This window comes from Rhizobium sp. 05N430 (assembly GCF_056396985.1).
In genome coordinates this window covers 1-55,094 of sequence record NZ_JBFTMO010000003.1, presented here as the reverse complement: position 1 = coordinate 55,094, position 55,094 = coordinate 1, and the positions used below count along the sequence as shown (strand labels likewise).

Here is a 55,094-nt window from a genome sequence, read left to right as displayed (position 1 = left end):
TGATCGTCACGAAAACCGCCGCCGGTATACGCCGCTATCCCGGCGCCCGCTTCTGGTGCACGGGCGAGGGCGCTGCGGTGCGTCTCATCGACAGCTCGATGTTCGAAGTCGTTGACAGCGGCGAGCTGCTGGTCGTCATGGAATAGCGCGCCGCGCTCATTCCCTCGAAACGCCGGATGACAAAAGGCTATTTTACAGTCAATTTCCGCCTGCGGTGATCCGGCATAGCATATCCCGCGTAGAAGCATTTCAGCGCGAATTCCGCCTGCCCCGGTTTTGCTACACCTTTCGTCGCAAAACGGAGAAGGGTTAGTGGACTCTAATTTAATTTCTCTTCACAAAGGTATGGCGAGTCGAAGGGGAGGCAGGTTCGCAGCGTGTAATGCCGGAATGGGGAATGCAGTGCCTGGTAGGGACAGTAAGCGCTTTGCGCATGTGAGATTGAGTGACGTTGCCAAGAAGGTGGGGGTCAGCCCTATCACCATTTCCCGGGCGCTCCGCAATCCCGAAATCGTTTCCGAAGATTTGCGCCAGCTTATCCTGCGCACTGTCGATGAAATGGGCTACGTGCCCAACCTGGCCGCCCGGGCGCTTGCCAGCCGCCACAGCGGCGTCGTCGGCGTCATTACGCCTGCGCTTCATCAGCACGCCTTTACCGACATCATGACCGGCATCGAGGATCGCCTGCGGGCGACGGATCTGCGCGTGCAATATGCCAATACGCTCTATGATCCCGATCAGGAAGTGAGCCAGCTGAAATCTTTCCTGGCGCAGAAGCCGGCGGGCATCATCGTTGCCGGTGCAGAATATTACGATGCCCTGGCGCCGCTGCTCAGCGCCGCCGCCTGTCCGGTTGCTCATATCGTCGATGTCAGCCAGAAGGCAGAGGGACTGGTGGCGGCTGTCGATCACTACGAGGCCGGCGTCGCCGCCACCCGCATGCTTCTGTCGAAGAATTACCGCCGCATCGCCTTTGTCGGATGCCGCCGCGATACCCGTCCGCGCCGCCGTTTTGAAGGCTATGCGGATGTGATGCGCCAGGCCGGTTATTTTGACGAGGCGCTCGTTGCAAGCTGCCTCGGGATGAACGGCATTGGCGCCGGACGCGAACTCTTCAGCAATCTGGTGGAAGCTGCACCCGATGTGGATGCGGTGTTCTGCCAGAACGACGATCTTGCCGTCGGTGCGCTTCTTGAATGCTGGACCCGCGGCCTGCGCGTTCCCGACGATATCGGCATCTGTGGTTTCAACGATCTCGACTACGCCATTCACTGCGAGCCTGCGCTGACGACGGTCAGCATTCCGCGCTATCAGATGGGCCATCGCGTTGCCGATATGCTGCTGAACGCGGTCCGTGAGGAGGAGCCCGGCACAGCCCATATCGACTTCGGCTTCCAGATCATCGAGCGCGGCTCGACCCGGTAAAGCAAAGGGGCCTTTCGGCCCCTTTTTTGTCTCAGATGTCGCTTGCGGCGTTCTTCCAGAGATCGGCAGCTTCCGCTGCCGTCATCCGCTGCACATGCGCCTCGTCACGGCGGCTGGCGAAGAGCTCGCTTGCCATGATCTGCTCGGCGAGATCGGCCGGCAGCGAGAGGATGACGCGGGCCTCGTTGCCATGCAGGCCGCTGACATCGCTGCGCTTGCCGCTGACCATGCCGCCGGCGATCGTGTTGTTGGTCTCCGGATCGATCAGGATGAACGAGCCCGATGCGCGGTTCAGCTCATAGGGATCGAAGATCGCGGTTTCGTCGAAGATCAGCCGCACCTTGCCGATGGCGTTCATGTAAAGACGCTCGGCCGGAGCCCAGGCGCCACTCTTCAGCTCCAGCTGGGCAATCGGCTGCACCTGGACACGCTGGCGGCGGCTGCCGCTCTTCAGCCAGTAGCGCTTGCCTGATTCGATGCCCTCGGGCTGCAGCGCCACGATCTGGGCGTCGAAGTTCACACCCGTCTGCGGCTGTGCGTCGATCGAGACGATCATGTCGCCGCGGGCGACATCCACCTGGCGGTCGAGCACCAGCGTGATCGCATCGCCTGCGACGGCTGCATTGCGCACCAGATCGAAGGTAACGATCTTGGAGACATTGGCGACCATGCCCGACGGCAGGATCATGACGCTGTCACCCGGCTTCACCGAGCCGCCGGCAACCGTGCCCTGATAGCCGCGGAAGCTTTCGCCGGGGCGCGAGACGCGCTGCACCGAGAAGCGGAAGCCGGTCGACTGGCCGGAGCGGACGCTCGCCAGTTCCAGCGTCTCCACCAGCGTCGGGCCGTTATACCAGGGCATTGCGGCCTGGCCGGAATAGACGACGTTCTCGCCCTTCAGCGCCGACATTGGGATCGCGGTGATCTGCTTGACGCCGAGCGACAGCGCGAATTCCTTGAATTCGTGGACGATCTTGTCGAAACCGGCGCGGTCGTAATTCGTCAGGTCGATCTTGTTGATGGCCAGCACGAACTGCCGGATGCCCATCAGCGAGGCGATCGTCGCGTGGCGGCGGGTCTGTTCGAGGATGCCGGCGCGGGCATCGACCAGCAGAACGGCGAGATCGGCGGTCGAGGCGCCGGTCGCCATGTTGCGGGTATACTGCTCGTGGCCGGGTGTATCGGCAACAATGAACGAGCGCTTGTCGGTCGAGAAGTAGCGATAGGCGACATCGATGGTGATGCCCTGTTCGCGCTCGGCCTGCAGGCCATCCAGCAGCAATGCGAAATCGGGCAGGCCAAGATCGTTCTGCTTGCCGGTGGAATCGCGCTGCAGCGTTGCCGCCTGGTCTTCCTTGACGGCCTTGGTGTCCCAAAGCAGACGGCCGATCAGCGTCGACTTTCCGTCATCGACAGAGCCGCAGGTGATGAGGCGCAACGGCCGCGTGTCGCGCACGGCTGCCACCGGCTCGGCTGCAGGAGCGACGGCGTTGGCGAGGTTTGCTGCGGTCATCTCAGAAATATCCTTCACGCTTCTTCTTTTCCATGGAGCCGGATTGATCCCGGTCGATGGCGCGGCCCTGGCGCTCGGAAACCGTGGCGATCTCCAGCTCCGCGATGATGTCTTCAAGGGTGGTGGCCGTGGAGCGGATCGCGCCCGTCAGCGGGAAGCAGCCGAGCGTGCGGAAACGGATCGAATCCTCCTGCTTGACTTCGCCGGGCAAAAGCTCGAGCCGCGGATCGGTCGCATCGATCATCATGCCGTCGCGCTCGACGAACGGGCGCCTGGCGGCGAAATAGAGCGGCACGATCGGGATCTGCTCGGCCTGGATGTAGCGCCAGATATCGACTTCGGTCCAGTTCGACAGCGGGAAGGCGCGAACGCTTTCGCCCTGGCGGATCTGGCCGTTATAGATGTTCCAGAGCTCGGGACGCTGGTTGCGCGGATCCCAGCGATGGTCGGGGGTGCGGAACGAGTAGATGCGTTCCTTGGCGCGGCTGGCTTCCTCGTCGCGGCGCGCGCCGCCGAAGGCAGCGTCGAACTTGCCGGCGTCGAGCGCATTGCGCAGCGCTTCCGTCTTCATGATGTCGGTATAGCGGGCCGATCCATAAGTGAACGGCGTGATGTTTTCGGCCGCACCGCGCGGATTGATGTGCTCGATCAGGTCGAGATCATATTCCTTCACGATCTTGTCGCGGAAGGTGATCATCTCCGCGAACTTCCAGCCGGTGTTGACATGCAGCAGCGGGAAGGGGACGCGGCCCGGATAGAAGGCCTTGCGCGCCAGATGCAGCAGGACGGATGAGTCCTTGCCGATCGAATAGAGCATGACGGGGCGTTCGAATTCGGCGGCGACCTCACGGAAAATATGGATCGCTTCGTTTTCCAGTGCCTTCAGATGCGGATCGAGCGGCGGCTTGCTGCTCTGCGGATTGCTGAGTTCCGTATCCTGACGGGTATCGGGCATGTTTTACTCCAGACTTCTCACTCATTGCCGGACGGGAGGTTGCCGCAATGAAATCTCGTGACAACTGGTTTCCGGTTGGCGGCGGTGGCCGCATCTGATCCGGAAACCGGCAGGTTATTGTTGGGCCGGGATCGCCGATGCTTCCTCGGCAACATGCAATCCGCATTCGCGCTTCTCATCCTGCTCCCACCACCAGCGGCCGGCGCGCTCGGGCTCGCCGGGCTTGATGGCGCGGGTGCAGGGCTCGCAGCCGATCGAGGGATAGCCGCGGGCATGCAGCGGGTTCACCGGCACGCTGTTATCGGCGACATAGGCCTTGATCACGTCGATATCCCAGTCGGCCAGCGGATTGACCTTCAGGAGATGACGCTCGGCGTCATATTCGGCAAAGGGCGTATCGGCGCGATTGTTGGATTGGCCGCGGCGCAGGCCGGTGATCCAGATGGTTGCCCCATTCAGTGCGCGCGCAAGCGGCTTCAGCTTGCGCACGCCACAACAGGCATGCCTGGCTTCGACGCTCTCGTAAAAGCCGTTCAGGCCGTATTTCGCAGCATAGGCGTCGATATCGGCCTGTTCAGGCTCGTAGCGGGAAATCTTGATGTCGTACTGGCTCTCGGTCTCGTCGATCAGCGAAAGCGTTTCCGGAAAGAGGCGACCGGTCTGCAGCGTCACGACGTCGATCGGCAGGCGGTGATTGCCGATTTCGGCGGTGATCACCTGGTCCTCGATGCCGAGCGAGGTCGTGAAGACCACGCGGCCGCCGAGACCGGCGACAAAGGCCAGCCGTCCGGCAAGGTCGAGAGACGCGAGCTTCGCATTCAGCGCCTCGGCCTCTTCGATTGTATGGATAACAGTCATGGCAATCCTGTCCTCAAGTTGGCCGGAGTATCGCAGCAACAGGATGGGTCGGACAGAAAAAGGGATTTCGAAAGCAGCATAAGCAGGAGCAAATATCTCTCCTAAGCTGCCGCAATGCAGAAAAGCAGCCGCCCCGGCGTCATAACTCCGTCAGGCAACTCAATCTCTAGTGATTTAGTAGAGTTACACGGCGCCTGTCAATTCGAAATCTGAAGTGATGCGCGAAAACGTGCGAAAGGCGCAATTTTGACGTAGAATTACGCCCATTGGCCGAGGTTTAAAAACAGGGCCAAAATGCTTGTATCTCAAGGCTTTTGCCGGCACGTTCAAATTCCGTTCATGCTGGCTGTGCGATAGGGGATAAGCAAAGCTTGAAAAGCGGCAGGGCTCAAGGGCCGCTGGTGTGTGTGACGGTCTAAAATGATTACGCAGAAAGCAAAATATGCGCTCCGGGCGCTGACGGTGCTGGCCGAGGCCGACGCCCGCGAACCGGTGATGATCTCGGACATTGCTGCACAGCAGAAAATCCCGAAAAAGTTCCTCGAGCAGATCCTTCTCGACCTGAAACACCAGGGCATCGTCGCCAGCCGCCGCGGCAAGGCGGGCGGCTATCTGCTCTTGAAGCCCGCCGACATGATCACGTTCGGCGAAATCCTGCGCATCATCGACGGCCCGATCGCGCCGCTCCCCTGCCTGTCGATCACCGCCTACCGCAAATGCGACGACTGCGACGGCGAACAGAACTGCGAAATCCGCCACGTCTTCGCCAAGGTCGCCGACGCCACCCGCAAGGTGCTGTTCTCGACAACAATCGCCGACGCCGTCGCACCCGCCAAGGGCGCCGTGGTGACGCGGATGCTGGCCTAGCTAGTCGCTTCTTCCCTCTCGACTGCCCGCCGCGCCCGAATGGCGGCGGCGATGAATACCCGCGACAGGCCGTGATAGAGCGGTTCGCGGGAGAGGATGCGTGATGTCACGTAGCCGATCATCGATACCGCCATGATCGGGATGACGGCCTGGTGGTCGCCGGTCATTTCGAGGATGATGACGAAGGCCGTCATCGGCGCCTGAACGACGCCGGCGAAATAGCCGGCCATGCCAAGGATCGCCGCCAGGGCGATGCTGGTGCCGAGAGCCGATCCGACCGTGCTGCCGAAACCGGCGCCGACGGCAAGCGATGGCGCGAAGATACCGCCCGGAATCCCTGAAAGCATCGACAAGAAGCTGGCGGCCAGCTTCTCGACGAAGAACAGCAGCGGCAGCGCATGTCCCTCGACGGCGCCGCGGGCCTGCTCGTAGCCGGTGCCGAAGGTGGTGCCGCCGGAGAGGATGCCGATGACGGCGATCGCCAGTCCGCAGGTGCCGGCCAGCACAAGCATGCGCTTCAAGGGTTGCGGTTGCGCCCAGCGGCGGATCTTCTGGCCGAAATGCAGGGCAAAGCCGCTGAAGGCAGCGCCCAACGCCCCGCCGCCGATGCCGCAGACGAGCACGAGGCCCCAGTCGCGCAATTGCGTTGGCGCGACAGAGGCTTCACCGAAATAGTTGTAGCTGCCTGCCAGCCCGAGGGCCGCGAGGCCGGAAAGGATGACGGCCGTAAGCACCAGCCCGTTGGCCCGCGCTTCATAGGTGCGGCTCATCTCCTCTATGGCAAAGACGATACCCGCAAGCGGCGTGTTAAAGGCCGCCGCAATGCCTGCCGCCGAACCGGCGAGGATCAGCCCGCGCGCCTGCGCCATGCCGCCGAAGCGGGCAACCGCAAGCATGATCGAGGCACCCACCTGCACCGTCGGCCCTTCGCGGCCGATCGAGGCGCCGGAAAACAGCCCGAGCACCGTCAGCACGATCTTGCCGAAGGCGATCCGGAGCGACAGCAGCCGCGTCCGGTCTTCCTCTTCGCGCAGGTGCCGCGCGGCAATCGCCTGCGGAATACCGCTGCCCTGCGAATTCGGAAACAGCGTCGCCGCCAGATAGGCCGAGAGCATGAAGACCGCGGGCGTCAGGACAAGCGGCAGCAGGAAGGCCCATTCGCCCGAGGATGTCAGGCTGCCGAACGCCTTCTGCGCCAGATCGGCAAGCTTGGCGAAGCCGACGCTGATCACCCCGATCGCCAAGGCGCCGCACCAGAACACCAGCCGCGGCCGCCAGAGGGAGAAGGATCCCCAGAAGATACGGGAACGGCGGAGCAGCTTGGAATTGCGATAGGAGGCAGGCATGGGGGACTCTGGCACGTGATGGGGGCTCAACCTTCTAGTCCCAATCGGCCCGAAAGATCACCCCTTGTTTCAACATTTGGTGAAATAGCTTCCGAAGCCCGGGTGCTGTGCCACTTGCCCCTTGCCGCAACAGGGTAGGGGCAGCGATAGCCCATTTTTGCCTCGGTCTCCTCGTCACCGGAATTGCGAGTCCTTTCACAGCGCGATCGATCGGTTTCCTCCAGTTGATTCTGAACGTTAAGTTTGACATCATGCATCGCAATTGCAACGCATGGAGAAACCCGTGAAAACCGCGACATTGCCGTCCCTGCGAGTCGATCCCGAATTGCGCGCAGCAGCCGAAAGCGTGCTGAAAGAGGGAGAGACCCTGTCGGCGCTGATGGAGGATTCCCTTCGGCGTCAGGTTCACTACCGCAAGACGCAGGCGGAATTTATCGCGCGCGGCCTGTTTTCGCGTGAGGAATCAAAGCGCACCGGCATTTATCACGATGCCGATGACGTGCACGCCAGGCTCAAGGCAAAGCTTGACGCGGCGGTGGCCAAAGACAAGCAATGACGTACCGTCTGCGCTACTCCGATCACGCACTTCACGACATAGACCGGCTTTACGATTACCTGCTCGTCCACGACCGCGAGATCGCAAGACGAGCGTACGAGGCAATCATAAAGGCAGCGGAAGTTCTGCGCGAATTTCCGTTCACGGGCCGCAAGCTCTCAAGCGAGGACAGTCTTCTTCGGGAAATGCTCGTGCCATTCGGTTCGTCGGGTTACGTCATGCTCTTCGAAATCGAAGACGCCGAGACGTTGACTATTCTGGCCATCCGCCACCAGCGCGAAGACGACTACCACTAACCCCGATTACCGGTCGCTCATCTCCCAGCGCGGGTTCACCCACGGCTCCTGGTTCGACCGCGGCAGCGGCTGCTTGCCGAGGATGTGGTCGGCCGCCTTTTCGCCGGTCATGATCGACGGGCCGTTGAGGTTGCCGTAGGTCACATGCGGGAAGATCGAACTGTCGGCGACGCGCAGGCCGTCGACGCCGATGACGCGGGTTTCGGCGTCGACGACGGCCATCGGGTCGTCCTTGGCGCCCATCTTGCAGGTACCGCAGGGGTGATAGGCGCTTTCAAGGTGCTCGCGCAGGAAGGCGTCGATCTCGTCGTCGGTCTGCACAGTCTCGCCCGGCTGTATCTCCGGGCCGCGATACTGGTCGAAGGCCTGCTGGCCGAAAATCTCGCGGGTGAGGCGCACGCAGTGGCGGAATTTTTCCCAGTCCTCGGCGTGGCTCATATAGTTGAACTGGATGACGGGGTCGGCCTTCGGATCGGACGAGCGCAGCGTCACGTTACCGCGCGACTTGGACAGGTTGAAGCCGACATGCACCTGGAAGCCATGGCTCTTGGCCGCCGCCTTGCCGTCATAGCTGATGGCCACAGGCAGGAAGTGATACTGGATATCGGGCTGCTTGATGCCGGGCGCCGAGCGCAGGAAGGCGCAGGCCTCGAACTGGTTGGAGGTGCCCAGACCCGACTTGGTGAACATCCATTGCGCGCCCGCAACTCCCTGCCAGAACCAAGGCAGCCAGGAATAGAGCGACACCGGTTTGGTCGAGACCTGCTGGAAATAGAATTCCATATGGTCCTGCAGATTGGCGCCGACGCCCGGCCGGTCGGCCTTCACCTCGATGCCCATCGCCTGCAGATGCGCGCCGGGGCCGATGCCCGAAAGCATCAGCAGCTTCGGCGAATTGAAGGACGAGGCCGAGACGATGACCTCGCGGTTCGCCTTGATCACCTCGACCGTATTGCCGCGCTCGATCTCGACGCCGGTGGCCCGGCCGTTCTCGATCACCACCTTGCGGGCGAGACCATAGACCAGCTTGACGTTCGGCCGCTTCAGCGCCGGCTTCAGATAGGCCGATGCAGCCGACCAGCGGCGGCCCTGGAAGATCGTCTGTTCCATCAGTCCGAAGCCTTCCTGCTTCGAGCCGTTGTAATCCTCCGTCGTCTCGAAGCCTGCCTGCTTGCCGGCCTCGACGAAGGCCTGGAACAGCGGGTTGCGGAACACGCCGCGCTGCACATGCAGCGGCCCATCGGTCCCACGCCAGCCTTCCTCGCCGCCATGGCTGTGTTCCATGCGCTTGAAATAGGGGAGAACGTCGGCATAGGCCCAGCCCCGGGCGCCGAGTTCTTCCCAGCGGTTGTAGTCTTCGGCATGACCGCGGACATAGACCATGCCGTTGATCGAGGAGGAGCCGCCAATCACCTTGCCGCGCGGCGCCGTGATGCGCCGGTTGTTGAGGTTCGGCTCGGGCTCGGAGAGATAGCCCCAGTTGTAGCGCTTCATGCTCATCGGCCAGGCAAGCGCTGCCGGCATCTGGATGAACGGCCCGAAATCCGATCCGCCTGCCTCGATGACGATGACGGAATTCTTGCCGTCTTCGGAGAGACGATAGGCAAGCGCCGAGCCTGCCGAGCCGGAGCCGATAATGACGAAATCTGCTTGCTGCATCTCAATATGCTCCAGCTGCAATATTCAGGTTGTGCCGTGGCCGCCCCCCTCTGGCCTGCCGCCCATCTCCCCCACGGATGGGGAGATCGGCTGGGCGCGGCCGCTCGCTCACGTCTCCGGCTTGGCGGGAAGCCAGCCACTTGCCGATCTCCCCCCTTGAGGGGGAGATGGCCGGCAGGCCAGAGGGGGCGAGCTTGCTCGAAGGCTAGCGTGTGGTTTTCAGTAAGGCGCCTGCACCGGCCCCATGCCGACATAGACGGTCTTCAGTTCGGAATAGTGCTCCAGCGCTGCTGCCGAGTTTTCGCGGCCGAAGCCGGATTGCTTGGAGCCGCCGAAGGGGATTTCGACCGGGCAGAGGTTGTAGGTGTTGATCCACAATGTGCCGGCTTCCAGTTGGTCGACGACGCGGTGGGCGCGGGTCATGTCAGCGGTGAACACGCCGCCGGAGAGGCCGAATTCGGTGGCATTGGCGCGGGCGAGTACCTCGGCCTCGTCGTCGAAATCGAGCACGCACATGACAGGCCCGAAGATTTCCTCGCGGGCGATCGTCATGCCGTCGGTGACATCGGCAAACACCGTCGGCTGCACGTAGTAGCCTTCGCCCGCGACATTGTTCGGAATGCCGCCGCCGGTGAGCAGCGTCGCACCCTCGGCCTTGCCCTTCTCGATATAGTCGAGCACTTTCTCGCGCTGCGCCCAAGAGACCATCGGCCCGAACTGCGTGGCCTCATCCATCGGGTCGCCGATCACGATCGCCTCGGTGCGGCTCTTCAGCCGCGCCAGGAATTCGCCCTTGATCTTTTTCTGCACGAAGACGCGGGTGCCGTTGGAGCAAACCTGGCCGGTCGAATAGAAATTGCCGAGCATGGCGCCGCCGATGGCGCTGTCGATATCGGCGTCGTCGAAGACGATGATCGGCGATTTGCCGCCGAGTTCCATCGTCACATGCTTCAGATGGCTGGCCGCCGATGCCGCGACCTTGCGGCCTGTCGGCACCGAGCCCGTCAGCGAAACCTTGGCGACGTCAGGATGGTTGACCAGCAGCGGGCCGGTGTCGCGGTCACCCTGGATGACGTTGTAGAGCCCTTTTGGAAGGCCGGCTTCCAGCAGGATTTCGGCGATCTTCAGCGCGCCGAGCGGGGTGTTCTCCGATGGCTTGAAGACCATCGCGTTACCGGCGATCAGCGCCGGCGCGCCCTTCCAGCAGGCGATCTGCTGCGGATAGTTCCAGGCGCCGATGCCGACGCAGACGCCGAGCGGCACGCGCTTGGTATAGGCGAAGTCGCCGCCGAGCGGGATATAGGAGCCGTTGAGCGCCGTCGCCGCAATTCCGCCGAAGAACTCGAAGCTGTCGGCGCCCGAAGTCGGGTCGGCGACGATGGTTTCCTGGATCGGCTTGCCGGTGTCGAGCGTCTCGAGTTCGGAGAGTTCGCGGTTACGTTCGCGCATGATCTCGGCCGCCCGCTTCAGGATGCGGCCGCGCGCCGTCGGGCTCATCGCCGCCCATTCCGGCTGGGCGCGCTTGGCAGCGGCGATTGCCTTTTCGACGATCGCGGGCGTCGCCGCATGCAGCCGGGCGATGACTTCGCCGGTCGCCGGATAGATGCTCTCGATCACGCTGCCCGCGTCATCCTCGACATATTCGCCGTCGATGAAATGCGATGCTTTCGGCTGGGCTTTCATGGTCACTTGTCCTTGGGCTCGTGGTGTTCGTCCCTTCTCCTCTCGGGGAGAAGGTGGCCCGCAGGGCCGGATGAGGGGGCGGCGGTCGCCAGCAGCGCGTTCACATAATCCTCCGTCAGCCCGATCGAAGCCTCGATGCTGATCGGCGCTGATTTCAGACTTTGGCGGATGTAGAGCCCGTCGATCATCGCCGCAGCGCCCTCGGCGATGCGTTCTGCGGCATCGGCGGGGCAGAGGGGCTTCAGGTTGGCGAGCAGGTTGGAGCGCAGCCGCCGCGCATAGATCACGAGGAACCGGCGCGTCTCCTCGGAGCTCTGCGCTTCGGCATAGAAGGCGAGCCAGGCGGCAATCGTCTCCGGCGCGAACTGATCGGCCTGGAAGCTGACGCGGATCACTGCGGAGAGTTTTTCGCGTGGCGTAGCGGCCGCCTTCAGCGCTGTCACCGCGTCGTTGCGCAACTGGCGTAGAAGCGAGCGGACCGTCTCGATCAGCAGCTGTTCCTTGCTGCCGAAATAGTGGTGGGCGAGGGCGGGGGACACGCCTGCCTGCCGGGCGATTTCGGACATGGTGACGGTCAGCGAGCCGTGATCCCCGATCACGCGCAGCGCGGCATCGACAAGCGCCTTGCGGCGCACGGGTTCCATTCCGACCTTCGGCATGATGTCCAGCTTTCCAGATTGGGAGCATCTTATTTTTGATTGACTGACCAATCAATAAAAATCTTTCGTGCTCCCGCCTCGAAACTCAGCCCTTTCCGGATTGCAATGCTGCAGCATATCAACCGGAACAGGAGGTGTGCCATGGCAAGTGTCGCAAACGGAATGCCGTCTTCGTCCCTGCAGCCGAAATGGATGTGGTTCGCCGGGCTTGGCGTCCTCTTGATGATCTGCGGCGTCATCGCCTTCGCAAACCTGTTCGTCGCCACCGTCGCCTCGGTCTATTATGTCGGCATGCTGATGCTGGCAGGCGGCATCGTCTATCTCGCCCATGCCTTTCAGGTGCGGGGCTGGGATCACATTCTCTTCTGGGTTTTGAGCGGCCTACTCTATGTGCTGGCCGGCGTCTTCGCCTTCATCAACCCGATCCTGGCCTCGGCGGCGCTGACGCTGTTTCTTGCCGTCGCCCTGATCATTGCCGGGGTCTTCCGCGTCTTCATCGGCCGCCGCATGAAGCCGGTGAAGGGCTGGGGCTGGATCGTCGCCAGCGGCGTCGTCACCGCGCTTGCCGGCTTTGTCATCGCGCTTGGCTGGCCGGTCAACAGCCTCTGGATCCTGGGGCTCTTCCTTGCCACCGACCTTTTGCTGCAGGGCTCCACCATGCTCGCTTTCGGCCTGACGCTCAGGCAGAGTTTATGACCGTAATCCACAGGCCCGATCACGGATTATTTCTTTTTTTGACAAGCATATGACGCAGGTCTAAAATTAGCGGATACCAAGGCAGCGGCGATTGGACAGCCGGTAAGAATGCCAAGAATGGTCATGCGTCCCCCGTTGGGCAGGTTCTGCCCGGCAAAACGAAGGGAGGAATTTCATGCCGATGGTCACAGTTTCCATATCACCGGTACAGGCAGCAGGCATCCGCGATGCCGTCGATAGCGGCGGTTATGCATCGAGCAGCGAAGTGGTCCGCGAGGCCTTGCGTCTATGGGATGCCGCCCGCAAGCTCGGCGAATACAAGGACGAAATTCTCGATGGCGAAGGCCATGCGGGGAGCGGCCGCTGCGTGGCCGACATGTTCGCGGATCACGAAGCGGTCCGCCGCCGGTCTGCATAGCTAAGCGGCTGATAAAATAAGAGAAAGCTGAAATGTTTTGTGGGCGCCACGGGCGCCTGCAGCTTTCACAAAAGTTTCACATTGGCGAAAGGGTTCGTTGACCCTTCTCCTCCATCTTCGCTGCGAAAAACAAGAATTCACAGTGGAGAATGGCATGTCTTTGACTGCCGCCGTCGAGCCCGGCGTCGTTCGCCGCTATGCCAGCGATCAGATCGTGACGCTTGCAAAGCTCGTCGTAGAAAACGCCTTCCAGCCGATCGTCGAGGCTGGCACCGGCACCGTATTCGGTTACGAATCCCTCATGCGCGGGCAGGAGCGCATCGGCTTCGATTCCCCGATAGAAATCCTCGACGAGGCCTTTCGCGCCAATCAGCTGCTGCCGCTGGAGCAGATGGTCGCCAGCCGTGCGCTCGCCAAGTTCGCCACCCTCGGCAATTACGCCACCTCGACACTTTTCCTCAATCTGGATGTCCGCCTGATCCCGCATGGCGACCGGCTGATCGAAAACCTGCTGCAGCAGCTGAAGGCCGCAAACCTGCCGCCGTCCTCCGTCTGCTTCGAGTTTTCCGAGCGTTTCGACAACACCAGCGTGCCGGAATTCGAGGCGCTGGTCTCCAAGCTGCGCCGCACCGGCTTCAAGCTGGCGATCGACGATTTCGGCGTCGGCCACGGCGAGATGAAGCTGCTCTGCGACTATGCCGTCGACTACCTGAAGATCGACCGGCATTTCGTCGCCGATATCGACAGCAAGCCGCGCAAGCGCCATCTCCTGAAAAACATTGTCAACATCGCCCATGTTCTCGGCACCCGCGTCATCGCCGAGGGCATCGAGACCGAAGCCGAGTTTCTGGCCTGCCGCGAATATGGCGTCGATCTCGTCCAGGGCTGGTTCATCGCCCGCCCGACCACGCACATTTCCGAACTCGTTCCAGCCTTTCCGCATCTGCAGGACCTCGGCAAGAGCAAGCGCAACACCCAGTCGCTCGACGAAATCCTGATCCGCAAGCAGATCGAAATGCTGCCGACGGTGTTCGAAAACGACAGCATCGATACGGTGTTCGAACTCTTCCGCCGCAATCCGCGCCAGGCCTTTTTCCCGGTACTGAACGCCAATGGCGAGCCGCGCGGCATCATCCACGAGCATCATCTCAAGCAGTATATCTACCATCCGTTCGGCCGCGATCTGCTGAAGAACAAGATGTACGAGCGCACCATCTCGCAATTCGTCGAGATCGCCCCGATCGTCAGCCTCGACAGCGATGCCGAACGGCTGATGTCGATCTTCGCCAATATGGAAGGCAGCAACTGCCTGATCCTGACGGACAACATGCGCTATGCCGGTGTCGTCTCCGCCGCATCGCTGATCAAGGTGATCAACGAGAAGCAACTGAAGATCGCCCAGGACCAGAACCCGCTGACCGGCCTGCCGGGCAACCACGCGATCCGCGATTTCATGCGCCAGTCCGGCCGCGACGGCGATGACGTCAGGCATTTCTGCTATTGCGACTTCGACAATTTCAAGCCGTTCAACGATGCCTACGGCTTCCATCTCGGCGACCACGCGATCTCGCTGTTTGCCGCCTTGATGCGCCGCTACTTCTTCGCGGAGCGCCACTTCCTCGGCCATGTCGGCGGCGACGATTTCTTCATCGGCGTCGTCGGCTGGACCCAGGCCGAGCTTCGCGAAATCCTTGATCGGCTGATCAGCGATTTCCATGAGGACGTGCTGGCCCTCTATTCGGATCAGGACCGCGCCAAGGGCAGCATCCGCGGCCACGACCGCTCCGGCGCCGAGGCGCTGTTCCCGCTGATGCGCTGCTCGATCGGCGTGCTGGAATTGCCCGATGGCCTCGTCATCGACGACATCAACCGCGTCGGCACCGAGATCGCCCAGGTCAAGGCGCATGCCAAGGAAAGCATCGACGGTCTGGTCTTCAATCATCTGGGCGAGGCGAATTGACGCCTTTGCCACTTCCCGCCTTTCCAAGGCGGCAGGGCTGAATTATCTCCTGTGCTTTCGGAATGAGGAGACCGGATATGCCCCTGCCGTCGACCATGCGTTACGTCGATCTTCCAACCTTCGGCGCCCCCGAGGCGATGAAGATCGCCAGCGGTCCGCTGCCGGTTCCGGGCGAGGGGCAGATCCTGGTGAAGACGCTGGCCATCGGCGTAAACCGCCCTGACGTGGCGCAGCGCCAGGGCACCTATCCGGCGCCGAAGGGCGCCAGCCCGATCCTCGGCCTCGAGCTTGCAGGCGAAGTCGCCGCCATCGGCCCCGGCGTCTCGGGCTACACTGTCGGCGACAAGGTCTGCGGCCTCGCCAATGGCGGCGCCTATGCCGAATACTGCCTGCTGCCCGCGGGCCAGACGCTACCATTCCCGAAGGGTTACGATGCCGTCAAGGCCGCCGCCCTGCCGGAGACCTTCTTCACCGTCTGGGCCAATCTCTTCCAGATGGCAGGCCTGACCGAAGGCGAGAGCGTGCTCATCCACGGCGGCTCCAGCGGCATCGGCACGACGGCGATCCAGCTCGCCAAGGCCTTCGGGGCCACGGTCTATGCGACCGCCGGTTCGGCCGATAAATGCGACGCCTGCGTCAAGCTCGGCGCCACGAGAGCGATCAACTACAAGACCGAGGACTTTGCCGAAGTCATCAAGGCGGAAACCGCGGGCGAGGGCGTCGATATCGTTCTCGACATGATCGGTGCCGCCTATTTCGAGAAGAATATCGCCTCGCTGGCGAAAGACGGCTGCCTGTCGATCATCGCCTTCCTCGGCGGTGCGGTGGCTGAAAAGGTCAACCTGGCCCCCATCATGGTCAAGCGCCTGACGGTCACCGGCTCGACCATGCGCCCGCGCACCGCCGAAGAGAAGCGCGCCATCCGCGATGATCTGCTCTCCCAGGTCTGGCCGCTGCTTGAAGCCGGCACCGTCTCCCCGGTGATCGACAAGGTTTTCGCGTTCGACGATGTCGTCGAGGCGCATCGGCTGATGGAGACGGGTTCTCACATCGGCAAGATCATGCTGAAGGTCTGAGTGTCACCCGACTGGTGTCATGCTCGGGCCTGCATTTGCACCGGCTGACCTAGTGGTTCGCTAGATCCTCGGGACAAGCCCGAGGATGACGAAGTTGGGTTGGGCGCTCTCGTTGCAGGCGAAGACGGTATCATCTGGCCGTCATCCTCGGGCTTGTCCCGAGGATCCAACGAACTCCAACGACAATGGCCTATACCCAGCCGACCGCCAAATGGTCTAGGCCGCCTTGTCCCGCAACGAGAGCGCGGTGATCACCGTCACAATCCCGGGTAAAGCCATCGCCGCATACAGCCAATGCGCCGCCGCAATATCGCCTGCGATCCCACCGGGATGAACCAGCCCCGTGCTGTTGGCGATCACCCCGGCGATGGCCGCGCCGAAGGCGCTGCCGAGTGACTGCACGGTGGAGATCGCCGCGGACGCCTTGTCCTGCTCGGAATTCTGCACCAGCTGCAGCACCTTGGTCACCAGATGCGCCCAGCCAAGGCCGACGCCGAAGCCCATCATCAGCATCGCGAAGGCCGCCGGCGCGAGGATCACGATCTCGGCCGTCTGGTTTTCGCGGGCGAGAAGCAGCGCCAGGGCTGCCGTCGAGAGTGCCTCGATCACGCATCCGGCGATGATCGCCTTGATGGCGGCAGGCCCCCTGAGATTGCCGCTGAAGAAGGCGGCAAAGGTCCAGCCGAGCGCCACCAGCGCTGTCAGATAGCCGGAGATCAGCGGCGTCACGCCATGCAGCGCCTGCAGGAAATAGGGAATGTAGATATCGCTGGTCAGCACGATCAGCAGCGTGAACATGGTGAGATAGACGCGCGCCACCGGCTTGCTGAGCGTCACCGCGCCGGTGGGCAGCAAGCGCGTCCGCCCCTGCCGCTCGATGACCAGCATCAGCGCAATGGCGATGACGGCGAGAGCGACGAGCGCCGCCTTGCCGCCTGTCTGTTCCAGCGTTCCGGCAATGCTGACAAGAAGCACCGCGCCGATCAGAAGGCCGATCTGCACGAAGGGTATGCGTCCTTCGGCACGATCATCCGTTGCCTTCGGCAGCAGCCACGGCGCCAGCACGGCCATCAGCACGCCGAGCGGCACCAGGACGATAAAGGCATGCCGCCAGTTGCTGCCATCGGCAAACAATCCCCCGGCGCTCGGCCCCAGCAGCGTCGCGACACCCCAGATCGCCGCATACAGCGTCGAAGCCTTGGGCCAGAGCGGCTCGGGAAAGGCGAAGCGCACGAAGGCATAGGCAAGCGCTGCCAGAATCCCGGCGCCATAGCCCTGGATCGTCCGTCCCACGAGCACCACTTCCATCACCGGTGCCGCGGCGCAGACGAGGCTGCCCGCGCCGAACAGCACTGCACCGAAGACATAAGCGATCCTGAGCCCCATGCCGCGCGGCCGCATCGCTACCGAGATCGAGCCGAGCACTGCCGCCGCGACATAGAGCGTCGTTACCCAAGAGAGCAGCGGCAGCCCGCCGATATCGCGCACGATCGACGGCGCGATCGTCGCCATGATGTAACTCTCGACCGCATAGAGCGTCACACCGCCGCAGAGCATCAGCGTGGCCGGAAGCAGGCGAGGGGTGAAAAGCTGGAGGACGGAGGATTTGGGCGCGGCGCCCTGTTCGATGCTGGTCATGCCTGTATGCCTTGATGTGTTTTCCCTGGCGGAAGATTATTTTCCAATTTATAAGTTGGAAAATTGCATGCTTGTGTTATTAAAACAAGCGTTGACTTGGAAAAATAAATGCGCCAATCGCCTGCCAACCGTATCCTGCTTCTGCTCAAGACCGAAGGCCCGCAGCTCGGCCCTGAAGTCGGCGACCATCTCGGCATCTCCGCCGAGGCCGCCCGCCAGCAGCTGACCAAGCTCGCCGAAGATGGGCTCACCGAGCCGGTGAGCGAACCGTCATCCGGCCGCGGTCGCCCGAAACAGCTCTGGCAGCTCACCGCCGCCGGCCATCAGACCTTCCCGGATGGCCATGCCGAACTCACCGCCGGCCTGCTCGGCATCATCACCGCTGAGCTCGGCCCCGGCGCGCTCGATGCCGTCATTTCGGCCCGCGAAACAGAGACGCTCGCCCGCTACCGGCAGGATGTCTCTGCTCCGGCGCTTGCCGATCGCGTCAGCCAGCTCGCCGCTGTCAGAAGCCGCGAGGGATACATGGCCGACAGCTGGCAGGAGGAGGACGGCTCCTTCATGCTGGTCGAAAACCACTGCCCGATCTGCGCTGCCGCCGCTGTTTGCGCCGGCTTCTGCCGCTCGGAGATCGAAACCTTCCGCAGCGTCCTCGGTGCCCAAGTCGAGCGCTCCGAACATATCCTGCTTGGCGCCCGCCGCTGCGCCTACCGGATCAGTGCTTAAGCCGTTCTGAGTTCCCGCTTGCTGCTTTCCAGCACCAGCAGGAAGGCGATCGCCCCGAGACCGGCAAGGGCGGCGATCTGCGCCGTTCCCGAATAATCCGTCAGCGTCGTGCCGATCGCGAAGATCGTTGCGGCAACACCATTGCTGATGAATACGCTGACCGAGATCAGCGAGCTGCCGAGCCCCGGCCGGTCGGCGATCAGGTCCTGCAGATAGGTGATCGGCACGCTGAGGATCGCGGCCGCCCCGCAGGCATTGATCAGCACCAGCGAATAGATATGCCACGGCGCCGAGGCAAAGCCTGCCAGCGTCAGGTAGATACAGTAGATCAGGCTGCCTGCGGCCAGGATATGGACGTTGCGGAAGCGCTTCTGCAGTGTCCCCCACATCATCATGAACGGCATTTCGAGGAAGGCGACCAGCCCCGCCATGAAGCCGACATCGACCACAGTGCCGCCGGCCGGATGGGTGATGATCAGCGGCGACAGCATGGTGTTGAGCCGCTGCAAGCCGAGCAGCAGCGACATGGCGATGATGCGCTTGAGGATATAGGGCTGGGCGATCCGCTTCAGCGACGGCAGGAAACCCGGCGCATCGGCAAGCGGCCCCGATGATTTCGGCGTCTTCCCGGCAAAGAAGAAATACAGGCAGAAGCAGGTGAGGCTCGCCGCCCCGGCAATCCCATAGGCCGGCGTCATCGACTGCGCGGTCGCCAGATAAAGCCCGATCACCCCCGGCGCCAGCGCCCAGGATCCCGAATAGAGCGCCCGCACCGTCGAGGAGATAGACCCCGCGAGCCCGCGATCCATCCTGTTGGTCGTCGCGCGGATGCTGGCAAACAGGATCGAATAGGTCGAGTTGCTCGCCGGGATGAGCAGCAGCACGCAGAGAATGAACACCGGCGCGGTATGAAAGACAAAGACCGAGCCGAAGCCGATCATGCCGCAGACAGATAACGCCAGCACCAGCGGCCGCCGGTCTGCCATCCGGTCCGACCATATCCCCAGCGTCAGGCTGGTCGCCACATTGGCCAGCGCCGAGAAGAACACCAGCGCCGAGTAGGCGCCGTCGCTCATCCCAAGCTCGTTGATGCCGATGATCGACTGATAAGGCAGCGTCGAAGCATAGGTGAAGGCGAGCGCCACCAGTGTGACGGCCGGAATGCGGATTTTCGGTTCGCGGAGGATGACGGAGAAGGCAGAGGGCATGACTGTGATTCCTGATGCGCTACCTCTAATCCTGCCTGCTGCCATCGAAAAACGATTGTTTGTGATACCGGCGTCAATTCGTGTGATGGGCCGCGAACTGGCGTGATCCGCCTAATGCGTCTCGGCCCGGAATGCCTTGCGCAGCGTCACCGAGAGATAGTCGATGCAGAGCCTGACCTTGGCGGCGGCGAGACGGCTATGGGGGAAGACCGCGTGGATCGGCGCGGCGGCAAGCCGTGCTTCGGGCAGCACGACCTCGAGCCTGCCGCTATCGATGTCGTCGCGGACATCCCATATCGATTTCAGCACCAGTCCCGCGCCGGAAAGTGCCCAGCGGTGGGCAAGCTCGCCGTTGTTGGTCGTGAGACTGCTGGTGACATTGGCGCTGCGGCCATCGGCGAAAGCCCAATGGGTGTTCGGCGGCTCTCCGAAGGCGACGATGTCGTGCCCGGGAAGATCGTCGACAGTCTTCGGCCGTCCCCGGCGATCGAGATAGGCCGGCGCCGCGCAGATGACGCGCCGGTTGGGCGCGATCTGGCGGGCGATCAGGCTGGAGTCGGAGAGCGATCCGAAACGGATGGCGAGATCGTATCCGGCATCGACGATGTTCTCGACGCCGTCATTGGTGTCCAGGTGCACATGCAGGTCGGGATGGGCCTGCTGGAAGTCCCAAAGGATCGGCGCCAGCCACCGGCAACCGAAAGCAAAGGTCGAGGTGACCTTCAAGACCCCACTAGCCCTGTCGCTGCCGCTCGAAGCCTCGGTTTCGGCATCGTCGATCTCGGCCAGGATCTGGACGCAACGCTCGTAGAAGCGCGCGCCTTCTTCGGTCAAAGCCAGCGAGCGGGTCGTCCTGTTGACCAGCCGCACACCGAGCCGTTCCTCGAGCCGCGAGAGTTTCCGGCTGACAACCGTCAGCGAAAAATTAAGCTCGCGGGCCGCGCCGGAGAGGCTCTTCGCCTGCACGACCCGCACAAAGACCAGCATGTCGAGAAAATTGTCGCTCATATTATTGCTGATATCGCAAGAGACTGTCGACAACAATATCCATTCTGACAACAACGAGACCGGGCTACAGTCCCTCCATCGAAACCGCGGCACGGTGTTGCCGTATAGAGGAGAGCAACAGATGACATCCTTGGAAAAACAGCGCGTTCTCGTCGTAGGTGGTAGCTCCGGCATCGGTCTTGCCGTCGCAGAGCAGGCCGCCGCCGCAGGCGCCGCAGTCACCATCGCTTCACGTTCCGCAGACAAGCTTGCCGAAGCAGCGCGTTTGATCGGCGGCGGCGTGGCGACGGCGGTTCTCGATACCGGCGACGCCGGCAGCGTCGAGGCCTTCCTCGAGGCGAGCGGCGCATGGGATCACATCGTCATTTCCGCAGCGCAGACCCCATCAGGGCCCGTGCGCAAGCTCTCGCTCGACGATGCGAAGCGCGCCATGGAAAGCAAGTTCTGGGGCGCCTATCGCATCGCCAGGGCCGCGCAGTTCGCCGAACGCGGATCGCTGACCTTCATCTCCGGCTTCCTGAGCGAACGCCCTTCGGCATCCTCGGTCCTGCAGGGCGCCATCAACGCCGCGCTGGAATCGCTGGCCCGCGGTCTTGCGCTTGAATTGTCGCCCGTCCGGGTCAATGCCGTCTCGCCGGGTGTCATCGATACGCCGCTCTGGTCGAAGATGGACGAGGCAAACCGAAATGCCATGTTCGAGCGCATTGCCGGCAATCTGCCTGCAAAGACGATCGGGCAGCCATCCGATATCGCCAATGCGGTGCTGTTCCTGATGACGACGCCTTTTGCCACCGGTTCGACCGTGCGTGTCGATGGCGGCGGCGCGATCGGGTGATGCCATGCTGATCGATCATGTCACGCTGCGCACCGCGGATTTGGAAGGCACGAAGGTCTTTCTTGAGGATCTTCTTGGATTGACGGTTGGCGCCCGTCCGGACTTCGGTTTCCCGGGCTACTGGCTTTATAACGAAGGCGAACCTGTCGTTCATCTCATTCCCGGCGCTGGCGCCGCCGTCGGGAGGGATGCCGAGACCATCGATCATGTCGGCTTCCGCCTCCAGGGCTATCAGGTGTTCCGCAAGAAGCTTGACGATGCCGCGACACCCTATTCCACCATGGACCTACCCGAGCTTGGCGAGCGGCGCCTTTTCGTCCGTACGCCCGGCGGCATCCTCCTCGAACTCGTCTTCCGCGAAGACGCCAAGACCAACTGAGCGATAGAAAAGGGAACAAGACGATGATCACTGCAACCCTCAAGGTCGGCCTTGCCGCCATTGCCATCGCAACATCGGTGGCTTTCCCGGCCAGCGCATCCGCGCCGCTGAAGATCGACGAGATCGTGCATTCGCCGAAACCGGGGCATGCCGAAAAGAGCACGGAAGCTGCCGCCCGGCATTTCTATGCTTTCTGGAACACCGGCGACGAGGCCGATCTCAAGCAGGCGATCGCACCCGCCTTCACCGATCACACCTTGCCGGAAGGCAGGCCGCAAGGTCCTGAAGGGCCAGCCTTCGCGTCGAAAAACTTCCGTGCCGCCGTTCCCGACCTTTCGGTCGAGGTTCGCAAGATGATCATCGCTGGCGACTACGTCACCGTACACATGATTTTCCGCGGCCATTTCACCGGCTCATTCGGCACCACAAAGGGCTCCGGGCAGGCCATCGAGTTCATCGCCACCGATCTCCTGAAGGTCACCAAGGGCAAGGTCACCGACAACTGGCATATCGAGGACAATCTGGCGCTTCTGAAACAGATGGGCATCGTATCGATGAAGTGAGGTGGGACGCCCTCAGATCCCAACCCGCCCGAACGCCGGAATTTTCACCCCCGGATTGGCGATATCGACGCCCGCCACCAGTCCCATGAAATGCACCTCGAAGCCGCTGCGCACGCCAGCCGCAAAGCCGATCAGGCCATAGAGCGTCGCATGCATGTCGCGTCCGTCAGGGTCGATCTCGAAAAAGCGCCCGTCGGTCAGGAAATCCCGGCCGACGGCATCGGGTGGCAGCACGGTGCCGAGTTGCGGCACGGCTCGAAGCACGTGGGCGACGAAGCTGTTGGAGTTCGGGCCCGGATAGATCCGGTAATTGCCGGTCGCGGCAAATGGGTAGGACTGGATCGCCACCTCGACTGCCGGGATCAGCGCTGCCGCTTCCGGTCCCTTCAGCGCCCGTACGATATGAGGCGTGTTTGAGTACCAGTAGGCATCCGGCTGATAGTTGTTGCGGCGGATCGGCGAGCCCCAGCCGACCTTGTCATAGCGGTTATAGGCCGTGTCGCCTGTCCCTTTCGTGACGATCCACGAATGGCTGGCCACAGCACCCTTCATCCCGCCGGTCGCTGCCGAAAGGATGTAGATCGCTGCCTCGCCATCGGCATCCGGTTTGGGCAGCACGCCCGATGACGTCCACTTCGCCTCCCGCCAGCTCTTTGGCCGCTCCTTCAGCGCCCACCATCCGGCCGAAGCCAGCGCCGGAAGCAGGTAGATGACGAGTATCGCCAGAAACAGCCGCTTCAAAAACCGCATAGTCGCCAAAGCCCCCGAACCAACGCCGATAGGACGATATTCCCGATCATGATGGCGCAATTGCGCCTGACGGCGGACTGAAAGGCGTTGCTTTATCGGCGGACGGCGCTATGCCTTCAGCATCCCTGTCAACCACCCGGAATATCCCCCCATGTCCAATCCCGTCACCGTCGAAGTCACCCGTGGTTCGCTCGTCGAAAGCCGTCATCGCGGCATGGTGGTTGCGGTCGATGGCGATGGCAAGGTGGTGTTTTCGCTGGGTGATGCGGATGCCGCCGTTTTCCCGCGTTCTGCCTGCAAGGCGATGCAGGCGCTGCCGCTGGTCGAAAGCGGTGCTGCCGATGCCTTTGGGTTCGGTAACAAGGAGCTGTCGCTGTCCTGCGCCTCGCATTACGGCGAGGATGCACATGTGGCGCTGGCGGCCTCTATGCTGGCGCGCGCCGGGCGCGATGAAAGCGTGCTCGAATGCGGCACACACTGGTCGTCCAATCAGGATACGCTGATCCATCAGGCCCGCACGCTCGACAGGCCGAATGCGCTGCACAACAATTGCTCCGGCAAGCATTCCGGCTTCGTCTGCACCTGTGTTCATCAGGGTATCGAGCTGAAGGGCTATGTCGGCTACGATCATCCGCTGCAGCAACAAATCCGCGGCACGATGGAAAGCCTGACGGGCGCCGTGCTCGCCCATGACAATTGCGGCATCGACGGCTGCGCCATCCCGACCTATGCCGTGCCGCTGAAGCGGCTTGCTCATGGTTTCGCGAAGATGACGACGGGCAATGGTCTCGAGCCGATCCGCGCCAAGGCTTCGAAGCGGTTGATGGAGGCCTGCATGGCCGAGCCCTTCTATGTCTCCGGGACCGGCGGCACCTGCACGGCGCTGATGCAGATCGCCCCCGGCCGCATCTTCGCCAAGACCGGCGCCGAGGGCGTCTTCTGCGCCGCCGTTCCGGAGCAGGGGATCGCCATTGCGCTGAAATGCGAGGACGGCACGACGCGCGCCGCCGAAGCCATGGTCGCCACCACGCTCGCCCGCTTTTTCGAGAAGGGCGGCGAAACGCACGCGGCCTTGATGGCGATTGCCACCCGGCCGATCCACAATCGCAATGGCGCAGTGGTGGGCGAGGTGCGCGCCACGGCTGCGTTCGCCTGACGATCCGTGCCGTTGCGGCACATCAGCCCTACAAAAATCAGCAAATACTAATATGGATTAAACCAATTCCGGCGACGGCGCGTGCGGCCGCCGGGATTTGTCCTACAATGGCGCGGCTTTCGAAACGTGGGGTTTCGATCTCGATGCCATGAGGGCAGGATATGTTTGCAGGCCGCTATATCTGGTGGATGCTGATCGCCGTGGCGATCTTCCTGTTCTTCTCCATGTGCTTCGATTACGTCACCTGGATCGTCGTCGCCGTCTCCGGTTGCGCTGAAGTCGCCGGCTCCTGCGGGCCGATCGTCGTCAGCATGTCGGGCGCCATGAAACCTGCCGGCATGGGCCTGGCGAGCCTGATCATGGTGATCTGCACCGTGGGGCGGCTGCGCTATCTGCGCTGCGGATGGGGTTGGGCCGCAGCGGCACTCGTCTGGTTCTATGCCTCGGCGGCCTTTCCTGGAATCCTTGCTGTCGGCTGGACTGGCCAGCTGCGGCCGGAAATGGTGGCAGAAAGCCTGCCTGCCGCCTTCCTGTTCATCAATGTGCTCTGCGCCTATCTGGCGATCCCTTTCGAGGAGGGGCGCACCGTTCCGTTCGGCGAATGGCGGTGGCTGCGCGGGCTTCTCTGGTTCTGCGCCGCCTATGGCACACTGACTGCTTTCGCGGGAACATCGGGCTTCGGCGCCGCGCCCGCCCGCTTCATCGGCATGCCCTGGCTCGCTGAGACGCTCGCCGGGCTGCAGGCGCCGCTGGAAGCGGTGCTCGATCTCGGAACCGGCAGCATGGTCCCTGCCTATGTGGTGCTGGTGATGTTTGCCGCCGGGCTTGGCGCAACGCTGCTGCCGCAGGATGCGGCGATCCTGCGCGAACGTCTCATCGAACCCTTCACGCTTCGAGGATCGCGCCGTTGAGCGCGCGGTAAGGCACCAGCCGCTCCTCGCCGATCCCTTCGGGGACGATCATTCCGGAGACGTCGTCGATGCCGAGCACAGGACAGGGCGAGGCGCGGTCGAGCTTGTCTTCCGTCAGCATCACATAGGTCTCCACCGAACAGCGGGCGATATGCCGCTTGATCGCCGCCTCCTCGAAATCGCCGGTCGAAAGACCGTGAACCGGATGGGCGGCGGTGACGCCGAGAAAGAAGATATCGGGCCTGAGCTGCGAGATCGCGCTCATAGCCGCAGCCCCTGTCGCCACCATCGAATGCTTGTAGAGCCGCCCGCCGGTCAGGATCACATCGGCCGTCGGATGATGCTCCAGCTCGGCGGCGATCGTCGGGCTGTGGGTCGCGACCGTGAAGGCGATGTCGCGCGGCAGCCGCCTGGCGATCTCCGCCGTCGTCGTGCCGCCATCGAGAAAGATCATCTGCCCGGCCTTCACCATCGCAGCCGCAAAAGCGCCGAGCCGCTGCTTCGTCTCCGAAGCAACCGCGCGCCGGGCTGAAAGATCAGGCAGATCGGGCGAAACCGGCAGCGCTCCGCCATGCACCCGCCTCAGTAATCCTTCGCCCGCCATCTCCCTGAGGTCACGGCGGATCGTGTCCTCGGACAGCGAGAACTCCTCGGCAACGCGCTTGGCAATCACCTGGCCGTCCCGGCGCAGGATATCGAGGATCAGGGATTTGCGTTGTGTGGTCAGCATTGTCCTGCACGAAAATTTACGAAACTCCGCGATAATGCCCGCTATGACTCGACATGCAAGCAATTTCGCGCATCGTGAAATCCCGTGCATGACGCCGGGAGTTTTGGAGTTTGGTCATGTTGATTTTGATTGCCGGTCCCTACCGGTCGGGAACGGGTGACGACCCGGTGAAAATGGCGGCGAACCTGAAGGCATTGGAAGCGCCGTCCTATGCCCTGTTCAAGGCGGGCCATGTCCCGATGATCGGCGAATGGGTGGCGCTGCCGGTCTGGCATGCTGCGGGCGGCAAGACGATCGGCGATGCGCTGCACGAGGAAATCTTCTATCCCGTCGCCCATCGCCTGCTTGAGCTTTGCGAGGGCGTGCTGCGCCTTCCCGGTGCATCCAAGGGCGCCGATAACGACGTACGGATTGCCCGGGAGCGGGGCATTCCCGTCTGGTACCGGCTTGAGGACGTGCCGGGGTGTGCCGCGGCGGCGTGAGCCTGTTGTCTCTCATCCCCGTGCCTGTTGCAAAGCACGGGGATGAGGGGCGGGATGAGCATCTCAAATGCGTCCAATTTGCCCATAGGCTTCCCAGTGGCGGCAGGCTATACCTCTCCCGATAAAGGGAGATCACCATGCTGACATTCTATTTCGGCCAGGACAGCTGCGCGCTGGCAACGTTGATTGCGCTGGAAGAAGCCGGCCTTGCCTACGAGCCGAAGAAGCTCAGCCTCAAGGATAACGAGCAGCGTTCGCCGGAGTATCTGAAGATCAATCCGAAGGGCAGGGTTCCGGCACTGGTCACCGATCGCGGCGTGCTGACCGAAGGCGTTGCCATCCTTGCGTATATCGCCCAGATCGCGCCGCAGGCAAAGTTGGCGCCTGTTGACGATCCCTTCGAATTCGCCCGCATGCAGGCTTTCAACAGCTATATCGCCTCGACCGTGCACGTGAACCATGCGCATAGCCGCCGCGGCAGCCGCTGGGCCGATGATCCCGCCGCCATTGCGGCCATGGCCGCCAAGGTGCCACAGACCATGGCCGAGAGCTTCCAGATGATCGAAGACAAGATGCTCGAAGGCCCCTGGGTGATGGGCGGACAATATAGCGTGGCCGATCCCTATCTCTTCACCATGGCCAGGTGGCTGCCCGGCGACGGTGTGGACATGGCGCGGTTCCCCAAGGTCTCCGCTCATCATGCGCGGATGCTGGAGCGTCCGGCGGTCAGGGCGGCGCTGGCTGCCGATCAGGCCTGACGGCTGAAGGTGGCCGCGAGCCTCTTTGGCGCCCGGAACAGCCAGGCATTGATCAGCCGCTGCCGCAATTCGCCGTCGCCGATATTGGCGGCGCGTACCGGCAGCGACGGCCATCCCTTGTAATGGTCCGTCTGGAAATAGATCTCCGGCGCCATCTCGATCAGGTGCTCCTTGTCGGGAATGGCTATCGACAGCACCAGCGTCTCGTTGTTCTTCACCGAAACGAAGGCCTTGCCCGCGACCTTCAGGGCAGGGTTGCCAAAGGACGTGCTTTCTTCCACGCCCGGCAATCCCGCTTCGGCCGCAAGCCGGATCAGGCGGTTAAAGAGGCTGTCCATTGTGTCGGCCGTCATGGCTGCTCCCTATCCGCGGGGTCACCGTGCCCGGAGCCTGTCAGATTGCCTGAAGCACTAGATGGGCGCACACGCTCCTCCCTTCCTAATGCCACAACTGCAGCCAAAACTCACGCACACCTTGAAAGCCGTGGCAGCTCGTAGCGTGTCGGCTGCGGCGCCGGGAAGGTTGACGGGAGATCGGCGAGTTCGCGCTGAGACATCGCGGCAATCGCGCGATCGGCGGCCGGCTCGTTGATATCCCGTTCGTGCTTGGAGTCTCTGTCGCTCCAGAAAAACTCCAGCAATGACATGGCTTGCCTCACTTTCTCTATTGCCGGATTCTCATGATAGCATGCTTGGGAGGCGCTGCTCATGTTGAGGTCCGGTAGAAGTTATGCCCCGAGTATCGGCCTCATCTGTCCTCATTTCAATTGAGTTTACCCGCAGTTCGCTATAGAAAAACTATATGCTAAACCTGAATTCCGTTCATCTGAATGGCCTGCGCGCGCTGGAGGCAGTTGGCCGTCTCGGCTCGCTGCAGTCGGCGGCCGATGAGCTCGGTGTCTCCGTTGGTGCCGTCAGCCAGCAGGTGATCAAGGCTGAGGCGCAGCTGGATCAGTTGATCTTCGAGCGCACGCCGAAGGGCATGGTGGTGACAGAGGCCGGTGCACCAGTGCTGGCGGCCCTGAGCGAAGGGCTGTCGCGCCTCTCCGAAGCCGTGTCGATGGCGCAGAAGACGGACGAAACGACGCTGACCATTTCGGTGGCGCCGGTCTTTGCGGCGCGATGGCTGGTCTACCGCATCGATCGCTTCGCCGAACAGTTCCCCGATATCAACCTGCGGATCGACGCCACGACCAAGCTCGTCAATCCGGCCGCCTCTGATGTCGATCTCGGTATCCGCGTCGGCAATGGCCAGTGGCCAGGCGTCAGGGCCGAATTGCTGCTGGAGCAGGAGGTGTTTCCTGTCTGCGCGCCACGGATCGCCGAAGGCCTTCGCGAGCCGCGCGATATCCTGGAGGTTCCGGCCATCATCGACGGCAAGGCGATGTTCACCTGGGAAGTCTGGATGCGTGAAGCGGGTCTCTCGGGCTCGACGCTGACGACGCGCCACGTCTTCAACGACGCCTCGCTCTGCCTCGACGCCGCCATGGCCGGGCAGGGCGTCATGCTCGCCTGGCAGACGCTGGCGGGCTATTCGCTGCAGGCCGGGCAGCTGGTCGCCCCGTTCGGCATCCGCGCCAGGACCGGCTTCGGCCACTATTTCATCACTGCGGAAGGAACGCGCGAACCGAAAAAGGTTCGCGCCTTCAAGGATTGGATCCGCTCTGAAATGCGGGAAACACTGGCGCTGTTTGCCTGATCAGACAGGCTCGTTGGTGCGCCCGGCCTGCATCTTCAGGTAGGCCGGCCGCGACTGGCAGCGCTTGATCCAGGCGTCGATATTGGGGCGCGCATCGAAGAGCGCCTGCTCGCTTTGCGCATAGCGCAGCACTTCGGCGACGTTGAGGTCAGCGGCCGTGAAGCGATCAGCCGCAATCCATTCCCGCCCGGTAAGATGCAGTTCGAGCACGTCGAGCGGCCGCTTCAGCTGGCGTGATGCGACCGCGATCACCGACTTGCCGCCTTCGGTTTTCTCCAGCGCATTGTCATAGGTCTTGACGAGCTGGAAGGTTTGCACCTCGACCTCGGATGCGGCCCAGATGGTCCACATGTTGATCAGCGCATCTTCCTCCAGCGTCTTCGGCGCCAGCGGGCCGCCATGCTTCTTGGCGAGATATTCCGTGATCGCCAGCGACTCGTGCATGACAAGATCGCCGTCCTTGATGCTCGGGATCAGTGCCATCGGATTGATGGCGAGAAATTCTGGCGAGCGCGTGTTCAGCGGTGCGCCCGCCGCTGCCGGGTCGGCAAGCATGTAGGACTGCAGCACCGGGATGTATTCGAATGGAATGCCGAGCTCCTCGGCCATCCAATAGACGCGCGATGCGCGGGAGCGGTAAACGCCGTAGATCTTCAGCATGTCGATGTCCCCTGATTTGCTGCCGCGAAACTACGGTTGCCCCGGCGCGCCGGGAAGGGGGTGCCCCTGATGAATCGATGAAAGTTTGTGATCGATGTCAGAGGACGCGATTGCGCTCGACCGTCAGATGCGGATAGGCGCTGCCGCCTGATTTCGTCAGATCGCCCGAAACCTTCTTTTCCCAGGCATAACCGAACACAGCCCCGTCTTTCATGGCTTCGAAGATGTTGTCGGCGATCACCGCCGTTCCCGCACCATCCGCTACCGACACCGCGCAGCCAACGGCCGATTGCCGGATGACGTTTCCGGTGACCACCAGATTGCGCAAGTATGGTCCCCAGCCGAGCTGCAGGGCCCAGTAGGGCGCGCCCTCGATGACGTTGCCCGAGATGACCGTATCCGCCTCGGCGGCAATGCCGGTGCCGAAAGCGACGTCGGGCTTGTAGGGACCGTCGAGCGTCAGATTGCGCACCACGTTGCCGGTGACGCTGACCAGCCGGCCGCCTTCGTTGAAATTGGCGATCGAGATGCCGTTCGCCGCGCCATCGACGAGATTGCCGGACACGACGGCGCCCTGAAACGCGAATTCGACATAGATGGCCGTTTCGCCGGAGCGCAGGCACTGGTTGTTGCTGATCTGCACGTTGTCGCCGGAATTGGCGCGGACCGCGGTGAAGGCGCAGTCGGAAATATGATTGTTGGCGATCATCACCCCGCCGGCCCGGAACACGTTGATGCCGTTGCCGTTCTCGCCGGTTCCGCCGTCATCGGCGCGGATGCGGCTGATCCGGTTGCCCGTCACCACGCTGTTGTCCTCGCCCTTGTCGTATCGGTGCACGAGAATGCCGCCATTGCCGCAATCGCTAACGGTATTGCCGTCGATGGTCAGCCCCGTCGAATTGACGGCGAAGATGCCTGCCTGCCCGGCACCTGAAAAGCGCGAGCGCTCGACCCGCCCGGCGCAGCCTTCCAGTCTCAGGCCATGCTTGGCCCCGCCGCGGAATTCGCAATTGTCGATCGAGAGCGCGCTGATCCCGGTGAGCTGCACCATCCCGCCGTTCAGCTCGCCGCTGGTGCCGCCGTCGCTCTCGATGACGATGCCTGAAAGTTCGATGCGCGCGGCACCCGCGGCTGAATTCACCGATCCCCGGTGCAGGATGCGCGAGGCGCCGGATACGCCGGCTATCCGCGTCCCGTCAGGCAGCATCAGGTTTGCCGCCTTGTAGGTGCCGGGCGGCAGGTAGAGCGGTGTGCCGCTTCTCGCCGCTTCATCGATCATCGCCTGCAGGCTGCCCTTCGGCAGGCTTGAAGCGTCGAGCGCGCCGCGCAGCGCTGGTGCCTTGCTGACCGCCGAGGCGCGGCTTGCGGAAATCAGGGCAAGGCTAGATACGAAGAGCCCAAGTATAGCCCGGCGGTTGTACATGTGAGACCTTTCGCGCGTTGCCCTGAAACAGATATCGGCGCATTGGCGCATGCCTGCTTTTGGCACAAAAACCTTGCGCTGTAGTAACCGGGGCGCCGGATGCCAAACTCTTGCGGGTAATTATTTGGCGCCCGTTCACCTTTCCATTTAAGCAAGCCGAAGGAAATCCCGGTTAGCTTGCCCATAGTTTCAATTGTCACTTTTCAAGCGCACCGGCGCCAGGCCGGCCGGAGTGTCGTCATGAATGAAATGAGTGCCACGCAATGGCAGTCTGACGGCGAGCTGGCAGAAGAGACAAGGCGGCTGGTCGCTGCGACGGAAACCATGATGGCCGCCAACGCCCGCCATCACTCCGATGGCATCGAGAACCTGCGTCTCAAGGCGATCGTCCACGAACTCCCCGATTTTCTCTACGTCAAGGATCGCGACAGCCGTTTCGTCTTTGCCAATGCCGTCGTTGCACGCAGCCACAATTTCGACAATGCCGCCGACATCGCCGGCAAGCGCGACTTCGATCTCTTCGATTTCGATCTTGCCCGCAAATACTTCGATGTCGAGCAGGAGATCATGTCGACGGGCGTCCCGGCGCTGGACATGGAGGAAATCATTCCCGTGGCCGGCGGCAAGCCCATGTGCCGCCTGACCTCGAAGATCCCGCTGCGCAACGACCGCGGCGAGGTCGTCGGTCTGATCGGCGTCTCGCGCGATATTACTGAGCGCAAGCGCCAGGAAGACCTCCGCCGCGGCCAGTCGGCGCTCCTGGAAATGATCGCCCGCAACGAGCCACTTGAAATGATCCTCGAAGCGCTGGTGCTGCTGGTCGAGGCGGAGCTTGACGGGATTGCCGGCTCGATCCTGCTTCTCGATCGTGACGGTACGCGTCTCCTGCATGGTGCTGCACCCAGCATGCCCGGCGCCTATAGCAGGCTGATCGACGGCACCCCGATCGGCCCCAAGGTCGGCTCCTGCGGCACGGCCGCCTGGCGCGGCAAGCCGGTCATCGTGTCCGATGTGACTATTGATCCGCTCTGGGAGGATTTCCGTGGCGTGRCCGCCGAATTCGGTCTTCGTTCATGCTGGTCGGCACCGGTTCTGACCTCGCAGAACAATGTGCTCGGCACCTTCGCGCTCTATTCGAATACTGTCCGTGAGCCGACCGCTCACGAGATGGAGATGGTGGCGCTCGCCACCCACATCGCCGGCATCGCCATCGAGCGCAAGCGCGGCGACGAACGCATCTATTTCATGGCCCATCACGACGATCTGACCGGCCTGCCGAACCGTGCCTTCCTGAAGGAGCGCATGGCCAAGACGCTGTTTCAGGCCGGGCGCAACAACCGCAAGGTCACTGTCGCCTATATCGACCTCGATAATTTCAAGGACATCAACGACAGCCGCGGCCATGCCGCAGGCGACGAGGTGCTGAAGGAGCTGGCCGCGCGCATGGCCAATTGCGTCCGCGCCTCCGACATGGTTGTCCGCCTCGGCGGCGACGAATTCCTTGTCGTGCTCGTCCACCAGTCCAGCCACGACGCTGGTATCCTGCGCCGCCTTCGGGAGCTGCAGAAGGCCATCACCCGGCCGGTATCGCTGGATGGCGAGGAGTTGCTGGTCACCAGCAGCATCGGTGTGGCAGCCTTTCCCTCAGGCGGCAGTACGCCCGAAGAGCTGCTCGCCAATGCCGATCAGGCGATGTACCGCGCCAAGGAACTCGGCCGCAACACGCTGCAATATCATAGCGGCGACGGTGAAAATGCCGTCGATATTCCGCTCAGCGAAGAAGAGGAGCTGCGCCAGGCGATCGTCGGCGATCAGCTGCGTCTGCATTATCAGCTGCAGGTCGAGGTCGCCTCCGGCCGAACCGCCGGGCTGGAGGCGCTGGTGCGCTGGCAGCATCCGCAGCGCGGCCTGATCCCGCCCGGCAATTTCATCCCGCTCGCCGAAGAAACCGGGCTGATCATCCAGCTTGGTCTCTGGGTCCTGAACGAGGCCTGCCGCCAGGCCCGCGACTGGCAGGATCAGGGGCTGAACCCTGTCACCGTCGCCGTCAACGTTTCGGCCAAGCAGTTCGCTGATCCCGACTTTGCCTGCCATGTCCATGAAGCGCTGGAGCGCCACCGCCTCGATCCGCGCTGGCTGGAGCTTGAACTGACGGAGAGCACCGTCATGCAGGATGTCGACAAGGCGCTCGGCATCATGGCGCGCCTGCACCGGCTGGGCGTACGCCTGTCGATCGACGATTTCGGCTCCGGCTATTCCAGCCTCGCGGCCCTGAAGACCTTCCCCTTCGACCGCCTGAAGATGGACCGCTCGCTGGTGGAAGCGCTCCCGGCCGACAAGACCGCCGTCGCCATCGCCTCCGCCGTCATCTCGCTCGCCAAGACCCTGAAGCTCACGGTTGTCGCCGAAGGTGTCGAAAGCGACGCCCAGCTAGAATTCCTGCGTTGGGCGAAGTGCGAGGAGGCCCAGGGCTACAGGTTTGCCAAGCCGCTGCCTGTCGATGAGGTGGTGAAGCTCTTGAAATAGGCGGCATCCGGCCAATTTCTGCCTGCCTCTGGCTCTTCGCATCATTCCCGCTATCTTCAAGTGGATGATGCGACCCGACGCCTTGCTGTATCCGGCCCCCGAAGGCCTTTTCTGCCCGGAGGGCGGATTCTATATCGATCCTGTCCGGCCGGTCGATCGGGCGCTTGTCACCCACGGACATTCCGACCATGCCCGGCCCGGCCATCGCCATGTGCTGGCCACCCGCCAGACGCTCGATATCATGCGGCTGCGCTACGGCGATGATTTCGCCGGCAGCGAGCAGGCCGCCGCCTTCGGCGAGGAGATCGATGTCAACGGCGTCAAGGTCAGCTTCCATCCGGCGGGACATGTGCTCGGCTCGGCGCAGATCGCCGTCGAGAAGAACGGCACCCGCATCGTCGCTTCCGGTGATTACAAGCGCCGTCCGGACCCGACCTGCGCCGCCTACGAGCCCGTCGCCTGCGACGTCTTCATCACCGAGGCGACCTTCGGCCTGCCGGTCTTCCACCACCCGGACCCGATGGACGAGATCCGCAAGGTCTTCGCCTCGCTCCGCCAGTTTCCGGAGCGCACCCATCTGATCGGCGCCTATGCGCTCGGCAAGGCGCAGCGCGTCATCCGCCTGCTGCGCGATGCCGGTTACGACCAGCCGATCTATATCCACGGCGCCATGGAGCGGCTCTGCGACTATTACCAGGGGCAGGGGATCGACCTCGGTGATCTCCAGCCCGCCACCGTCGAGGGCCGCGACAAGTCCGCCTTCAAGGGCGCCATCGTCGTCGGCCCGTCCTCGGCCTTCGCCGACCGCTGGGCGCGCCGCTTCCACGAACCGCTCCCCGCCTTCGCGTCGGGCTGGATGATGGTGCGCCAGCGCGCCAAGCAGAACGGCGTCGAACTGCCGCTCGTCATCTCCGACCATTGCGACTGGCCGGAACTGACCGAAACGATCACAGAGCTGCACCCTGCGGAAGTCTGGGTGACGCATGGGCGCGAGGAGGCGCTGGTGCGCTGGTGCGAGCTGCAGGGCGTCAAGGCCCGGCCGCTGCATCTGGTGGGCTATGAGGATGAGGGGGATTGATGGGGGAAAGTGCTGGTCACGAAAACCCCTCCCCAACCCCTCCCCACAAGGGGGAGGGGCTACGACGCCGCGCCCTCTGCGCGCATCGTGACGCCTCCGAATGTGGAACACCTGTCTTTATCCGCCGCAAGGAGCCGCAGGTTAGTCCCTCCCCCTTGTGGGGAGGGGTTGGGGAGGGGTTTTCTTCACAGGTGGGAGCCCACCCATGAAACCCTTCGCCGACCTCCTCGACCGCCTGGTCGTCACCCCCAGCCGCAACGGCAAGCTCAAACTCCTCACCGACTACTTCCGCGACACGCCAGATCCCGACCGCGGCTACGGTCTCGCCGCCATCGCCGGCACGCTTGAAGTCCGCAACGTCAAGCCCGCCATGCTCCGCGAACTGGTGCTGGAGCGCATGGACGAGGTGCTGTTTCGCTATTCCTACGACTATGTCGGCGATCTCGCCGAAACCATTTCTCTCGTCTGGGACAACGAAAAGGACATCGAACGCTCCGCGCTCGCCCAGCCTCATCTCGGCGAAGTCATCAGCCAGATGAATGCGCTCGGCCGCACCGAAGTCCGCAGCTATGTCCGCGATCTCCTCGACCGGCTGGACTCGTCCGGCCGCTTCGCCTTCATCAAGCTCGCCACCGGCGCGCTGCGCATCGGCGTCTCGGCCCGCCTCGCCAAACAGGCGCTCGCCGAGCTTGGGGCAAAGGACGTCACCGAGATCGAGACGCTCTGGCATGGTCTGGAGCCACCCTACGAATCGCTTTTCGAATGGCTGGAAGGCAAGGGCGGCAAGCCGATCCTGGCAACGCCGGCGATCTTCCATTCCGTCATGCTCGCCAATCCCGTCGAGGAAGGCGACCTCGCCAATCTCGACCCCAAGGATTACGCCGCGGAATGGAAATGGGACGGCATCCGCGTCCAGCTGTCGCGTGCCGGCGAGACGCGAAAGATCTATTCCCGCTCCGGCGACGATATTTCGGGCGCTTTTCCCGATGTTCTTGATGCGATCAGCTTCAACGGCGTCGTCGATGGCGAGCTCCTGGTCGGCGGCACGGCGCGTTCCAACAATCCCACCCGCACCTTCTCCGATCTGCAGCAGCGGCTGAACCGCAAGACCGTCTCCGGCAAGATGCTGGAGGAATACCCGGCCTTCATCCGCGCCTACGACCTGCTCTTCGACGGCGAGGAGGATGTGCGTGGGAATATCTACACCGCGCGCCGCGATCGCCTCTCCGAAATCATCGAACAGGCGCCGCACGACCGGTTCGACCTCTCGCCTCTGGTCGATTTCACGACATGGGACGAGCTCGACGAGTTGCGCTCGACGCCGCCCGATCCCGTCATCGAAGGCGTGATGATCAAGCGCCGCGACAGCATCTATCAGGCTGGCCGCTTGAAGGCCCCCTGGTTCAAGTGGAAGCGCAATCCCTACAATGTCGATGCCGTGCTCATGTATGCGCAGCGCGGCCACGGCAAGCGTTCCAGCTATTATTCCGATTTCACCTTCGGCGTCTGGGCCGAGATGCCCGATGGCGAGCAGCTGGTACCCGTCGGCAAGGCCTATTTCGGCTTCACCGATCAGGAGCTCGAAGTGCTCGACAAGTTCGTGCGCAACAACACGACCGAACGTTTCGGCCCCGTCCGCGCCGTGCGGGCCGACAAGGAGTTCGGCTTCGTCGTCGAGGTCGCCTTCGAGGGCATCAACCGCTCGACCCGCCACAAATCCGGCGTCGCCATGCGCTTCCCGCGCATCTCCCGCCTACGTCCGGACAAGCCGAGCTATGAGGCCGACCGGCTCGAAACGCTGGTGGCGATGATCGATGCGAAGGCGGCGGAATAGCGGCTGTGCGCAAAATGCCGCAGGATCACATTTTCAACACAATGTGTATTGGCCGCAACAGAGTTTGCAGGCACATTTTGAGAGCCGGGTACATAGAGTGCTGAACAATGACCGATGACCAGAATGCCTTCTTCCGTCAGCGCCGCTCGGTTCTTGCGGGTCTTGCTGGAAGCCTGCTGCTGCCGGGGATGGCCCGCGCTTTCGATGTTCCCCTGAAACCGAAGCTGATCGCGCACGACTACGCCAAGGTCCGCACCCATTTCCGCACTAAGCTGCTGCAGAAGGGACCGGCCCCGGACAAATACGAAAACCTAGTCGCGCCCGCAGATGGCGATCAGATCTTCTACCGCTCGGGCGCCGGGAGCGAACTCGAGCTCGTCGCCTGGGTCAGCAAATACAAGCGCACCCGCCAGCCGAAACCGGCTGTGCTCTTCCTCCACGGCGGCAATGCCATGGGCATGGGCCACTGGAACCTGATGAAGCCCTATATGGATGCCGGTTTCGTGGTGATGATGCCCTCGGTGCGCGGTGAAAACGGCCAGATGGGCAATTTCTCCGGCTTCTACGACGAAGTGGACGACGTTCTCGCCGCCGCTGATCGCATGGCGCATCTGCCGGGTGTCGATCAGAATCGCCTCTTCATCGCCGGCCACAGCATCGGCGGCACGCTGACCATGCTGGCTTCGATGTCCACCCACAAGTTCCGCGCCGCAGCCCCGATCTCGGGCAATCCGGACGCCTTCCGCTTCTTCAATCGCTATCCGCAGGACATCCGTTTCGACGACAGCAACGAGCGCGAATTCGAGGTTCGCACGGCGCTCTGCTATGCCGAAAGCTTCAAATGCCCGCTGCGCGTCATGCACGGCACCGAGGAAGACCACTTCAACGACCGCGCCGACCTGCTCGCGCGGCGCGCCCGCCGCGCCGGTATCCGCATCGAAACCGATACGGTGGCCGGCAACCACACCTCGGCACTCCCCGCCGAGATCGCCCAGAGCATCCATTTCTTCCAGGGCGTGGCAGCGTAAGGGCACCCCGACACCAGCTTCACGCCAGCCGCAAATGCCATCCTCCCGGCAGATATGTTTCTCTGCCGATTTCGATAAGGGTGGATTTATGGAATTCTTGCGCCGGGTGCTCCCTCTTGCCGGGCTTGCTGTTGCTGCCATGTCTCTTGCCGGCTGCAACGTGCTGATCCCCGATACCGGTGCCACCGATCCCGCCCGTTTCGTCCAGGAGACCGCGCCGGTCTTCTATCAGCCGGGCACCAATCCCAATCGCGTCCGCCCGATCGATGCGCCGGTGCCGCAGAGACCCGGCGTTCCGGCGACGATCTACAATCAGAGCTACGGCATCCCCGGCCGGACCTTGGGCGCCACCGATCCAGGCGTTACCTACGGCATCCCAAGTGCTGCATCCAGCCGGACCTACGGCCTGCCGGTCAGCAATCCGGTCAGCGTCGCGATGTATGCCGAAAAGCAGGATGGCGATTTCCGGCTGCCGGCGATTCCCGTCAGCCGTGTCAGTTCCGAGTACCTGCGCCAGGAAGTCGATTATCCGAGCAACGAGAAGCCCGGGACGATCGTCGTCGATACCCGGACCAAGCATCTCTATCTCATCGAGCCCAATGGCAAGGCGATGCGTTACGGCGTCGGTCTCGGCCGCGAGGGCTATGCCTGGTCGGGCCGCGGCGTGATCCAGTGGAAGCAGAAATGGCCGCGCTGGACGCCGCCCGATGAAATGGTTCAGCGCCAGCCGGACGTGCGCTCCTTCTCCGCCGAGAATGGCGGCATGAACCCCGGCCTCGGCAATCCGCTCGGCGCCCGCGCCATGTATATCTTCCATGACGGCAAGGATACGCTCTACCGTATCCACGGCACGCCCGAATGGCAGTCGATCGGCAAGGCGACATCGTCGGGCTGCGTGCGCATGCTGAACCAGGATGTCGTCGATCTCTACGACCGGGTTTCCGCCAAGGCTGAGATCGTTGTGATGTAGCAGCGCAACAGCGCCACCGATATCGTGCGCTCACTGCTGGACAAGACTTCGTGAAGCTATGGTTTATTTAGCTGGGGCCGATAGATTTCTGAGAGACGTTCATTGCGTCGAATGAATCAAACGGGGACCGGCCTGCCGTTACGGGCCGGTTCCGCGTCAGAAGGAAGTCCCTCCCAGGCCATGAGCTTCGAAAACCCCATTTCCCGCCGCAGCTTTCTGTCTTTCTCGGCATTGACCGCGGCCTCCGCGCTTGCCGGCTGCGCATCCACATCCAGCGCCCCGGGCGTTCAGCCCGTCGCCTTCCGCGTTCCCAGGCTCTTCCAGACGACGCCGGCTCCCACCGATGCCGAACTGGAAGTCATGTATGGCCCGATCGAAGACGGTGGCTTCCTGATCCCGCCGGTGCCCTACAAGCAGATCGATCCGCGCTTCTACCGCCAGCAGGTCATCGACCCCACCGGCCAGGCGCCGGGCACAATCGTCGTCGATACGCCCTCGCGCTTCCTCTATGTCGTCCAGCCGGGTGGCACGGCGATGCGCTACGGCGTCGGTATCGGCCGCGAGGGCTTTGCCTGGTCCGGCAACGGCGTCATCCAGTGGAAGCAGAAATGGCCGCGCTGGAAGCCACCGAATGAGATGGTCGCCCGCCAGCCGGAGCTCACCAAATATTCGATCGCCAATGGCGGTATGGAGCCGGGCCTCAAGAACCCGCTCGGCGCCCGCGCGCTCTACATCTTCTCCAATGGCGAAGACTCGCTCTATCGTCTGCACGGCAATCCCGACTGGCGTTCGATCGGCAAGGCCGTGTCATCCGGCTGCGTCCGCTTGCTCAACCAGGACATTATCGACCTCTACGACCGCGTTCCCCAGAAGAGCCCGATCGTCGTCTGGCAGTAGGTCAAACGGTCGACGCGCAAGCGGCAATCGGTCCTAGGGATCGAGGGCTGCAAACGCCAAAAAACATGGCCGATACAACAAGGGTACCCCCAGCGGGGTGCCTTTTTCGTTTGGAATACTCTCCAACGTTCCCTCATTCCTGTGCTTGTCACAGGAATCCAGCCACCGCGCGTCCGCGCGGTGAATGATCCCCGTTTCCCATGGAGAGTCTCCCACGCCCCATGACTGTGGCGCACCGGAGTTCTGTGACGAGCACAGGAATGAGGGTGGTCTGATGACGCCGCGCCTACAAAAAAGCTCCCAAAACGGGAGCTTTTTCAATCGTTCGCCTCAACCACCCGAACGCAACGGCCCGAGATTGAGCGATGCGCTGTTATATGCCGGCCGCGGCGTCGGCAGGACGACGCGGGTTGGCGGGGTCAGCACATCGGCCGCGGGCTGCAGCGATGGTGGCTGCAGGGTCTGGGGCGCCGGCTGTGCCTGGAATTGCATCTGCATCTGCGATGCCTGCGGCAGCGACCCTGTGGAGGCGGGCTGGACGGCCAAGGCGGGTGCGGCCTCGCCCGGCATAGCGGCTGGGACCGGGCCAGTTTCCGGCAGCAGGATTTCGAACGGCGCCGGTGAATCCGGATCGGCGGAAGCAACCTGCGTATAGGCGACCTGTGTCGAGGATGGCTGCGGCGCGCTGACGGCCGGGGCTGCAGGGGCAGGCTGCGGTGCCGCTGTATACTGTTCGACGCCGGCGAACTGGACGGCGCCGGAGCGCTGGTCGTTCGCGACGTAATTCATCGCCACTTCATAGGACGGCATCGGGGCGGGCGTCTGCAATTCGCCGTCGCGGCCACGCTTCTCGTAGAAGACGTTGCCGCCGGCAGCCGTCACGTAGTGCATGTTGCCGTAGGGGAACTTCAGGCCTTCGGTGTGGAAGAACATCGCTTCCTTTACGCCCGGATGGCGCGCGCCGCGCAGAATGTCGTCGGCGGCGGCATCAAGCTGCGGCTCGGCAACCGGCTCGACCGTTCGGGTCAGGACGCCGGGTGCGAACTGCTTCTTCTGTCCGACGACGCCGCAGATGGAATCGGAATAGGCCTGCGAGGTCAGCCGGTTCATGACGACCGTGCCGACGGCGAGATAGCCGTTGCGATCCGAATGTTCGGATTCGAAATACATTGCGCGCTTCAGGCACTCGCGGTCCTTGGCGGTGTAATTATAGGTGACCTTGCCTGGAGTGGCGGCAACGGTCTTCGCCTTTGGCGTCGCTTTGGCATCGAGCGCATCCGGCTCGTTGGCCGTGCTGCAACCCGTGACGGCCAGTCCTGCGATGAAAATCGCGGAGATGGTTTTGCCCCTCAACGGCAGTGCCTCCCAGTTTTTTCGGTCCAGCCCCAAATCACTCGGCGAGACTTTGTACCTCACGTTACCGATTATGCCAAACACATTTCGTGAACGGCCATTTAACCCAGCTTGGCAAAGAAGTGGTTAAGCCGCTGCTTTCGAGATGCTCATCGTGCATCCGGATGCCTCAAGCGCCGCTGAAGCCACCTCGATGAACAGTTTGCGCAACCACACGGCGCGCCCATCCGCCTGGTCGACGCGGCGGTAGAGCATGGTCACGGGATCGGCCGGCAGGTCGAAGGGGAGGCGCGAGATCGACAGCCCATGCAGCTGCGCCATGCAGCGGGCAATGGCCTCCGGAACGGTGGCAATCGCCGGCATCGCTTTCAGCGCCGTCGGCAGTGCGGAGAAGCGCGGCACGCTGGCGGCAATCGTCCGCTTCTCGCCGATCCGCGTCAGGGCGAGATCAAGATTGGTGGCCGTATCGCCGCTTTCGTAGGAAATGACGATATGCGGATTGCCGGTGAAATCAGCGAGCCCCAGCGGCGCCTTCAGGCGCAGCTGTAGCGGATCGTAGATCGACATCGAGCATTGTTCGAAAAGCGGTTCGCGCACATGCCAGGAGGCGGGCTCGTCATGGACGGCAACGCTGAAGTCGAAAGCGCCGTCATCGAGCAGCCGGGCGGCCTCGCGCTTTTCGGATGCGACGCCGATCAGTTTTGCATTCGGCGCCAGCTGCCGCAGCCGCGCGGCCAGCGGTCCGAAGAAGGCGGTCTCGAGATTGTCGCACATGCTGATGCGGAATTCGCCGTCGTATAGCGCCGGGTCGAAGGCATCAGGCGGACGGATTGCCTTTTCGATGCAGGTCAACGCCTCCTCGACGGCAGGCGCGATGGCAAGTGCGCGCGGCGTCGGCTGCAACCCGCGCCCGACGCGCACGAAAAGCTCATCGCCCAGCGCCTCGCGCAGCCGCTTCAACGCTGCCGAAAGACCCGGCTGCCCGAGCAGCAGCCGCTCGGCAGCGCGGCTGACATTGCGCTCCTGCATCAGCACCGAGAAGGCGACGAGCAGATTGAGGTCGATCTTTCGAAGGGTCGCATCATTTATCATCGTCAGTAATACCTGGCATGGGTACTATCAATTTGCAATAGGATCAGGACGTGTACATTTTCTCGTTCCCTGCCGCTCCTCCCAATCCGCGGCAGCCGAAAGGAACGATTTCGATGACACTCTCCCAATCCAGAAGCGGGGCAGGGCTGGCATTGCTGCTGCTCTGTGCCGCCAATTTCCTCGATGCCATGGACGTCTCGACCATCGGCGTCGCGCTTCCCGCCATCCAGGCTGAACTCGGAATGCCCGCCACCTCGTTGCAATGGGCCGTCAGCGCCTATGTGCTGGGCTATGGTGGCTTCCTGCTGCTCGGCGGCCGCGTTGCCGATGTCTTCGGTCACCGCCGCGTCTTCCTGTGGTCGCTTGCCGTCTTCGCGGCCGCCAGCATTGCCGGCGGCTTCGTGGACAGCGGTCCGACCCTGATCGCCGCCCGCCTGATCAAGGGCATCGCCGCCGCCTTCACCGCGCCGGCAGCACTCGCCCTGCTGCTCTCCGTCTTCGGCGAGGGTGCGGCCCGCGCCAAGGCGCTCGGCGTCTTTGCCTCCACGGGGGCAACCGGCTTCGTGCTCGGCATGGTGCTTGGCGGTGCCGCCACCATCATCAGCTGGCGGGCGACGCTGGTCATGGGCGCGCCTGTCGCCATCCTCGCCCTGATCGCCGCGCCCTATGTTCTGCCGCGTGACGTCAAGCTCGGCGGCAAGCGTCCGTCCTTCGACTGGGCGGGGGCGCTGACCATCACTCCCGGCCTGCTGCTCTTCGTCTTCGGCATCACCAATGCCGCTGCCGAAGGCTGGAATGCGCTGCCGACCTGGGGTTCCCTGGTGGCCGCGGTGCTTTTGATCGGCCTCTTCCTGGTGGTCGAATCCCGGCATCACGATCCGATGGTGCCGCTCGGTATCTTCCGCAAGGCGAAGCTCAGCCATGCCAACCTGCTGGCGGCGCTGTTCCAGGGCGTCTATGTCGGCTTCCAGTTCATCGCCACGCTCTACTATCAGGATGAACTCGGCTGGTCGGCTTTCGTCACGGGCTTCTGCTTCGCCTTCGGCGGCGTCTGCGTCATGTTCCTCGCACCGCGCTTCGCAACCATCGCCCAGAACCGCGGCACGACGGGCCTGATGACGCTGGGTGTCGCGCTGCAGGCATCGAGCTATATCTTCTGGGTGCTGGCCGTCGGCCATGTCAATCCGGTGCTGCTCGTCGCCCTCTCGCAGATCCCGCTCGGCGTCGGCTATGCCATGACCTACCCGTCGGTGCAGGTCGCGGCTCTCTCGGATGTCGAGGAAGACAAGTCGGGCCTTGCCTCCGGCCTGCTCTTCGCCGCCTTCCAGATCGGCGGCGGCATCGTTCTCGCGGCCGCCTCCGCCATCTTCAGCGCCGCCCCATCGATGGGCTACGATGCCTACACCGCAGGCGTCACCTTCGTCGCCATCCTCTCGGTACTGGTGGTCCTCTTCGCAGCACTCGGCCCGCGCGGTTCCCGCGCTCCGGTCCCGGCCGCCTATCAGGCCGCGGAGTAACGCATTCCGGCCCGCGCCATCGGCGCGGGTCTTCCTATGCTGCCGATCTGACCGGATCGATCGCCTGCAGCTCGTGTGTCAGGCTCTCGCTGGATGAGACGAGATCGAAGGTGACCTGCATGTTCATGAACCACTTCGGATCGACATTCAGATATTTGCCAAGCCGCAGCGCCATCGGCGCGGTGATGTTCAGGTCGCCATGGCAGACCCGATTGAGCTGGCTGCGCGCAATGCCGGTCGCCTTGGCCGCAGCATAGACGCTGATGCCCATCGGCTCCAGGAACTCTTCCTTGAGCACGATCCCCGGGTGGGGAAGAGGAATTTCTCTTGCCATGTCGGGTTCCTTTCGCCCGCGCGACGTCAATCCGCGCCGTTCAGATTCGACCGCAGGCCCTGGAGCAGGGTGCGGATCTCCGCCATCTCCTCGAGCGTGCAGCCGATCGCCTGGCCGATCGAGCCCATGATCGTGTCGACCTCGGCGCGCATGGCGTCGCCCTTCGGCGTCAGCGATACCAGGACTTGACGCTCGTCGCGCGCGTCGCGGGTGCGCTTGATCAGGCCGTTCTGCTCCAGGCGCTTCAGGAGCGGCGAGAGTGTGCCTGAATCGAGGTCGAGTTTTTCGCCGATCGTCTTCACCGGCAGTTCCGATTTTTCCCAGAGCACCAGCATCGCCAGATATTGCGGATAGGTGAGGCCGACCTTGTCGAGGATCGGCTTGTAGGCGCGGGTGAAGGCATGCGCCGTCGAATAGACCGCAAAACAGAGCTGCCGCTCGAGCTTCTTTTCCTCTGCCGGTATCTCCATCGTCCTTGCCGTCTGCGCCTTCATATCCGTGTGTCCTGTCGCTGCGATTGTCGTCTTTTCAGATTCCGAATGCAATTTGCAAAATTCACTTGCGTACAATTTAATTGCGCATTATATAAATCGCAACCCCAACGCAAAGGAGACTGACATGCCTATTCTCTACACGACCCAAGCATCCGCCACCGGTGGCCGCGCCGGCCGCGCCGTTTCCGATAACGGTGTTCTCGACGTCACGCTCACCGTTCCGAAGGAACTCGGCGGCGACGGCGCAACCGGCACCAATCCCGAGCAGCTCTTCGCCGCCGGCTACTCGGCCTGCTTCCTGGGTGCCCTGAAATTTGTCGCAGGCCAGCAGAAGGTCAAGATTCCCGAGGACACGACCGTATCCGCCAAGGTCGGTATCGGCCCGCGCGAAGACGGCGGCGGCTTCGGCATCGAAGTGGCCCTGACGGTCAACATCCCGGGCCTCGACAAGGCTGAAGCCGAAAAGCTCGCCGCTGCTGCCCATATCGTCTGCCCCTACAGCCACGCGATGCGCACCTCGACCGAAGTTCCGGTGACGGTTGCCTGATTGACCTTCTCTTCTACCCGAGGGGAGAAGAGAAGCCTGAGGAACGCCTCCACGTGTTCCCTCATTCCTGTGCTCGTCACAGGAATCCAGCCGGCCCAAGTCCTTGGGCCGGAAAGACTTTTCCGCACCGCCGACGCGGCGCTGCTGGATCCCTGTGAAAGGCACAGGGATGAGGGCGGAGAGTTGGTTTCCTCGCTGTGCGCAAACCACATCTTTTCATATGAAATAAAATCGCTATATTCTTTCTAAGGAAAGGATATCCGATGCCCGTACCATCGCCCGCTCAAGCGCGCTTCACCCAGGAAGCCGCCGTCATCACCAAGGCCGCGGTCAACGCCGCAGATCGCCTCGGCATAAGTGCCCGCACGCTGTCTGCCGTTCTAGGTGTCTCGGAAGCCACCGTGTCGCGCATGAAACGGCAGGATCACCAGCTGGATCGCAGCGGCAAATCCTTCGAGCTCGCCATTCTTCTCGTTCGCCTGTTCCGCTCGCTCGACGCCATCGCCGGCGGCGATGAGGCCGTTGCCAGGCAGTGGCTGCGCAATGCCAACACGGCGCTCGGCGCCACCCCGCTCGAAAAGATCGTCAGCATTTCAGGTTTGACCGATGTCCTTGCCTATCTGGACGCCCGCCGCGCTGTCGTCTGAACTGCGCGCCGTCTCCGGCCGTTTCTGGCGGCTGGTGGAGGCGCAGCACCAGATCTCGACGCTGAAACTCGTCGATACGCTGGAGGAGCAGGCGCTTCTCGAAAATCTGCTCGAAGAGAGCAAGCCGGCATTGCCGCCGGAATGCGTGGGGCTGGATTATCTGCTGGCGACACCGTTCCGATACGGCGCCGTCTATCCGCACGGTTCCCGCTTCCGCCGGGCAGGACGGACGCTGGGTGTGTTCTATGCCTCGGAGAAGGTGGAGACGGCGCTATCGGAAATGGCCTTCTACCGGCTGCTGTTCTATGCGGATTCGCCCGCTACGCCATTGCCAGCCAATGCCGCCGAATACACCGCCTTTGCAGCGCCCGTCGCGACATCCGCAGCGCTCGACCTGACGCTCCCGCCGCTCGATCGTGACCGGGCGATATGGATGGACCCGCTGAACTACGAAGCATGCCAGGCGCTTGCCGAGGCCGCCCGCGCGGCGGATACGGAGGCCATCCTCTATGAATCCGTCCGCGATCCGCGCCATGGCCGCAATCTGGCGCTTTTGACCGCCAAGGCCTTCAGCGCTCGCGAGCCCGCCGAACGGCAGACATGGCGCATCCGGCTGTCGGCATCGGGCGTTCAGGCACTGTGTGAATTTCCGAAGCAGCGCATCGGCTTTGCACGCGCCGATTTCGGCGGCGATCCGCGTATCGGAAACTGATCAGCAAAGTGCCAGCAGCATGCTGCGCAGCCCGTCGCCATTGGCATCAGGCAGCTTGTCTTCCAGTGCGGCATGGGTGCTCTGCCAGATCGGCACGGCAGCGGCCAGTACGGATTTCCCCTCGGCCGTGAGGCTGAGCAGCCGCGAGCGCTTGTCTTTGGCGCCGGGCGTCACATTTACCCATCCACGGCGCTGCAGTGGTTTCAGCGCGGCCGTCAGCGTCGTCTGGTCCATGGCGAGCAGGTTGGCGACCGGCCCCATCGGCGGCGGCTCCGGCCGGTTGAGCGACATCATCAGCGAGAACTGCCCGTTGGTGAGCCCGACAGGACGAAGCGCGTCGTCGAACAGCCGCGCCAAGGCCCGGGCCGCCCGCTGCACATGCAGGCAGAGGCAGGTGTCGCGCACGAGCAGCGTCGTGGAATAGGGAATATCGACCGAATTTGACATGGCCAAATTCTATTGATATCAATGTATTTAGTCAAGCAAAGCAGAACGAAATGCCGGTCCTTGCCGGCCGCGCCGGAGGAGGGCGTGCGATCATGCAGAATGCTGTCGTTTCCCGCGAAGAATGGCTCGAGACCCGCCGCGCGTTTCTGGCTAAGGAAAAGGCCCATACCCGGCAGCGTGATGCGCTGCGCGCCGAGCGCCAGGCGCTCCCCTGGGTGAGGGTCGACAAGAATTACGTCTTCGACACGCCGGGTGGCAAAAAGTCGCTCGCCGACCTCTTCGAAGGCCGCAGCCAGCTGATGATCTATCATTTCATGATGGGGCCGGAATGGGAGGCAGGCTGCCCGGGCTGCTCTTTCCTGTCCGATCATATAGATGGCACGCTGCCGCATCTCAACAATCACGACGTCACCTGGGTGGCGGTCTCCCGCGCGCCGGTCGAGAAGATCGAGGCCTACAAGAATCGCATGGGCTGGAAATTCCCCTGGGTCTCTTCCATCGGGAATGATTTCAACTTCGACTACCACGTCTCGTTCACGCCCGAGGATCTGAAGAAGGACAAGGTCTTCTACAACTTCACCGAGATGAAGCCCGAGGACGCCAATGACGAACTACCGGGCATGAGCGCCTTCTACAAGAACGAGAAGGGCGAGATCTTCCACACGTACTCGAACTATGCCCGAGGCGGCGAAGAGGTGCTGGGCACGCTGATGATCCTCGACTACGCGCCGAAGGGCCGCAACGAGGACAGCACCATGAGCTTCGTCAAGCGTCACGACGAATACGAGGATGCGAAGACGCAATCCTGCTGTCATTGAGATCTGCAAGCATCAGCCGAGGGAGGAAGGATGATGGAACCTGCAAAAGCGATGGAGGAGCACCGTTTCCTCGAAAAGCTCGTCGGGACCTGGAATGTCACGTCCGACGACATGAAAGAAAGCGGGCAATGGACCGAGGTCGTCCGCTCGCTTCACGGCGCCTGGTTCGTGGCCGAAGGAAACGGCCAGATGCCTGACGGCAGTGGTGCCGCAACGACGGTGCTGACCCTCGGCTACTCGCCTTCGAAGGGCAAATATATCGGCACCTGGATCGGCTCGATGATGGACCACATGTGGGTCTATGAGGGCGAGGTCTCGCCCGATGGCAAGGTGCTCAGCCTCTATACGCGCGGTCCCGATTGCATGGGCGGCGGTGGCGAACAGGATTACCGCGAACAGATCTCCTTCATCGACGCCGACCACCGCACCTTCGCCTCCTCGGCGAAACAGCCCGACGGCAGCTGGAAGCAACTCATGGAAGCGCGCTACGCACGCAAGCCGTGATCGCGGCGTCCCATCGGGCGCCAGACGGAAATGACATCCGACACTCTTGAAAGGGAAAGATCATGGCTTCGAATACGCATGGCAAGTTCATCTGGTGCGAGCTGATGACGCCCGATACCACCGCCGCCGCGAAGTTCTACGGCTCGGTCACCGGCTGGGCGACCAAGGAAATGCCGATGGGGGACATGGGGGTCTATACGATCTTCGAGGCCAACGGCCGCGGCGTCGGCGGCATGATGACCTTTCCGGCCGAGCTCGAAGGGCAGGGCATTCCGCCCAACTGGACGGGTTATGTCGCCGTCGATGACGTCGATCAGTCCGCCCGCGACTTTGCCGCCAGTGGCGGCAGCGTGCGCCGCCCGCCCGAGGATATCCCGACTGTCGGCCGCTTCGCCGTCGTCGCCGATCCGAGCGGCGCCGTGCTTTGCATCATGACGCCGCTGCCGATGGAAAACGACGATGGCTGGGAGCCGGAAATCGGGACGCCCGGCCATGTCGGCTGGCACGAGCTGATGTCCGGCGACTGGCAGCAGGCTTTCGATTTCTATGAAAAGATCTTCGGCTGGACCAAGGACCACGACTTCGACATGGGCGAGATGGGCACCTACCGCATCTTCGCCGAGCACGGAAAACAGACCGGCGGCATGATGACCAAGCCTGCCGACGTGCCGATGACGTACTGGGCCTATTACTTCAACGTGCCGGAGATCGACAGCGCCGTCGAGCGGGTAAACGCAGGCGGCGGCAAGATCGTCTTTGGTCCGATGGAGGTTCCGGGCGGCACCTGGGTGGTCAATGGCATCGATCCGCAGGGCGCATTTTTCTGCCTCGCTGCGCCCCGGCGCTGACCGCCGAAAACGGGGTGTCCGGCAGCCCCTGACAGCCCCGAATCGCGCCCTTCAAGGTTAACGGCGGCCCCTGAAAAAAACGGGCCGCCGTTAAGCGTTTCGGGGTCAAAAATCCCTTGCTACTTCCTTAATTTTATTCAAATTTTAGCATTCTCACCCCAAAAGGCCGTTCCAAGGTTAACCGTCCCTGAACATTTTTGGGTGGAAGCATAATCGGCTATATCTTGGTGGTTAAGGAAGTATTGCAATTAGACCTCCCGCGTAATTGATTGCACCTCAATTGTTCATTGGGGTAAAGTCATGTCTATCGAAGATCTGCGTAATTCGAACGTCGACGGCGAGCACGCTTCTCACGAGATGATCTCGGACGTTCACGAAATTGCAGGACGCGAAGAGGCCAAGCTTCCTGAGGTCGAGCGTGTCGAGCTTGCCCAGGCGCAGAGCTCGCAGACGACAGATCAGACACCGGCCGGCGAGCAGTCGCCGAAGACCGACCGCGTCGAAGCCGCCCCGTCGGCTCCGCAGGCTTCGGCAAATCCGAATGAAGTTGTTCCGGATCAGAACAACGTCGCCCACCTCGCGGCCAACGTCTCGCTCGACGACATCCGCATCGAGGGTGCCAATCTGGTACTGGTCCAGCCCGACGGCACCGAGATCGTCATCATCAACGGCGCCGCCCACGTCCCGACCTTCCTGATCGGCGAAGTCGAACTGCCGCGCGACACCGTCATCGCCGCGCTGAACGACAGCCACATCAACGTTGCCGCCGGCCCGGATGGCGGCGACAGCGCCTCGGCCGCARCCCCGAGCTCCGGCGCGGAATTCCAGGATACCACGCCGGGTGGTGACGACGCGCCGACGGAACTGGCGGCATTGCTGGCTGATACGCAGCAGCCAGACCGTACGCCTAATGGCGACGAGGAGCTGTTCGATGACCAGCCGACCATCACCTTCACCGACACGCTGGTGCTGACGGAGAGTTCTGACGGCGAAGGCAACTTCGAAAAGAATACGCTTGAGGGCCATTTCGGCTTCCTCTCGGGCGCTGACCTTGGCGTCGTCACTGCCATCAACTACACCGGTGGTACCGATGTCGACGAAGAAGGCGGCAGCGCTGGCACGCCGCTCAGCGGCCTGACCTCGGATGGCCACGCCGTAACCGTGACCGTCAACGGCCTGACCATCACCGGCACGATAATCGTCGGCGAAGGCGAAAACGCCCATACGGTGACTGTCTTCGAACTCAAAGTCACCGACATCTCGACCGGTGCGTTCACCTTCACCCAATACGGCCCGCTCGACCATCCGGACCTCAACCAGTCCGGCGCCAGCGATGCGCTGCGCCTGAACTTCACCTACACTGTCACCGACAAGGATGGCGACGCCGTCACCGGCAATGCGTCGATCGACATTCGTGATGACGGCCCGTCGATCAACTTGGGTGGTGCGAGCGATGACCGTACGATCAGCGAACACGACCTTCTGGATGGAAAGGTTGCTACCGGCGATGTCGGCCTCGGCGTTCAGTGGGGTGCGGACAACGGCGCTCATCGCGACCTGACCTTTGATGCCAAGAACGCACCTGGCGGCCTGACTTCGCATGGCCTCGCCATCCAGTACGAAATCTCTGCAGATGGCCACACGCTGACCGGTTACACGGTCGGCGAAGGCGAGGGTGCCGTACGCACCGATGTCTTCGTTGTCACGCTGGACCCGACCTCGGCTCATGGTTCCTACACGTTCCAGCTGCTGACGAGCATCGATCATCCCCATACCCAGGCACCCGCCGGCGGTGAAGGTGAACCGGTTCTGCTCGCAGTCGATCTTCAGGATTCGCAGATCGATCTTTCCTTCGCCGTAACTGCAAAGGACGCCGATGGAGACACGGTGCCGACCAGCTTCACTGTAACCGTCAATGACGATGTGCCGACCGTCAGTCTGGCGTCGACCGAAACGACTGTCGTGACCGATGAAAGCGTCGGCAGGCAGGCAGATGACGCAGGTCTGGTCCGGTCCCTGCAGCTGGCTCAGCTCTTCAGCGGCATCCACGATGTCGGACACGACCCGCAGACCCTCGGCCTGCCGGTCGCGTTCGCTCAGAGCGCGTCGGCCGTGGTCACCCCGACCATCTCGTTCGGCGGTGATGGTGCCGCAGTCTCCGGTTCGGTTGTCTATTCGCTCTCCGTTCAGGATGGTGCGGATTCAGGCTTGAAGACCACTGATGGTCATGAAATCTACCTCTTCAACGAGAATGGCTTCGTCGTCGGCCGCTACGATGCGAGCGGCGGTGAAGTCACGAATACCGGTAACGATCCGGCCGCCTTCGCCCTGACGATTGGCGAGGACGGCAAGGTCAGCGTCGTTCAGTATGTTTCCTTACACAACGACGTCGCCGGCGACGCCAACGACACCGTTTCGATCGCTGCCGGCACGGTTTCCGCCGTTGTCACCGTCAAGGACGGTGACAACGACACTGCGACGGCAAGCACAGATATTTCAGGACAGATCAGCTTCCGCGATGACGGCCCGGCAATCATTGTTCATTCCAACAACGATTTCCGCGTGACGGCCGACGAATCCGCCGGTCTTCAGGCCGATGATCAGGCAGCACTCTCGGTCTTCAACGCAGTCTGGAACAAAGGTAATGATCCGGATCGTGCCGGCAATGACCCGCTCGCCTATGCGCAGTCCAAATCCGTTGCACTGAACGCAATCACCTATTTCGGCGTTGACGGTCAGGCGGCTGCTGCTGCCAAGGTCTATTCGCTCTCGGCAACCGATGGCACGGATTCCGGCCTGACGACCACCGCCGGCAAGCACATTTTCCTCTTTGTCGAAGACGGTATCGTCGTCGGCCGCGTCGGTGACAGTGCCAATTCGGCCAAGCTCGGCCAGGCGGCTTTCGCCGTCGCCATCGACGCCGACAGCGGCAAGGTTTCGACGGTCGAATACCTGTCGTTGCATCACGACAATAGCAGCAATGCGAACGACTCTGTTTCCGTCGCCGACGGCAAGATCAGCGCAGTTCTAACGATCACCGACGGTGACGGCGACAAGGCAAGCGGTTCGGTGGATATTTCTTCCGACATCCGGTTCCGCGACGATGCGCCGACCGTTTCCGTTTCCGTCAGCGGTTCCGTGACCGCCGACGAGACGCCGTTCCTGCAGAATGACGACGTGTTTGCGAATGCCGGCATCCGTCAGGTCTTCGCCGGCGTGCACGACAAGGGCAGCGATCCGGATACGTTCGGTCTGCCGGTCGCATTTGCCCAGAGTGACGCTGCCGTCATCACGCCGACCATCGATTTTGGCGCCGACGGCAAGGCCAACAGCGGATCGGTGATCTACGCGCTGACGATTGCCGCCAACCACACCGCATCGGGCCTCTTCACCACCGAAGGGCGCGAAATCTTCCTGTTCAAGGAAGGCGATCTCATCGTTGGGCGCTATGACGTCAATGGCGGCACTGTCACGAATACCGGTCACGATCCTGCAGCCTTTGCGATTTCGATTGGCAATGACGGCAAGGTCAGTGTCGTCCAGTACGTTTCGCTGCAGAACCCGGATACGCTGAACGCCGACGATCAGGTCGCGATCAAGAATGGTGCTGTTTCCGCTACCGTTACCGTCAAGGACGGCGATGGCGACACTGCGACTGCCAGCGCCGACATTTCCCAGCAGATCCGCTTCCAGGACGACGGTCCGACGATTGTCGTCGCCGGCCGCAACCCCTTCTTCGGTGTCACTGCTGACGAGACGTCCGGTACGCAGTCCGACGATCAGAACTCCTCCTCGGTCTTCGCAGGCGTTGCAAACACTGGTGATGACGCCGATCGCGCCGGCAGCGCTCCGCTGGCCTACGCACAGTCCCAGTTTGGCGCGATCAGCGACGTGACGGCCTTTGGAACCGATGGTGCTGCCAAGATTGGCGCGAAGGCCTACTCGCTGACGGTCGTCAACGGCACGGATTCCGGCCTGACGACCACCGAAGGCAAGCATATCTACCTCTTCATGGAAGGCGGCATCGTCGTCGGCCGTATCGGTGATACGGCAGAAGCCGCCGCCGGTGGCAAGGCTGCTATCGCGGTTGCCATCGATGCCGCCACTGGCAAGGTCTCGACCGTCGAATATCTCTCACTGCATCACGGCGACGCCGGTAGCCTCAACGAGGCGGTCGCCGTTGCTGATGGTTCGATCCGTGCCGTACTGACTGTCACCGACGGTGACGGCGACAAGGCCAGCGCCTCGGCCGATATCTCTTCCGGCATCCAGTTCCGCGATGACGGTCCGGTCGTCTCGCTCGCCTCCTCTGGCGTGACCGTTGTCACCGACGAAAGCATCGGCGCACAGGCTGACGATGCCGGCTTCCTTAAGTCGCTTCAGCTCGCTGGTCTTTTCAGCGGCATCCACGATGCCGGCAACGACCCGCAGACCCTTGGCATTCCGGTTGCCTTCGCACAGAGCGCATCTGCCGTCGTGACCCCGTCGATCAATTTCGGTGCTGACGGTGCTGCGGTATCGGGCTCCGTCGTCTACTCGCTCTCGGTCGCCGACGGTACGGATTCCGGCCTGAAGACCACCGATGGCCACAAGATCTATCTCTTCAACGAAAACGGCTTCATCGTCGGCCGATACGATGTTCAAGATGGTGCTGTTTCCAGCGACGTAGTAGCGCACGACCCGGCAGCCTTCGCATTGTCGATCGGCCAGGATGGCAAGCTCAGCGTTGTGCAGTACGTTTCGCTGCACAACGACAATCCGCTGGATGCGAACGATCAGGTCGCTATCAAGGCTGGCGCGGTAACCGCTGTCGTCACCGCAACCGACGGCGACGGCGACAAGGTTTCGGCAGGTGCCGACATTTCCGGCCAGGTCCGCTTCCAGGACGATGGTCCGAGTGTCTCTGTCATCCGTACGCCGCTCGTCTTCGGCGTTACGGCCGACGAGACGGCAGGCAAGCAGATCCTCAGCGACGATACCAACCCGCTCGCAGTCTTCAGCGGCGTCGCCAATGTCGGCCATGACAGCGACAATGGCGGTGCACCGCTTGCCTACGCCCAGTCCGCAGTTGGTGCACTCGTTGACAGCACCAATTTCGGTGTCGACGGCGCAGCCACGACTGGCGCGAAGGTTTATTCGCTCGCCATCGTCAACGGTGCAGACTCCGGTCTGATGACCACCGACGGCCAGCACATCTATCTCTACATGGAAGGCGGCATTGCCGTCGGCCGTGTCGGCGGTGCCGAAGGCCAGGCGGCGATCGCAATCGCCATCGACCCGGCGAACGGCAAGGTATCGACGGTCGAGTACCTGTCGCTGAACCATGGCAACACCAGCAACGCCAACGACAGCGTTTCGCTGGCGGACGGGACCGTGCGGGCTGTTTTGACCGTCACCGATGGCGACGGCGACAAGGCCTCTGACTCGGCGGACATTTCGTCCGGCATCCGTTTCCTCGACGATGGTCCGTCAGTCGATCTGTCGGTCACCGGCGTCAAGGTCATCGCTGACGAGAGCACCGGTCTTCAGCAGAACGACACCTCCGCGCTTTCTGTCTTCAGCGGCGTCTCGAATGTCGGCCACGATGCCGACAATGCCGGCGCTCCGCTAGCCTATGCGCAGAGTGCGTCGGCCGTCGTTTCCTCGTCGATCGCCTTTGGCGCAGACGGCGCCGGCAGCGTCGCCTACTCGCTTTCGCTCAGCAGCAGCGGCGTCAACAGCGGCCTGATGACCACCGAAGGCAAGAAGATTTTCCTCTTCTCGGAAAATGGCATTGTCGTCGGCCGAGTTGGTGACACCGTCAACGCTGCCAAGAGTGGCGCCGCGGCCTTTGCGATTGCCATCGACGGCCAGAACGGCAAGCTTTCCACCGTCGAATACCTGTCGATCAAGCATTCCGACACCACGACCGGCAATGACCTCGCGTCCATCACCAATGCTGCGATCCGCGCCGTCGTGACCGTCACCGATGGTGACGGCGACAAGGCTACCGACAGTGTCAACATCGGCAGCCAGATCCAGTTCCAGGACGATGGCCCGGTTCTCAACAAGGTCTCCGGTGCGTCGCTTGCCGAAGACGACCTGGCAAACGGCAATTCTCCTGACGCAAGCCACCTCTCGGTCAAGGGCGATCTCGATATTTCCCTCGGCGCGGACGGCGGCAAGATTTCGCTTTCTGCAGCCAATGCCTCCTGGAACGGCGACGCCAAGACCCTGACGGCCGGTGATGGTTCGTGGAAGGTCGCCCTGAACGGCGACGGCACCTACACCTTCACGCTGCTGCACAATACCACGCACAGCGCGTCGGGTGCCGACGATCTGAACATCAAGATCACCTACACGGCGATCGATGGCGACAACGACAAGCTGACCGGCGACTTCACAGTCACGATCAAGGATGACGTGCCGACCGCAAGCTGGTCAGGCACCAGCGTCGTGACTGAAAATGGTACGGCCGACGGCACGTTCATCACTCAGTCGGCGACGGGCACGCTGGTCTTCACGCAGGGTGCAGACGGCGCCAAGATCACCGATCTGGCGTTCCGCACGGCGGCGA

Annotated in this window: 53 protein-coding genes (1 of these 53 running past the window's edge); 32 read left to right on the top strand and 21 right to left on the bottom strand. The window is 62.6% G+C overall.

The window, feature by feature from the left end:
• Both AC1DJO_RS07675 and AC1DJO_RS07670 read left to right on the top strand, forming a co-directional pair.
• A protein-coding gene (locus AC1DJO_RS07675; RefSeq protein WP_477969673.1) for a hypothetical protein crosses the window boundary here: on the top strand, positions 1-146 show its 3' portion. The gene continues 97 nt to the left of window position 1, outside the view; only the last 146 of its 243 coding nucleotides appear in the window; its start codon lies off the left edge, out of view; its stop codon occupies positions 144-146.
• A 244-nt stretch (positions 147-390) separates the two neighbouring features.
• The gene (locus AC1DJO_RS07670; protein WP_477969671.1) at positions 391-1,425 is read left to right on the top strand and encodes a LacI family DNA-binding transcriptional regulator; all 1,035 of its coding nucleotides are present in this window, start codon (positions 391-393) and stop codon (positions 1,423-1,425) included.
• 31 nt (positions 1,426-1,456) lie between these two features.
• On the opposite strand, the gene cysN is transcribed toward AC1DJO_RS07670, so the two are convergent.
• From cysN to AC1DJO_RS07655, 3 genes are all read right to left on the bottom strand, one after another.
• The gene (gene cysN / locus AC1DJO_RS07665) at positions 1,457-2,938 is read right to left on the bottom strand and encodes a sulfate adenylyltransferase subunit CysN (RefSeq protein WP_310291786.1); all 1,482 of its coding nucleotides are present in this window, start codon (positions 2,936-2,938) and stop codon (positions 1,457-1,459) included.
• A gap of 1 nt (position 2,939) precedes the next feature.
• Positions 2,940-3,893: a sulfate adenylyltransferase subunit CysD gene (gene cysD, locus AC1DJO_RS07660; RefSeq protein WP_112386401.1), complete on the bottom strand. Its 954-nt coding sequence runs from the start codon at positions 3,891-3,893 to the stop codon at positions 2,940-2,942.
• Positions 3,894-4,007: 114 nt separating this feature from the next.
• Positions 4,008-4,751 (bottom strand): phosphoadenylyl-sulfate reductase, encoded by a 744-nt coding sequence (locus tag AC1DJO_RS07655; RefSeq protein WP_112518137.1) that lies wholly within the window; start codon positions 4,749-4,751, stop codon positions 4,008-4,010.
• 420 nt (positions 4,752-5,171) lie between these two features.
• Here AC1DJO_RS07655 and AC1DJO_RS07650 point away from each other — a divergent pair, with 420 nt between their 5' ends.
• Entirely contained in the window at positions 5,172-5,618 is a 447-nt protein-coding gene (locus AC1DJO_RS07650) for an RrF2 family transcriptional regulator (protein WP_112386399.1), read from the top strand.
• Here AC1DJO_RS07650 and AC1DJO_RS07645 read toward each other — a convergent pair.
• Complete coding sequence (locus AC1DJO_RS07645) at positions 5,615-6,964, bottom strand: chloride channel protein (protein ID WP_477969669.1); 1,350 nt, start codon at positions 6,962-6,964, stop codon at positions 5,615-5,617. The genes AC1DJO_RS07650 and AC1DJO_RS07645 overlap by 4 nt on opposite strands.
• Positions 6,965-7,247: 283 nt before the next feature.
• On the opposite strand from AC1DJO_RS07645, the gene AC1DJO_RS07640 reads away from it, so the two are divergent.
• Both AC1DJO_RS07640 and AC1DJO_RS07635 read left to right on the top strand, forming a co-directional pair.
• Positions 7,248-7,520, top strand: a complete 273-nt coding sequence (locus AC1DJO_RS07640) for a YlcI/YnfO family protein (RefSeq protein WP_477969667.1) — start codon at positions 7,248-7,250, stop codon at positions 7,518-7,520.
• Complete coding sequence (locus AC1DJO_RS07635) at positions 7,517-7,816, top strand: type II toxin-antitoxin system RelE/ParE family toxin (protein ID WP_477969665.1); 300 nt, start codon at positions 7,517-7,519, stop codon at positions 7,814-7,816. Before AC1DJO_RS07640 ends, AC1DJO_RS07635 begins: the two co-directional genes overlap by 4 nt.
• 6 nt (positions 7,817-7,822) lie before the next feature.
• Here the strand turns inward: AC1DJO_RS07635 and betA are convergent, their stop codons facing one another.
• The 3 genes from betA to betI form a co-directional block, all read right to left on the bottom strand.
• On the bottom strand, positions 7,823-9,475 hold the full coding sequence (betA, locus tag AC1DJO_RS07630; protein ID WP_477969663.1) for a choline dehydrogenase: 1,653 nt from the start codon (positions 9,473-9,475) through the stop codon (positions 7,823-7,825).
• Between the two features lie 219 nt (positions 9,476-9,694).
• A complete protein-coding gene (gene betB / locus AC1DJO_RS07625; RefSeq protein ID WP_477969661.1) occupies positions 9,695-11,158 on the bottom strand; it encodes a betaine-aldehyde dehydrogenase in 1,464 nt (487 codons plus the stop codon).
• 2 nt (positions 11,159-11,160) lie between these two features.
• Positions 11,161-11,817, bottom strand: a complete 657-nt coding sequence (gene betI, locus AC1DJO_RS07620) for a transcriptional regulator BetI (protein WP_477969659.1) — start codon at positions 11,815-11,817, stop codon at positions 11,161-11,163.
• A gap of 141 nt (positions 11,818-11,958) precedes the next feature.
• Between betI and AC1DJO_RS07615 the strand changes: the two genes are divergently transcribed.
• From AC1DJO_RS07615 to AC1DJO_RS07600, 4 genes are all read left to right on the top strand, one after another.
• Positions 11,959-12,513: an HdeD family acid-resistance protein gene (locus AC1DJO_RS07615; protein ID WP_477969657.1), complete on the top strand. Its 555-nt coding sequence runs from the start codon at positions 11,959-11,961 to the stop codon at positions 12,511-12,513.
• Between the two features lie 175 nt (positions 12,514-12,688).
• Positions 12,689-12,931 carry a ribbon-helix-helix domain-containing protein gene (locus tag AC1DJO_RS07610; protein ID WP_112386387.1) on the top strand — a complete coding sequence of 81 codons (243 nt, stop codon included), beginning with the start codon at positions 12,689-12,691 and terminating at the stop codon, positions 12,929-12,931.
• 154 nt (positions 12,932-13,085) lie between these two features.
• Positions 13,086-14,891 (top strand): EAL domain-containing protein, encoded by a 1,806-nt coding sequence (locus AC1DJO_RS07605; protein WP_112386386.1) that lies wholly within the window; start codon positions 13,086-13,088, stop codon positions 14,889-14,891.
• Between the two features lie 77 nt (positions 14,892-14,968).
• Positions 14,969-15,967, top strand: coding sequence for an NAD(P)H-quinone oxidoreductase (locus tag AC1DJO_RS07600; RefSeq protein ID WP_477969655.1), 999 nt, complete (start codon positions 14,969-14,971; stop codon positions 15,965-15,967).
• 216 nt (positions 15,968-16,183) lie between these two features.
• Here the strand turns inward: AC1DJO_RS07600 and AC1DJO_RS07595 are convergent, their stop codons facing one another.
• Positions 16,184-17,605, bottom strand: coding sequence for an MFS transporter (locus AC1DJO_RS07595; RefSeq protein ID WP_477969653.1), 1,422 nt, complete (start codon positions 17,603-17,605; stop codon positions 16,184-16,186).
• A 108-nt stretch (positions 17,606-17,713) separates the two neighbouring features.
• Here AC1DJO_RS07595 and AC1DJO_RS07590 point away from each other — a divergent pair, with 108 nt between their 5' ends.
• Positions 17,714-18,331, top strand: coding sequence for a helix-turn-helix transcriptional regulator (locus tag AC1DJO_RS07590; RefSeq protein WP_477969651.1), 618 nt, complete (start codon positions 17,714-17,716; stop codon positions 18,329-18,331).
• On the opposite strand, the gene AC1DJO_RS07585 is transcribed toward AC1DJO_RS07590, so the two are convergent.
• The gene (locus AC1DJO_RS07585; protein ID WP_477969649.1) at positions 18,328-19,539 is read right to left on the bottom strand and encodes an MFS transporter; all 1,212 of its coding nucleotides are present in this window, start codon (positions 19,537-19,539) and stop codon (positions 18,328-18,330) included. The two genes, AC1DJO_RS07590 and AC1DJO_RS07585, sit on opposite strands and share 4 nt — an antisense overlap.
• 111 nt (positions 19,540-19,650) lie before the next feature.
• Positions 19,651-20,547 carry a LysR family transcriptional regulator gene (locus tag AC1DJO_RS07580; RefSeq protein WP_477969647.1) on the bottom strand — a complete coding sequence of 299 codons (897 nt, stop codon included), beginning with the start codon at positions 20,545-20,547 and terminating at the stop codon, positions 19,651-19,653.
• A 121-nt stretch (positions 20,548-20,668) separates the two neighbouring features.
• On the opposite strand from AC1DJO_RS07580, the gene AC1DJO_RS07575 reads away from it, so the two are divergent.
• The 3 genes from AC1DJO_RS07575 to AC1DJO_RS07565 are packed head-to-tail and all read left to right on the top strand — an operon-like array spanning position 20,669 to position 22,324.
• Positions 20,669-21,382 carry an SDR family oxidoreductase gene (locus tag AC1DJO_RS07575; protein ID WP_477969645.1) on the top strand — a complete coding sequence of 238 codons (714 nt, stop codon included), beginning with the start codon at positions 20,669-20,671 and terminating at the stop codon, positions 21,380-21,382.
• A gap of 4 nt (positions 21,383-21,386) precedes the next feature.
• Complete coding sequence (locus tag AC1DJO_RS07570; protein WP_477969643.1) at positions 21,387-21,761, top strand: VOC family protein; 375 nt, start codon at positions 21,387-21,389, stop codon at positions 21,759-21,761.
• Positions 21,762-21,784: 23 nt separating this feature from the next.
• The gene (locus tag AC1DJO_RS07565) at positions 21,785-22,324 is read left to right on the top strand and encodes an ester cyclase (protein ID WP_477969641.1); all 540 of its coding nucleotides are present in this window, start codon (positions 21,785-21,787) and stop codon (positions 22,322-22,324) included.
• A 12-nt stretch (positions 22,325-22,336) separates the two neighbouring features.
• Here the strand turns inward: AC1DJO_RS07565 and AC1DJO_RS07560 are convergent, their stop codons facing one another.
• Entirely contained in the window at positions 22,337-23,074 is a 738-nt protein-coding gene (locus tag AC1DJO_RS07560; protein WP_477969639.1) for a DUF3750 domain-containing protein, read from the bottom strand.
• Between the two features lie 151 nt (positions 23,075-23,225).
• Here AC1DJO_RS07560 and AC1DJO_RS07555 point away from each other — a divergent pair, with 151 nt between their 5' ends.
• Entirely contained in the window at positions 23,226-24,230 is a 1,005-nt protein-coding gene (locus AC1DJO_RS07555) for an asparaginase (RefSeq protein WP_477969637.1), read from the top strand.
• Between the two features lie 161 nt (positions 24,231-24,391).
• Positions 24,392-25,141: a hypothetical protein gene (locus AC1DJO_RS07550; RefSeq protein WP_477969635.1), complete on the top strand. Its 750-nt coding sequence runs from the start codon at positions 24,392-24,394 to the stop codon at positions 25,139-25,141.
• On the opposite strand, the gene AC1DJO_RS07545 is transcribed toward AC1DJO_RS07550, so the two are convergent.
• Positions 25,116-25,871 (bottom strand): DeoR/GlpR family DNA-binding transcription regulator, encoded by a 756-nt coding sequence (locus AC1DJO_RS07545; RefSeq protein ID WP_477969633.1) that lies wholly within the window; start codon positions 25,869-25,871, stop codon positions 25,116-25,118. The two genes, AC1DJO_RS07550 and AC1DJO_RS07545, sit on opposite strands and share 26 nt — an antisense overlap.
• Positions 25,872-25,987: 116 nt before the next feature.
• On the opposite strand from AC1DJO_RS07545, the gene AC1DJO_RS07540 reads away from it, so the two are divergent.
• On the top strand, positions 25,988-26,353 hold the full coding sequence (locus tag AC1DJO_RS07540; RefSeq protein ID WP_310291705.1) for a DUF4406 domain-containing protein: 366 nt from the start codon (positions 25,988-25,990) through the stop codon (positions 26,351-26,353).
• A 137-nt stretch (positions 26,354-26,490) separates the two neighbouring features.
• Complete coding sequence (locus AC1DJO_RS07535; RefSeq protein WP_477969631.1) at positions 26,491-27,111, top strand: glutathione S-transferase family protein; 621 nt, start codon at positions 26,491-26,493, stop codon at positions 27,109-27,111.
• On the opposite strand, the gene AC1DJO_RS07530 is transcribed toward AC1DJO_RS07535, so the two are convergent.
• Together AC1DJO_RS07530 and AC1DJO_RS07525 are read right to left on the bottom strand one after the other, a co-directional pair.
• Positions 27,102-27,464 (bottom strand): MmcQ/YjbR family DNA-binding protein, encoded by a 363-nt coding sequence (locus tag AC1DJO_RS07530; RefSeq protein WP_112537222.1) that lies wholly within the window; start codon positions 27,462-27,464, stop codon positions 27,102-27,104. The two genes, AC1DJO_RS07535 and AC1DJO_RS07530, sit on opposite strands and share 10 nt — an antisense overlap.
• 110 nt (positions 27,465-27,574) lie before the next feature.
• A complete protein-coding gene (locus AC1DJO_RS07525) occupies positions 27,575-27,820 on the bottom strand; it encodes a hypothetical protein (RefSeq protein ID WP_477969629.1) in 246 nt (81 codons plus the stop codon).
• 92 nt (positions 27,821-27,912) lie between these two features.
• Here AC1DJO_RS07525 and AC1DJO_RS07520 point away from each other — a divergent pair, with 92 nt between their 5' ends.
• Entirely contained in the window at positions 27,913-28,809 is an 897-nt protein-coding gene (locus AC1DJO_RS07520; protein WP_477969627.1) for a LysR substrate-binding domain-containing protein, read from the top strand.
• Here the strand turns inward: AC1DJO_RS07520 and AC1DJO_RS07515 are convergent, their stop codons facing one another.
• Together AC1DJO_RS07515 and AC1DJO_RS07510 are read right to left on the bottom strand one after the other, a co-directional pair.
• Positions 28,810-29,469, bottom strand: a complete 660-nt coding sequence (locus AC1DJO_RS07515) for a glutathione S-transferase family protein (protein WP_310291694.1) — start codon at positions 29,467-29,469, stop codon at positions 28,810-28,812.
• A gap of 97 nt (positions 29,470-29,566) precedes the next feature.
• Positions 29,567-30,892 carry a TIGR03808 family TAT-translocated repetitive protein gene (locus AC1DJO_RS07510; protein ID WP_477969625.1) on the bottom strand — a complete coding sequence of 442 codons (1,326 nt, stop codon included), beginning with the start codon at positions 30,890-30,892 and terminating at the stop codon, positions 29,567-29,569.
• 240 nt (positions 30,893-31,132) lie between these two features.
• Here AC1DJO_RS07510 and AC1DJO_RS07505 point away from each other — a divergent pair, with 240 nt between their 5' ends.
• The 6 genes from AC1DJO_RS07505 (at position 31,133) to AC1DJO_RS07480 (ending at position 39,225) form a co-directional block, all read left to right on the top strand.
• The gene (locus AC1DJO_RS07505; protein ID WP_477969623.1) at positions 31,133-33,418 is read left to right on the top strand and encodes a putative bifunctional diguanylate cyclase/phosphodiesterase; all 2,286 of its coding nucleotides are present in this window, start codon (positions 31,133-31,135) and stop codon (positions 33,416-33,418) included.
• Positions 33,419-33,485: 67 nt separating this feature from the next.
• Positions 33,486-34,496 (top strand): ligase-associated DNA damage response exonuclease, encoded by a 1,011-nt coding sequence (locus AC1DJO_RS07500; RefSeq protein ID WP_477969621.1) that lies wholly within the window; start codon positions 33,486-33,488, stop codon positions 34,494-34,496.
• 205 nt (positions 34,497-34,701) lie between these two features.
• Positions 34,702-36,330, top strand: coding sequence for a cisplatin damage response ATP-dependent DNA ligase (locus AC1DJO_RS07495; RefSeq protein ID WP_477969619.1), 1,629 nt, complete (start codon positions 34,702-34,704; stop codon positions 36,328-36,330).
• 107 nt (positions 36,331-36,437) lie between these two features.
• Entirely contained in the window at positions 36,438-37,358 is a 921-nt protein-coding gene (locus tag AC1DJO_RS07490) for an alpha/beta hydrolase family protein (RefSeq protein ID WP_112386364.1), read from the top strand.
• A gap of 88 nt (positions 37,359-37,446) precedes the next feature.
• Entirely contained in the window at positions 37,447-38,328 is an 882-nt protein-coding gene (locus AC1DJO_RS07485; RefSeq protein ID WP_112517323.1) for a L,D-transpeptidase, read from the top strand.
• Between the two features lie 180 nt (positions 38,329-38,508).
• Positions 38,509-39,225 (top strand): L,D-transpeptidase, encoded by a 717-nt coding sequence (locus tag AC1DJO_RS07480; protein WP_112386362.1) that lies wholly within the window; start codon positions 38,509-38,511, stop codon positions 39,223-39,225.
• Between the two features lie 330 nt (positions 39,226-39,555).
• On the opposite strand, the gene AC1DJO_RS07475 is transcribed toward AC1DJO_RS07480, so the two are convergent.
• On the bottom strand, positions 39,556-40,584 hold the full coding sequence (locus tag AC1DJO_RS07475; protein ID WP_477949082.1) for a cell wall hydrolase: 1,029 nt from the start codon (positions 40,582-40,584) through the stop codon (positions 39,556-39,558).
• A gap of 120 nt (positions 40,585-40,704) precedes the next feature.
• Positions 40,705-41,670, bottom strand: coding sequence for a LysR family transcriptional regulator (locus tag AC1DJO_RS07470; protein ID WP_477969617.1), 966 nt, complete (start codon positions 41,668-41,670; stop codon positions 40,705-40,707).
• 113 nt (positions 41,671-41,783) lie between these two features.
• Here AC1DJO_RS07470 and AC1DJO_RS07465 point away from each other — a divergent pair, with 113 nt between their 5' ends.
• Positions 41,784-43,187, top strand: a complete 1,404-nt coding sequence (locus tag AC1DJO_RS07465) for an MFS transporter (RefSeq protein WP_477969615.1) — start codon at positions 41,784-41,786, stop codon at positions 43,185-43,187.
• Between the two features lie 34 nt (positions 43,188-43,221).
• On the opposite strand, the gene AC1DJO_RS07460 is transcribed toward AC1DJO_RS07465, so the two are convergent.
• Entirely contained in the window at positions 43,222-43,521 is a 300-nt protein-coding gene (locus tag AC1DJO_RS07460) for a HigA family addiction module antitoxin (protein WP_477969613.1), read from the bottom strand.
• A 26-nt stretch (positions 43,522-43,547) separates the two neighbouring features.
• Positions 43,548-44,015 (bottom strand): MarR family winged helix-turn-helix transcriptional regulator, encoded by a 468-nt coding sequence (locus AC1DJO_RS07455; RefSeq protein WP_477969611.1) that lies wholly within the window; start codon positions 44,013-44,015, stop codon positions 43,548-43,550.
• A gap of 124 nt (positions 44,016-44,139) precedes the next feature.
• Between AC1DJO_RS07455 and AC1DJO_RS07450 the strand changes: the two genes are divergently transcribed.
• From AC1DJO_RS07450 to AC1DJO_RS07440, 3 genes are all read left to right on the top strand, one after another.
• The gene (locus AC1DJO_RS07450) at positions 44,140-44,562 is read left to right on the top strand and encodes an organic hydroperoxide resistance protein (RefSeq protein ID WP_112537233.1); all 423 of its coding nucleotides are present in this window, start codon (positions 44,140-44,142) and stop codon (positions 44,560-44,562) included.
• Between the two features lie 263 nt (positions 44,563-44,825).
• Positions 44,826-45,209 (top strand): antitoxin Xre/MbcA/ParS toxin-binding domain-containing protein, encoded by a 384-nt coding sequence (locus AC1DJO_RS07445; protein ID WP_477969609.1) that lies wholly within the window; start codon positions 44,826-44,828, stop codon positions 45,207-45,209.
• On the top strand, positions 45,169-45,921 hold the full coding sequence (locus tag AC1DJO_RS07440; RefSeq protein ID WP_477969607.1) for an RES family NAD+ phosphorylase: 753 nt from the start codon (positions 45,169-45,171) through the stop codon (positions 45,919-45,921). The genes AC1DJO_RS07445 and AC1DJO_RS07440 overlap by 41 nt, the downstream gene beginning before the upstream one ends.
• Here the strand turns inward: AC1DJO_RS07440 and AC1DJO_RS07435 are convergent, their stop codons facing one another.
• On the bottom strand, positions 45,922-46,368 hold the full coding sequence (locus AC1DJO_RS07435; RefSeq protein WP_477969605.1) for a MarR family winged helix-turn-helix transcriptional regulator: 447 nt from the start codon (positions 46,366-46,368) through the stop codon (positions 45,922-45,924). It abuts the gene before it with no gap.
• 92 nt (positions 46,369-46,460) lie between these two features.
• On the opposite strand from AC1DJO_RS07435, the gene AC1DJO_RS07430 reads away from it, so the two are divergent.
• The 4 genes from AC1DJO_RS07430 to AC1DJO_RS07415 all read left to right on the top strand — a co-directional run.
• Positions 46,461-47,186, top strand: a complete 726-nt coding sequence (locus AC1DJO_RS07430; protein WP_477970309.1) for a DUF899 domain-containing protein — start codon at positions 46,461-46,463, stop codon at positions 47,184-47,186.
• A 30-nt stretch (positions 47,187-47,216) separates the two neighbouring features.
• Positions 47,217-47,690, top strand: coding sequence for a DUF1579 domain-containing protein (locus tag AC1DJO_RS07425; protein WP_477969603.1), 474 nt, complete (start codon positions 47,217-47,219; stop codon positions 47,688-47,690).
• A 62-nt stretch (positions 47,691-47,752) separates the two neighbouring features.
• Positions 47,753-48,538: a VOC family protein gene (locus AC1DJO_RS07420; protein ID WP_477969601.1), complete on the top strand. Its 786-nt coding sequence runs from the start codon at positions 47,753-47,755 to the stop codon at positions 48,536-48,538.
• Between the two features lie 300 nt (positions 48,539-48,838).
• Positions 48,839-55,094, top strand: a 6,256-nt coding sequence (locus AC1DJO_RS07415; RefSeq protein WP_477969599.1) for a DUF5801 repeats-in-toxin domain-containing protein, incomplete at its 3' end; no start/stop codon positions are given.

Coding starts and splice junctions, on each gene's coding strand:
- AC1DJO_RS07670 (WP_477969671.1), top strand. CDS start 391: ATGGGGAATGCAGTGCCTGGTAGGGACAGTAAGCGCTTTGCGCATGTG.
- cysN (WP_310291786.1), bottom strand. CDS start 2,938: ATGACCGCAGCAAACCTCGCCAACGCCGTCGCTCCTGCAGCCGAGCCG.
- cysD (WP_112386401.1), bottom strand. CDS start 3,893: ATGCCCGATACCCGTCAGGATACGGAACTCAGCAATCCGCAGAGCAGC.
- AC1DJO_RS07655 (WP_112518137.1), bottom strand. CDS start 4,751: ATGACTGTTATCCATACAATCGAAGAGGCCGAGGCGCTGAATGCGAAG.
- AC1DJO_RS07650 (WP_112386399.1), top strand. CDS start 5,172: ATGATTACGCAGAAAGCAAAATATGCGCTCCGGGCGCTGACGGTGCTG.
- AC1DJO_RS07645 (WP_477969669.1), bottom strand. CDS start 6,964: ATGCCTGCCTCCTATCGCAATTCCAAGCTGCTCCGCCGTTCCCGTATC.
- AC1DJO_RS07635 (WP_477969665.1), top strand. CDS start 7,517: ATGACGTACCGTCTGCGCTACTCCGATCACGCACTTCACGACATAGAC.
- betA (WP_477969663.1), bottom strand. CDS start 9,475: ATGCAGCAAGCAGATTTCGTCATTATCGGCTCCGGCTCGGCAGGCTCG.
- betB (WP_477969661.1), bottom strand. CDS start 11,158: ATGAAAGCCCAGCCGAAAGCATCGCATTTCATCGACGGCGAATATGTC.
- betI (WP_477969659.1), bottom strand. CDS start 11,817: ATGCCGAAGGTCGGAATGGAACCCGTGCGCCGCAAGGCGCTTGTCGAT.
- AC1DJO_RS07615 (WP_477969657.1), top strand. CDS start 11,959: ATGGCAAGTGTCGCAAACGGAATGCCGTCTTCGTCCCTGCAGCCGAAA.
- AC1DJO_RS07610 (WP_112386387.1), top strand. CDS start 12,689: ATGCCGATGGTCACAGTTTCCATATCACCGGTACAGGCAGCAGGCATC.
- AC1DJO_RS07605 (WP_112386386.1), top strand. CDS start 13,086: ATGTCTTTGACTGCCGCCGTCGAGCCCGGCGTCGTTCGCCGCTATGCC.
- AC1DJO_RS07600 (WP_477969655.1), top strand. CDS start 14,969: ATGCCCCTGCCGTCGACCATGCGTTACGTCGATCTTCCAACCTTCGGC.
- AC1DJO_RS07595 (WP_477969653.1), bottom strand. CDS start 17,605: ATGACCAGCATCGAACAGGGCGCCGCGCCCAAATCCTCCGTCCTCCAG.
- AC1DJO_RS07590 (WP_477969651.1), top strand. CDS start 17,714: ATGCGCCAATCGCCTGCCAACCGTATCCTGCTTCTGCTCAAGACCGAA.
- AC1DJO_RS07585 (WP_477969649.1), bottom strand. CDS start 19,539: ATGCCCTCTGCCTTCTCCGTCATCCTCCGCGAACCGAAAATCCGCATT.
- AC1DJO_RS07580 (WP_477969647.1), bottom strand. CDS start 20,547: ATGAGCGACAATTTTCTCGACATGCTGGTCTTTGTGCGGGTCGTGCAG.
- AC1DJO_RS07575 (WP_477969645.1), top strand. CDS start 20,669: ATGACATCCTTGGAAAAACAGCGCGTTCTCGTCGTAGGTGGTAGCTCC.
- AC1DJO_RS07570 (WP_477969643.1), top strand. CDS start 21,387: ATGCTGATCGATCATGTCACGCTGCGCACCGCGGATTTGGAAGGCACG.
- AC1DJO_RS07565 (WP_477969641.1), top strand. CDS start 21,785: ATGATCACTGCAACCCTCAAGGTCGGCCTTGCCGCCATTGCCATCGCA.
- AC1DJO_RS07560 (WP_477969639.1), bottom strand. CDS start 23,074: ATGCGGTTTTTGAAGCGGCTGTTTCTGGCGATACTCGTCATCTACCTG.
- AC1DJO_RS07555 (WP_477969637.1), top strand. CDS start 23,226: ATGTCCAATCCCGTCACCGTCGAAGTCACCCGTGGTTCGCTCGTCGAA.
- AC1DJO_RS07550 (WP_477969635.1), top strand. CDS start 24,392: ATGTTTGCAGGCCGCTATATCTGGTGGATGCTGATCGCCGTGGCGATC.
- AC1DJO_RS07545 (WP_477969633.1), bottom strand. CDS start 25,871: ATGCTGACCACACAACGCAAATCCCTGATCCTCGATATCCTGCGCCGG.
- AC1DJO_RS07540 (WP_310291705.1), top strand. CDS start 25,988: ATGTTGATTTTGATTGCCGGTCCCTACCGGTCGGGAACGGGTGACGAC.
- AC1DJO_RS07535 (WP_477969631.1), top strand. CDS start 26,491: ATGCTGACATTCTATTTCGGCCAGGACAGCTGCGCGCTGGCAACGTTG.
- AC1DJO_RS07530 (WP_112537222.1), bottom strand. CDS start 27,464: ATGACGGCCGACACAATGGACAGCCTCTTTAACCGCCTGATCCGGCTT.
- AC1DJO_RS07525 (WP_477969629.1), bottom strand. CDS start 27,820: ATGAGCAGCGCCTCCCAAGCATGCTATCATGAGAATCCGGCAATAGAG.
- AC1DJO_RS07520 (WP_477969627.1), top strand. CDS start 27,913: ATGCTAAACCTGAATTCCGTTCATCTGAATGGCCTGCGCGCGCTGGAG.
- AC1DJO_RS07515 (WP_310291694.1), bottom strand. CDS start 29,469: ATGCTGAAGATCTACGGCGTTTACCGCTCCCGCGCATCGCGCGTCTAT.
- AC1DJO_RS07510 (WP_477969625.1), bottom strand. CDS start 30,892: ATGTACAACCGCCGGGCTATACTTGGGCTCTTCGTATCTAGCCTTGCC.
- AC1DJO_RS07500 (WP_477969621.1), top strand. CDS start 33,486: ATGCGACCCGACGCCTTGCTGTATCCGGCCCCCGAAGGCCTTTTCTGC.
- AC1DJO_RS07495 (WP_477969619.1), top strand. CDS start 34,702: ATGAAACCCTTCGCCGACCTCCTCGACCGCCTGGTCGTCACCCCCAGC.
- AC1DJO_RS07490 (WP_112386364.1), top strand. CDS start 36,438: ATGACCGATGACCAGAATGCCTTCTTCCGTCAGCGCCGCTCGGTTCTT.
- AC1DJO_RS07485 (WP_112517323.1), top strand. CDS start 37,447: ATGGAATTCTTGCGCCGGGTGCTCCCTCTTGCCGGGCTTGCTGTTGCT.
- AC1DJO_RS07480 (WP_112386362.1), top strand. CDS start 38,509: ATGAGCTTCGAAAACCCCATTTCCCGCCGCAGCTTTCTGTCTTTCTCG.
- AC1DJO_RS07470 (WP_477969617.1), bottom strand. CDS start 41,670: ATGATAAATGATGCGACCCTTCGAAAGATCGACCTCAATCTGCTCGTC.
- AC1DJO_RS07465 (WP_477969615.1), top strand. CDS start 41,784: ATGACACTCTCCCAATCCAGAAGCGGGGCAGGGCTGGCATTGCTGCTG.
- AC1DJO_RS07460 (WP_477969613.1), bottom strand. CDS start 43,521: ATGGCAAGAGAAATTCCTCTTCCCCACCCGGGGATCGTGCTCAAGGAA.
- AC1DJO_RS07455 (WP_477969611.1), bottom strand. CDS start 44,015: ATGAAGGCGCAGACGGCAAGGACGATGGAGATACCGGCAGAGGAAAAG.
- AC1DJO_RS07450 (WP_112537233.1), top strand. CDS start 44,140: ATGCCTATTCTCTACACGACCCAAGCATCCGCCACCGGTGGCCGCGCC.
- AC1DJO_RS07445 (WP_477969609.1), top strand. CDS start 44,826: ATGCCCGTACCATCGCCCGCTCAAGCGCGCTTCACCCAGGAAGCCGCC.
- AC1DJO_RS07440 (WP_477969607.1), top strand. CDS start 45,169: ATGTCCTTGCCTATCTGGACGCCCGCCGCGCTGTCGTCTGAACTGCGC.
- AC1DJO_RS07435 (WP_477969605.1), bottom strand. CDS start 46,368: ATGTCAAATTCGGTCGATATTCCCTATTCCACGACGCTGCTCGTGCGC.
- AC1DJO_RS07430 (WP_477970309.1), top strand. CDS start 46,461: ATGCAGAATGCTGTCGTTTCCCGCGAAGAATGGCTCGAGACCCGCCGC.
- AC1DJO_RS07425 (WP_477969603.1), top strand. CDS start 47,217: ATGATGGAACCTGCAAAAGCGATGGAGGAGCACCGTTTCCTCGAAAAG.
- AC1DJO_RS07420 (WP_477969601.1), top strand. CDS start 47,753: ATGGCTTCGAATACGCATGGCAAGTTCATCTGGTGCGAGCTGATGACG.